This is a genomic window from Acinetobacter towneri (genome assembly GCF_001758345.1).
Lineage (GTDB): Bacteria > Pseudomonadota > Gammaproteobacteria > Pseudomonadales > Moraxellaceae > Acinetobacter > Acinetobacter towneri_A.
The window spans coordinates 287,695-337,792 of the sequence record NZ_MKQS01000005.1; the positions used below are offsets into that span (position 1 = coordinate 287,695).

General features: G+C 41.1%; 47 protein-coding genes and 2 rRNA genes (1 of these 49 cut by a window edge). 27 read left to right on the forward strand and 22 right to left on the reverse strand.

Features of this window, described 5'->3' with window-relative positions:
• The 3 genes from BJN41_RS04555 to acnD all read right to left on the reverse strand — a co-directional run.
• Positions 1-478, reverse strand: a protein-coding gene (locus BJN41_RS04555; protein WP_141730364.1) for an IS3-like element ISAba20 family transposase whose coding sequence is annotated in 2 segments (ribosomal slippage) — positions 1-226 and positions 226-478 — 1,068 coding nt in all (it extends 589 nt beyond the left edge of the window). Because the reading frame shifts where the segments join, the coding sequence is not laid out codon by codon here.
• Between the two features lie 46 nt (positions 479-524).
• Positions 525-1,520 (reverse strand): hypothetical protein, encoded by a 996-nt coding sequence (locus BJN41_RS04565; RefSeq protein ID WP_070153718.1) that lies wholly within the window; start codon positions 1,518-1,520, stop codon positions 525-527.
• 121 nt (positions 1,521-1,641) lie between these two features.
• Entirely contained in the window at positions 1,642-4,245 is a 2,604-nt protein-coding gene (gene acnD / locus BJN41_RS04570; protein ID WP_070153721.1) for a Fe/S-dependent 2-methylisocitrate dehydratase AcnD, read from the reverse strand.
• Between the two features lie 256 nt (positions 4,246-4,501).
• Between acnD and BJN41_RS04575 the strand changes: the two genes are divergently transcribed.
• Positions 4,502-5,224 (forward strand): YgfZ/GcvT domain-containing protein, encoded by a 723-nt coding sequence (locus BJN41_RS04575; protein WP_070153725.1) that lies wholly within the window; start codon positions 4,502-4,504, stop codon positions 5,222-5,224.
• A gap of 56 nt (positions 5,225-5,280) precedes the next feature.
• On the opposite strand, the gene BJN41_RS04580 is transcribed toward BJN41_RS04575, so the two are convergent.
• Complete coding sequence (locus BJN41_RS04580) at positions 5,281-5,736, reverse strand: hypothetical protein (RefSeq protein WP_070153729.1); 456 nt, start codon at positions 5,734-5,736, stop codon at positions 5,281-5,283.
• Between the two features lie 90 nt (positions 5,737-5,826).
• Between BJN41_RS04580 and BJN41_RS04585 the strand changes: the two genes are divergently transcribed.
• Positions 5,827-6,633: a tetratricopeptide repeat protein gene (locus BJN41_RS04585; RefSeq protein WP_070153816.1), complete on the forward strand. Its 807-nt coding sequence runs from the start codon at positions 5,827-5,829 to the stop codon at positions 6,631-6,633.
• 83 nt (positions 6,634-6,716) lie between these two features.
• Here the strand turns inward: BJN41_RS04585 and BJN41_RS04590 are convergent, their stop codons facing one another.
• On the reverse strand, positions 6,717-7,649 hold the full coding sequence (locus BJN41_RS04590; protein ID WP_070153732.1) for an AEC family transporter: 933 nt from the start codon (positions 7,647-7,649) through the stop codon (positions 6,717-6,719).
• 128 nt (positions 7,650-7,777) lie between these two features.
• A complete protein-coding gene (locus tag BJN41_RS04595; protein WP_070153735.1) occupies positions 7,778-8,908 on the reverse strand; it encodes an NADH:flavin oxidoreductase/NADH oxidase in 1,131 nt (376 codons plus the stop codon).
• 300 nt (positions 8,909-9,208) lie between these two features.
• On the opposite strand from BJN41_RS04595, the gene mutM reads away from it, so the two are divergent.
• A complete protein-coding gene (gene mutM / locus BJN41_RS04600) occupies positions 9,209-10,069 on the forward strand; it encodes a bifunctional DNA-formamidopyrimidine glycosylase/DNA-(apurinic or apyrimidinic site) lyase (RefSeq protein WP_070153738.1) in 861 nt (286 codons plus the stop codon).
• Positions 10,066-10,344, forward strand: coding sequence for a peptidylprolyl isomerase (locus BJN41_RS04605; protein WP_004972420.1), 279 nt, complete (start codon positions 10,066-10,068; stop codon positions 10,342-10,344). The genes mutM and BJN41_RS04605 overlap by 4 nt, the downstream gene beginning before the upstream one ends.
• Before the next feature lie 91 nt (positions 10,345-10,435).
• On the opposite strand, the gene mscL is transcribed toward BJN41_RS04605, so the two are convergent.
• The gene (gene mscL / locus BJN41_RS04610; protein ID WP_004972423.1) at positions 10,436-10,870 is read right to left on the reverse strand and encodes a large conductance mechanosensitive channel protein MscL; all 435 of its coding nucleotides are present in this window, start codon (positions 10,868-10,870) and stop codon (positions 10,436-10,438) included.
• 199 nt (positions 10,871-11,069) lie between these two features.
• Positions 11,070-12,908, reverse strand: a complete 1,839-nt coding sequence (gene typA / locus BJN41_RS04615) for a translational GTPase TypA (RefSeq protein WP_070153741.1) — start codon at positions 12,906-12,908, stop codon at positions 11,070-11,072.
• A gap of 173 nt (positions 12,909-13,081) precedes the next feature.
• On the opposite strand from typA, the gene BJN41_RS04620 reads away from it, so the two are divergent.
• The 3 genes from BJN41_RS04620 (at position 13,082) to BJN41_RS04630 (ending at position 17,015) form a co-directional block, all read left to right on the forward strand.
• Positions 13,082-14,452, forward strand: coding sequence for a uracil-xanthine permease family protein (locus tag BJN41_RS04620; protein WP_070153744.1), 1,371 nt, complete (start codon positions 13,082-13,084; stop codon positions 14,450-14,452).
• A gap of 65 nt (positions 14,453-14,517) precedes the next feature.
• Positions 14,518-15,552 (forward strand): methyltransferase, encoded by a 1,035-nt coding sequence (locus BJN41_RS04625; protein WP_070153747.1) that lies wholly within the window; start codon positions 14,518-14,520, stop codon positions 15,550-15,552.
• A complete protein-coding gene (locus BJN41_RS04630) occupies positions 15,552-17,015 on the forward strand; it encodes an amino acid permease (RefSeq protein WP_019837779.1) in 1,464 nt (487 codons plus the stop codon). The genes BJN41_RS04625 and BJN41_RS04630 overlap by 1 nt, the downstream gene beginning before the upstream one ends.
• A gap of 415 nt (positions 17,016-17,430) precedes the next feature.
• On the opposite strand, the gene omp38 is transcribed toward BJN41_RS04630, so the two are convergent.
• Positions 17,431-18,456 carry an outer membrane protein Omp38 gene (omp38, locus tag BJN41_RS04635; RefSeq protein ID WP_019837780.1) on the reverse strand — a complete coding sequence of 342 codons (1,026 nt, stop codon included), beginning with the start codon at positions 18,454-18,456 and terminating at the stop codon, positions 17,431-17,433.
• Positions 18,457-18,832: 376 nt separating this feature from the next.
• Here omp38 and BJN41_RS04640 point away from each other — a divergent pair, with 376 nt between their 5' ends.
• Complete coding sequence (locus BJN41_RS04640; RefSeq protein ID WP_070153750.1) at positions 18,833-19,351, forward strand: GspH/FimT family pseudopilin; 519 nt, start codon at positions 18,833-18,835, stop codon at positions 19,349-19,351.
• A 128-nt stretch (positions 19,352-19,479) separates the two neighbouring features.
• Positions 19,480-20,655: a thiolase family protein gene (locus tag BJN41_RS04645; protein WP_070153753.1), complete on the forward strand. Its 1,176-nt coding sequence runs from the start codon at positions 19,480-19,482 to the stop codon at positions 20,653-20,655.
• Between the two features lie 129 nt (positions 20,656-20,784).
• Here BJN41_RS04645 and BJN41_RS04650 read toward each other — a convergent pair whose 3' ends face one another.
• The 4 genes from BJN41_RS04650 to BJN41_RS04665 form a co-directional block, all read right to left on the reverse strand.
• Positions 20,785-21,771 carry a diaminopimelate dehydrogenase gene (locus BJN41_RS04650; protein ID WP_019837783.1) on the reverse strand — a complete coding sequence of 329 codons (987 nt, stop codon included), beginning with the start codon at positions 21,769-21,771 and terminating at the stop codon, positions 20,785-20,787.
• Positions 21,772-22,073: 302 nt separating this feature from the next.
• A complete protein-coding gene (locus tag BJN41_RS04655; protein WP_019837784.1) occupies positions 22,074-22,559 on the reverse strand; it encodes a DUF934 domain-containing protein in 486 nt (161 codons plus the stop codon).
• Positions 22,552-24,195, reverse strand: a complete 1,644-nt coding sequence (locus tag BJN41_RS04660; protein ID WP_019837785.1) for a nitrite/sulfite reductase — start codon at positions 24,193-24,195, stop codon at positions 22,552-22,554. The genes BJN41_RS04655 and BJN41_RS04660 overlap by 8 nt, the downstream gene beginning before the upstream one ends.
• 272 nt (positions 24,196-24,467) lie before the next feature.
• Entirely contained in the window at positions 24,468-25,586 is a 1,119-nt protein-coding gene (locus BJN41_RS04665; RefSeq protein WP_070153755.1) for a CaiB/BaiF CoA transferase family protein, read from the reverse strand.
• Between the two features lie 210 nt (positions 25,587-25,796).
• On the opposite strand from BJN41_RS04665, the gene BJN41_RS04670 reads away from it, so the two are divergent.
• The 4 genes from BJN41_RS04670 to BJN41_RS04685 all read left to right on the forward strand — a co-directional run bounded on the left by BJN41_RS04670 (position 25,797) and on the right by BJN41_RS04685 (position 30,885).
• Positions 25,797-26,807: an AraC family transcriptional regulator gene (locus BJN41_RS04670; RefSeq protein WP_019837787.1), complete on the forward strand. Its 1,011-nt coding sequence runs from the start codon at positions 25,797-25,799 to the stop codon at positions 26,805-26,807.
• A 230-nt stretch (positions 26,808-27,037) separates the two neighbouring features.
• Positions 27,038-28,243 (forward strand): acetyl-CoA C-acetyltransferase, encoded by a 1,206-nt coding sequence (locus BJN41_RS04675; protein WP_070153758.1) that lies wholly within the window; start codon positions 27,038-27,040, stop codon positions 28,241-28,243.
• A gap of 11 nt (positions 28,244-28,254) precedes the next feature.
• The gene (locus tag BJN41_RS04680; protein ID WP_070153761.1) at positions 28,255-30,390 is read left to right on the forward strand and encodes a 3-hydroxyacyl-CoA dehydrogenase NAD-binding domain-containing protein; all 2,136 of its coding nucleotides are present in this window, start codon (positions 28,255-28,257) and stop codon (positions 30,388-30,390) included.
• Between the two features lie 162 nt (positions 30,391-30,552).
• Positions 30,553-30,885, forward strand: a complete 333-nt coding sequence (locus tag BJN41_RS04685) for a hypothetical protein (RefSeq protein WP_019837790.1) — start codon at positions 30,553-30,555, stop codon at positions 30,883-30,885.
• A 112-nt stretch (positions 30,886-30,997) separates the two neighbouring features.
• Here BJN41_RS04685 and BJN41_RS04690 read toward each other — a convergent pair whose 3' ends face one another.
• Both BJN41_RS04690 and BJN41_RS04695 read right to left on the reverse strand, forming a co-directional pair.
• A complete protein-coding gene (locus BJN41_RS04690) occupies positions 30,998-31,420 on the reverse strand; it encodes a GNAT family N-acetyltransferase (protein ID WP_070153764.1) in 423 nt (140 codons plus the stop codon).
• A gap of 23 nt (positions 31,421-31,443) precedes the next feature.
• The gene (locus BJN41_RS04695) at positions 31,444-32,664 is read right to left on the reverse strand and encodes a class I SAM-dependent methyltransferase (protein ID WP_070153767.1); all 1,221 of its coding nucleotides are present in this window, start codon (positions 32,662-32,664) and stop codon (positions 31,444-31,446) included.
• Between the two features lie 98 nt (positions 32,665-32,762).
• Here BJN41_RS04695 and trhA point away from each other — a divergent pair, with 98 nt between their 5' ends.
• Together trhA and BJN41_RS04705 are read left to right on the forward strand one after the other, a co-directional pair.
• Positions 32,763-33,410, forward strand: a complete 648-nt coding sequence (gene trhA, locus BJN41_RS04700) for a PAQR family membrane homeostasis protein TrhA (RefSeq protein ID WP_019837793.1) — start codon at positions 32,763-32,765, stop codon at positions 33,408-33,410.
• Positions 33,411-33,598: 188 nt separating this feature from the next.
• Positions 33,599-34,912, forward strand: a complete 1,314-nt coding sequence (locus tag BJN41_RS04705) for an MFS transporter (protein ID WP_019837794.1) — start codon at positions 33,599-33,601, stop codon at positions 34,910-34,912.
• Between the two features lie 64 nt (positions 34,913-34,976).
• Here BJN41_RS04705 and BJN41_RS04710 read toward each other — a convergent pair whose 3' ends face one another.
• Complete coding sequence (locus BJN41_RS04710) at positions 34,977-35,987, reverse strand: metallophosphoesterase (protein WP_019837795.1); 1,011 nt, start codon at positions 35,985-35,987, stop codon at positions 34,977-34,979.
• A 212-nt stretch (positions 35,988-36,199) separates the two neighbouring features.
• On the opposite strand from BJN41_RS04710, the gene BJN41_RS04715 reads away from it, so the two are divergent.
• A complete protein-coding gene (locus BJN41_RS04715) occupies positions 36,200-37,774 on the forward strand; it encodes a phospholipase D family protein (protein WP_070153819.1) in 1,575 nt (524 codons plus the stop codon).
• 97 nt (positions 37,775-37,871) lie between these two features.
• Here BJN41_RS04715 and BJN41_RS04720 read toward each other — a convergent pair whose 3' ends face one another.
• Positions 37,872-38,690, reverse strand: coding sequence for a lysophospholipid acyltransferase family protein (locus tag BJN41_RS04720; protein WP_070153822.1), 819 nt, complete (start codon positions 38,688-38,690; stop codon positions 37,872-37,874).
• A gap of 427 nt (positions 38,691-39,117) precedes the next feature.
• Between BJN41_RS04720 and hflX the strand changes: the two genes are divergently transcribed.
• The 6 genes from hflX to BJN41_RS04750 all read left to right on the forward strand — a co-directional run bounded on the left by hflX (position 39,118) and on the right by BJN41_RS04750 (position 43,264).
• Positions 39,118-40,458: a ribosome rescue GTPase HflX gene (hflX, locus tag BJN41_RS04725; RefSeq protein WP_070153770.1), complete on the forward strand. Its 1,341-nt coding sequence runs from the start codon at positions 39,118-39,120 to the stop codon at positions 40,456-40,458.
• Positions 40,459-40,493: 35 nt separating this feature from the next.
• Entirely contained in the window at positions 40,494-40,865 is a 372-nt protein-coding gene (locus BJN41_RS04730) for a hypothetical protein (protein ID WP_026438198.1), read from the forward strand.
• A 10-nt stretch (positions 40,866-40,875) separates the two neighbouring features.
• A complete protein-coding gene (locus tag BJN41_RS04735) occupies positions 40,876-41,550 on the forward strand; it encodes an LrgB family protein (protein WP_019837800.1) in 675 nt (224 codons plus the stop codon).
• Between the two features lie 86 nt (positions 41,551-41,636).
• Positions 41,637-42,083 (forward strand): DUF2147 domain-containing protein, encoded by a 447-nt coding sequence (locus BJN41_RS04740; RefSeq protein WP_026438199.1) that lies wholly within the window; start codon positions 41,637-41,639, stop codon positions 42,081-42,083.
• A gap of 178 nt (positions 42,084-42,261) precedes the next feature.
• On the forward strand, positions 42,262-42,708 hold the full coding sequence (locus tag BJN41_RS04745) for a DUF2147 domain-containing protein (protein WP_019837802.1): 447 nt from the start codon (positions 42,262-42,264) through the stop codon (positions 42,706-42,708).
• Between the two features lie 103 nt (positions 42,709-42,811).
• Complete coding sequence (locus BJN41_RS04750; protein ID WP_019837803.1) at positions 42,812-43,264, forward strand: DUF2147 domain-containing protein; 453 nt, start codon at positions 42,812-42,814, stop codon at positions 43,262-43,264.
• An 85-nt stretch (positions 43,265-43,349) separates the two neighbouring features.
• Here the strand turns inward: BJN41_RS04750 and BJN41_RS04755 are convergent, their stop codons facing one another.
• From BJN41_RS04755 to pdxA, 3 genes are read right to left on the reverse strand one after another with little or no spacing between them, the layout of a single operon-like run.
• On the reverse strand, positions 43,350-44,198 hold the full coding sequence (locus tag BJN41_RS04755) for a symmetrical bis(5'-nucleosyl)-tetraphosphatase (RefSeq protein WP_070153774.1): 849 nt from the start codon (positions 44,196-44,198) through the stop codon (positions 43,350-43,352).
• The gene (rsmA, locus tag BJN41_RS04760; RefSeq protein WP_019837805.1) at positions 44,198-45,010 is read right to left on the reverse strand and encodes a 16S rRNA (adenine(1518)-N(6)/adenine(1519)-N(6))-dimethyltransferase RsmA; all 813 of its coding nucleotides are present in this window, start codon (positions 45,008-45,010) and stop codon (positions 44,198-44,200) included. The genes BJN41_RS04755 and rsmA overlap by 1 nt, the downstream gene beginning before the upstream one ends.
• Before the next feature lie 19 nt (positions 45,011-45,029).
• Positions 45,030-45,998, reverse strand: coding sequence for a 4-hydroxythreonine-4-phosphate dehydrogenase PdxA (pdxA, locus tag BJN41_RS04765; RefSeq protein ID WP_070153777.1), 969 nt, complete (start codon positions 45,996-45,998; stop codon positions 45,030-45,032).
• A 711-nt stretch (positions 45,999-46,709) separates the two neighbouring features.
• Between pdxA and rplM the strand changes: the two genes are divergently transcribed.
• From rplM to BJN41_RS04790, 5 genes are all read left to right on the forward strand, one after another.
• The gene (gene rplM / locus BJN41_RS04770) at positions 46,710-47,138 is read left to right on the forward strand and encodes a 50S ribosomal protein L13 (RefSeq protein ID WP_004909012.1); all 429 of its coding nucleotides are present in this window, start codon (positions 46,710-46,712) and stop codon (positions 47,136-47,138) included.
• Between the two features lie 12 nt (positions 47,139-47,150).
• Positions 47,151-47,537, forward strand: coding sequence for a 30S ribosomal protein S9 (rpsI, locus tag BJN41_RS04775; protein WP_004972483.1), 387 nt, complete (start codon positions 47,151-47,153; stop codon positions 47,535-47,537).
• Positions 47,538-47,785: 248 nt separating this feature from the next.
• Complete coding sequence (locus BJN41_RS04780; RefSeq protein WP_070153782.1) at positions 47,786-48,439, forward strand: glutathione S-transferase N-terminal domain-containing protein; 654 nt, start codon at positions 47,786-47,788, stop codon at positions 48,437-48,439.
• Positions 48,440-48,449: 10 nt separating this feature from the next.
• Positions 48,450-48,878: a ClpXP protease specificity-enhancing factor gene (locus BJN41_RS04785; RefSeq protein ID WP_019837808.1), complete on the forward strand. Its 429-nt coding sequence runs from the start codon at positions 48,450-48,452 to the stop codon at positions 48,876-48,878.
• Between the two features lie 16 nt (positions 48,879-48,894).
• Positions 48,895-49,545 (forward strand): hypothetical protein, encoded by a 651-nt coding sequence (locus BJN41_RS04790; RefSeq protein ID WP_070153784.1) that lies wholly within the window; start codon positions 48,895-48,897, stop codon positions 49,543-49,545.
• Between the two features lie 132 nt (positions 49,546-49,677).
• Here the strand turns inward: BJN41_RS04790 and rrf are convergent.
• Both rrf and BJN41_RS04800 read right to left on the reverse strand, forming a co-directional pair.
• Positions 49,678-49,792 (reverse strand): 5S ribosomal RNA (gene rrf / locus BJN41_RS04795).
• 199 nt (positions 49,793-49,991) lie between these two features.
• A 23S ribosomal RNA gene (locus BJN41_RS04800) occupies positions 49,992-50,098 on the reverse strand; the annotation flags it as partial.

Genomic DNA, 50,098 nt, shown 5'->3' on the forward strand with positions numbered 1-50,098 from the left:
CGCAAATACAGGAAACAAAGCTTGAAGCCCCATGTTTTATGATCATTGGTTAATTGAATCAACCATTCGGCAATCTGTTGATTCTCTTCATCTAAACGAGCTTTATAGCGATAACACGTTTGACTGACTTTAAAAATTAAGCAGGCCATGCTGATTGAAATCTTAAATTGCTCAGTAGCTTGCTGAGCAAGTGACTTTCGCTGAACAGGCCTTAAAACTTTTTTAAAAGTGCATCTTGCAAGATGTCTGACTTTAGCCGCTCATCAGCATACATGCGTTTTAAACGGGCATTTTCAGCCTCAAGTTCTTTAAGCCGCGTCATCATTGAAAGATCCATGCCGCCATATTTGGACTTCCACTTGTAGAATGTAGCAGAGCTCATACCATGTTCGCGGCACAAGTTCGGTATGGGTGTTCCTGCTTCAGCTTGCTTCAAGATACTCATGATCAAGCTGTCTGAATACTTAGATGTTTTCATAGAAAATCTCCTTAAATCAAGGTTATTCGATTTTCTACTTTTAAACTCAATTATTTTTAGGGAGGATTACCCTCTTATTTTTATTTACATATGATGTTGATTCAAAATTTACTACTCTTAAATTTTGATCAAGCTCATATATTTCACCTAATTGATCAAATAGTTTTTTATAGATTCTAATAGAAGGCTTTATATATTTTTTTGTTTTTTTAACTTTTCCATTTATTTTTTCTTTTTTAAATAGCTCATATTTTAATACGATTGCTCCATCTTCAATTTTGTCTTCAATGGCTGAAACATCAATCAATAATGCACTTGGTTTACATTTAGAAAGAACCTCCCCAAGAGAAACTTTTTTTGCAAAATTTTTAAGAAAATTATTTTCTTTTGAAGTATTAATAAGTTGGATTTGACTATACGCCCAATCAGTTATCTCCTCAATGGATTGTCTTGGCGCTGATTCAACAATTCTTCCAGTAGATGAAATAGATTTTATTTGACCTTTTTCCTTGATTTTTAAATGTGAAGGAATAGATCGCCCCGCAGAATGGGATGAGAAGGATGACCTAATATCATTTCCCTCATAGGATCTATTTCTTACTGCTTTTTCAGAAACGGTCATATTGCGTAAAGCTATTTTTTGAAATTCTGCATTATCTCCTACCAATTTACTGAGTTCTGCCACATCGATTAGCTTAAATTTTTCTTTAACATATGCCAAAAATGTTGAGCAACTTTTACTTAAAATCACTAAATAATCATTAATTTCTATGACTAATATATAAGCATATATACGATCTTCAAAAGTATCATCATCAAGGAAATATACTGGTCTAACTGTAGGAAAGACCTTAATAGATACAGTGTAATCAACTCCTCTATGCGTCCTATTTTTTTCTCTGAATTGATCAATCACGAAATTTTTATTACTTTCCTTATTTTCTGTAGCAAGTTCTAAAATTTTATCAATCTCTTGATCAGTATTTGGTGAATTACATTTAAAAAAAAGTACATTTTTAGTTAGTTCTAATCTATTTGGCATAGATGTCCCGACTCAATTGAGTAAAATTAACACAAATTAAATTAGTTTATTTCTTACACAACTTCAATATATTTAATCTACCTACTCCCCTCCAATAAAGAAGAGTAGGTATTAAATTTCTTTAAATATTCCCTTCCAAGAAGTCCTGCGCAAAGCGTTGCAATACACCACCCGCTTCATACACAGACACTTCTTCTTCGGTATCTAAACGACAAGTTACTGGCACTTCAATCGTTTGGTTTTTACCATCATCCGTTGAACGCTCAATCACTAAAGTCAAAGTTGAACGTGGCGCAATATTACCAATCACGCTATAAAGTTCCGTACCATCCAAACCTAAAGTTTTACGGTTTACACCTGCTTTAAACTCAAGAGGCAATACGCCCATACCCACCAAGTTGGTACGGTGGATACGCTCAAAACCTTCAGCGACAATTGCTTCCACGCCCGCAAGACGCACACCTTTTGCAGCCCAGTCACGGCTTGAACCCTGACCATAATCTGCACCCGCAATAATAATTAACGGCTGCTTGCGGTTCATATAAGTTTCAATCGCTTCCCACATACGCATTACTTCGCCTTCTGGCTCAACACGCGCTTTAGAACCTTGCTTAATTGTGCCGTCTGAACGTACCACCATTTCATTAAACAATTTTGGATTCGCCAAAGTTGCACGTTGTGCCGTCAGGTGATCACCACGGTGCGTTGCATAAGAGTTGAAATCTTCTTCTGGCAAGCCCATTTTTGCCAAGTACTCACCTGCTGCCGAATCTAAAATAATCGCATTCGATGGAGATAAATGGTCTGTGGTGATGTTATCGCCCAAAATTGCCAACGGACGCATATTGGCTAATGTACGTGGAGCCGCCAATGCACCTTCCCAATACGGCGGACGACGGATATAAGTACTTTGTGGACGCCAGTCATATAGCGGACTTTCAGATTTTTCTGACTCACCCAAATCAAACATTGGGATATACACTTGGCGGAATTGTTCAGGTTTAACTGACTCTTTCACCAAAGCATCAATTTCAGCATCAGATGGCCAAATATCTTTTAAGTAAATTGGGTTGCCATTTTGATCTGTACCTAATGCATCTTTTTCGATGTCAAAACGGATGGTACCCGCAATCGCATAAGCCACAACCAATGGTGGAGATGCCAAGAAAGCTTGTTTCGCATACGGATGGATACGACCATCGAAGTTACGGTTGCCCGAAAGTACCGCGGTCGCATATAAGTCACGGTCAATAATTTCTTGTTGAATCGCTGGGTCTAATGCACCAGACATACCGTTACAGGTGGTACATGCATAAGCCACAATACCAAAACCAAGTTTTTCTAAGTCTTTGAGTACGCCTGCTTCTTCCAAATACAATGCTGCGGCTTTAGAACCTGGCGCAAAAGATGATTTCACCCAAGGTTTACGCACAAGACCAAGCTCATTAGCCTTACGTGCCAACAAGCCTGCTGCTACAGTATTACGTGGGTTTGAAGTATTGGTGCACGAAGTAATTGCTGCGATGATGATAGCGCCATCTGGCATCAAGCCATCAGTACGGTTTTCTACCACACCCGCAATGCCTTTTTCTTTCAGGTCAGATGTTGAAACACGCGCATGCGGATTCGATGGACCTGCAATGTTACGAGTTACCGTTGAAAGGTCAAAACGTAGTACACGTGGATATTCTGCCTGAGTCATTTCAGATGCCCAAAGACCAATTTCTTTGGCATAGCTTTCAACCAGTTTGACCTGATCTGCTTCGCGACCTGTTAAGGTTAAATAGTCGATGGTGTTTTGATCGATATAGAACATGGCAGCAGTTGCACCATATTCCGGAGTCATGTTGGAAATCGTGGCACGATCACCCACCGACATGCTATCTGCGCCTTCACCAAAAAATTCTAAATAAGCACCGACGACACGCTCTTTACGCAAAAACTCGGTTAAAGCCAACACGATGTCTGTTGCCGTAATACCTGCCTGACGCTCACCAACCAACTCAACACCAATAATATCTGGCAGACGCATCCAAGAAGCACGACCCAACATTACGTTTTCAGCTTCAAGACCGCCTACACCCACAGAAATGACACCCAAAGCATCGGTATGTGGTGTATGTGAGTCTGTACCGACACAAGTATCTGGGAATGCAATGCCTTCACGGTTTTGAATCACTGGGGACATTTTTTCCAGATTGATCTGGTGCATGATGCCATTGCCTGCAGGAATCACATCAACATTTTCAAACGCAGTTTTCGTCCATTCAATAAAGTGGAAACGGTCTTCATTACGACGATCTTCCACTTCACGGTTTTTACGGAAAGCATCTGGGTCAAAACCGCCATATTCCACTGCCAAAGAGTGATCGACAATTAACTGGGTTGGCACTACAGGATTCACTTTAGATGGATCACCACCTTGATCGGCAATCGCATCACGCAAGCCTGCCAAATCTACCAATGCGGTTTGACCTAAAATGTCGTGACATACCACACGTGCTGGATACCACGGAAAATCATGCTCTTGTTTACGTTCAATCAACTGTTTTAAAGATTGTTCTAAAATTGCAGGATCACAACGGCGCACTAACTGCTCTGCAAGTACTTTTGAGGTATATGGAAGTTTGGCATAAGCGCCTGGCTGGATATCTTCAACGGCTTGTCGCACATCATAAAAATCGAGCTGAGTGCCTTGCAGTGGTTTGCGGTAGTTGTTATTCATCTGGTATTCGCCCTTACTCTATTGTTGTCAACATCTTATGGGATGATTATTTTCCCTGGTCGAAAGCATTGTACGCCGCCAAAAACCCATTTCCCAAATCTGATATATTTCATACACTTAAATATAAAAACAATGGTTTTTGCAATAATTGGTTACATTTCAAGTAAAATTCTTGCCTGAAAAATGCATTTTTTCTAAAAATAGCGCAAAATTGACCTCATTCTTTAGTCTTAGATTTCATTATGAAAGGTTATTCATGCGCGATTTAGCTTTCTGTGCTTTAAGTTTAAACGGTGTTGATGCACAAAAATTCCTGCAAGGTCAGGTGACCGTCAATGTCGAAACCTTAGCTGAAAATACAACGTGTTATACTGCAATTTGCAGTTTAAAAGGCCGTGTTCAGTTTGGTTTATGGCTTAAAAAAAACTCGTCTGAAAGTTTTGAAATAATCAGCACTGCCGACCAAGCCGAAGATTTAGCCAAACACATTAAAAAGTTTGGCGCATTTTCAAAAATACAGCTTGAAACCATCGGTACGGTTTACCCAACCATTCAGGGCAATCAAACCGAGTTTTCAACTGAAGTCACCGATTTAAACGCATGGCAGCTACAAGCCATTGACGCAGGTCAAGCGTGGGTTCAAGCCTCAACAGCAGAAGTGTTTCAGCCACAGGAATTGCGTTTGCATCAACGAGATGGCGTGCATTACGACAAAGGCTGTTATTTGGGTCAGGAAGTGGWGGCACGTTTATGGTTTAAAGCCAAACCGAAACGCTGGTTGCATTTAATTCAAGGTTCAGGCGAAGTCCCTGCACCTGCCGCCAAATTGAATAATGATGTAGAAGTGGTAAATAGTATAGCCACTGCAGATGGTTTTAAAGCGTTAGTGGTTGCTAAACCAAGTGCTTTGCAAGAATTATCTGTACAAGTGTTGGCTTTGCCTGAACATTTAAATGGCGATGTCGCACGTCCGCAATAAAAATTTCATTCAGAATAAAGTAATCTACTAATAGGTTACTTTATTCTGAGATAAAACTAATATGTATTACATATAGTTTGAAATCCTATTTGATTACAATAAGTAGTTTTAGATCTATTATTCTGAATAGTATTATTTAAATTTTCAAAAGCTTCTTGACTTGCAGCAGCCTTTGATTGTTTTAACTGGTAATCAAACCGAATATCTTCACCACTAACATTTTGATTTTTAACAAATAGCCTAATTCCCTTAGGGAATTGAACAGTGTCAACTATTGTCTGATACTGTGCCTCAACTCCGCTTACCCAAACAGCTTTACAAGGAACTGTATTAATATAGCCTTTTTTAGTACTTTCTTTTGGATAATATAGATTCAAAGGTGTATATCCCTTTTGCTCATAACCACACATAACCATTGCAGATTGAGGTGCACTATCATATTGTATTAAATAGCCAGACTGACAGCCAGATATCAAAAGCATCATTATTGACATTAAAAGCATTTTATTCATAATTTATTCCATTGTTTTTTACTTATAAAAATCAATCTTATTATAAAAAACATATAAACGGAATGCATAGAAAACAAGGAAAATATAATGTTGAAAAAACTACTCATTGCGACCGCAAGCGCCCTATCTAGCAGCATCTGCATGGCAAATAGCAACATTCCAACCGATCCTGCTTTTGCCAAAATTGAACAATTAACACAAGCCAATAAGATGCAAGAGGCTTATCAAGAATTAGAAAAACTTGCCAAAATAGGCAATGTAAAAGCTATGGAGGCACTTGGTTATTCTAACCAAACTGGGCAAGGTACAGCGAAAAACGAAATGAAAGCCGTTCAGTTTTATGAACAAGCAGCAAAAAAAAACTCTCCTGTTTCAAATTATGTTTTGGGTAGAAACTATCTCACTGGCGAACTGGGTTTAAAACAGGATACTGCCAAAGCCAAACAATATTTACAGACCGCATCCAATCAGGGTTTTAATGATGCCACAGTAGATTTAGCCGTTTTATATTTCTCGGAAAATACGACAGCATCTGACCAAAAAGGTTTAAAACTATTACAACCTTTAATTGCCAAAGATTATTATCAAGCCATACATGCCAAAGCCTTGTACGACATTAGCACAGGCTTTAAAAACAAAGATGAAGCACCAATTAAGCAAGGGTTGCAAAGCATTCAAAACTTGGCGCAAAAGGGCTATATTCCTGCCCTAATGGCAGTAGGCAATATGTTTGTGAATGGTAATATCGTACCGCAAAACTTGCCTGAAGCGAAAAAGATTTTTGCCTCACTGGCACAGGAAAATGTACCCCAAGCCCAAGAATCATTAGCTGTGGTTGAAAAAATGATGGCAGATCAATCCAAAGCTTCCAGCAAAGCGACAGCAAAGAAAAGTTAAGAAAGTCTTCTCTTAATTAAGACACAAAAAGTCTGTATCAGCGTAATACAGACTTTTTGTGATTTGAGCACTTCAAACCAAAGTTATAAATATTTACCAGATTGTGTCAATAAAATTGCCATCATCACAAAACCCAATATTGTACTCAACACCAAGGGGACTAATGCTTTTTCATCCAAACCGTAGTGCTGCCCGAAAATACCAAAAGCAATTGGCATGGGTAAAGCTGCCAGTAAAGTCCCGACAAACAACATTTCACGGTTCACATCTAATGCCCATAAAATCCCAAAGATCGTGAGTGGCATCAGCAATACTTTGAATACGACCAAAACAATACTTTGCAAATTGACCGACTTGATTTGCATACCGACCAAACTTCCCCCAATAACAAATAAAGCCAAAGGTGAAGCAGTTTTTCCCAACATTTCTAGAATTTTTGAGATAGATTGTGGCAGTTTAAAGTTGATGAACACACACAACATGCCCAATAAAATAGATAAAATGACTGGATTTTTCAGTAAGCGCTGCACAGTTTCGGCATACACTTGCCCACCTGATTTCGCTGAAGATTGCAGTCCACGTTCTGCCAAAATTAGCATCAATGCCACAATAATTAAATTTTCGACAATTAAAGTTAAAGACAAATAAATTGCAGATTGACTGCCAATCAACAAAGTTAAAATAGCAGTGCCAATAAATCCTGTATTTGACATTGATGCACCCATCGCCATAACACTAGCATGAGTCAAACTTGAATTAAAATAATGCCGATACAATAAAAAAGCACCCATAAACAGCAGAATAGAGCCGCCGCCATAGCCTAAAAAGTAAGCAGGACTCCAAATTTCTGCCAAGCTCTTACTGGCCAAGGCCTGCAATAAAAATGCAGGCAAGGCGACTTTCATAACAAACTGCCCTAGAACCTGAATTGCGTTTGCATCTATAAACTGGCTTTTTACGGCAATATATCCCAACAGCACCACAGCACAAATGGGAAATAAAATACTCAGTAACACCCTGACATCCTTTTTCAGTGTTGCCCATAATCGACATGGTTTTTACTGATTTAGCTTACACCGAAGCTCCCGATAAAGCACGGAAAAATAGTGTAAGTTTCACTTAGTTTAAAAGGAAAATATCAGGATTATACATTCATATCTGCGGGTTTAAAGGGCGCAAATAAACTACGGAACCCATGCGGCTGACATCGTAAATATTGCGGGGCAATTTCAATTTTTTCGCCCAATTCTGCCGCAGCATGCCATGGCCAACGTGGGTCATATAAAATGGCACGTGCTATCGCAATTGCATCGGCCTGTTGATATTGCAAAATACCTTCTGCCTGCATCGGTTCAGTAATCAAACCCACCGCAATTACAGGAATTTTTACAGCTTGCTTAATTGCATGAGCAAATGGCGTTTGATAACCCGCATGCACATCAATTTTTTGATCGACATGCAAACCGCCGCTAGACACGTGAATATAAGCCGCACCTAAATGCTCTAGTGCCTTTGCCAAACCCACAGAAGATTCCACATTCCAGCCTTCTGCATCATCCATCCAGTCTGTTGCAGAAATTCGCACGCCAATTGGATAACCTTGGGGTACAGCATTTTGAATCGCCTGAAATACTTCCAATGTAAGGCGAATCCGATTTTCCAAACTTCCGCCATATTCATCTTGGCGGTGATTAGACAATGGCGACATAAATTGATGCAATAAATAGCCATGTGCGGCATGAATTTCGATTAAATCAAAACCTGCATCCACCGCTCGTACTGCGGCACTGGCAAAGTCTGCAATGACCTGTTGAATTTCATCTTGCGTTAAAGCATGTGGTGGATGTTCGTGCGATTGAAATGGCAACCCACTGGCCGATACCGTCTGCCAGCCATGTTCTTCATTCGGAGCAAACTGTCCTTTGTCCTGCCACGGTTTATCAGTTGAAGCTTTACGACCCGCATGTGCCAACTGCACAGCAAATGGCATAGGCGATAAACTTTTAACTTTATGCAATAGTGCTTTCATCTGCGCACGCTGCATGTCATTCCATAAGCCTAAATCTGCATAACTAATACGTCCTTCTGCCTGCACTGCCGTGGCTTCTACAATACACATCCCTGCGCCCGACAAGGCATAATTGGCCCATTGCTGCTCATGCCAATAGCTCAATTCACCTTGTTCATTGGCAGAATATTGACACATCGGGGCGATAACAATTTTGTTGGCAAGTTGCAGTGATCCAAATTGAATCGGCTGAAAAAGTAATGTCACGCTGCAAGCCCTCATACTGTGCTATTCACCAAAAGCGAATCATTAAATAAAGAAGTAATCACTCAGAATCCGCCATCTGTTTTAGATGGTTTTTTCTATAATAGATGTTTAAAAATGATTTATTTATAACGTGTTGTATGGTTTTTGCAAAGCCTGCTTTTGTTTTACACAGAATAATTTTGCGACAGCACACCATGGCTTGTATTCTATGGCTTGCATTCTATGGATAATGCCCAATATTACGCGCATTACTGTATGTCCTTGCCTGCTTAATTTCTACAAGCGGATTGAATTTGTACCATGCCAGAATTACCAGAAGTTGAAACTACCAAAACTAGTCTATTGCCGCTACTTGATCAAAAAGTCCTGAAGGTAGAAGTGCGTCAAGCCAATTTACGCTGGCCCATTCCAGAAAACCTACATAAACTCACAGGACAAAAATTACTGCAATTGACCCGCAGATCCAAATACATTCTGGCGCAATTTGAACAGGACAGCATGTTGTGGCATTTAGGCATGTCGGGCAGTTTTCGTCTTTGCGATGCGCAGGAAGATTTACGCAAACACGACCATCTGATTATTCAGTTTGAAGATATACAATTGCGCTACCATGACCCACGTCGCTTTGGCTGTATTTTATGGCTAAATGAAAGCTCTCAACTCAAACTGATAGATCCACTTGGCCCTGAGCCGTTGAGTGATGCCTTTAACCCCGACTATCTTGCACAGAAGCTCAAAAACAAAAATGTTGGCATCAAAGTTGCAATTATGGATAACCATGTCGTGGTGGGTGTGGGCAATATTTATGCCACGGAAAGTCTGTTTAATTTAGGTATTCACCCTGCACAACCTGCATCATCACTCAGTTTGAAACAGATTGAAAAACTGGTGCTCGAAATCAAACGCATTTTAAAACAAGCGATTGATTTAGGCGGTTCGACCTTGCGTGATTACAGTAATGCGATGGGCGAAAATGGCTATTTTCAGCAAACCTTGTTGGCGTATGGACGTGCAGGTGAAATGTGTGTGAACTGTGAAACCACACTAGAAAATTTAAAACTGGGCCAACGTGCCTCGGTATATTGTCCTGAATGTCAGCCTTTGAAAAAAGTACTCACTTCGACTAAAGCTGCAACAAGCAAACGAGGTAAAAAAGTATGAGAACCGCTATTGTGCGTCATATCTTAGTGAAAGATAAAGAAACCTGTGAACAACTGAAAAAGCGGATTCAATCAGGTGCTGATTTTGCCAAAATTGCCAAACAATTTTCGACCTGCCCTTCAGGAAAAAAAGGTGGGGAATTGGGTGAGGTCAAAAAAGGACAATTGGTACCCGTGATTGATAAATTAGTGTTTACCGCAGCAGAACGCGTACTACACGGCCCTGTAAAAAGTCAGTTTGGTTTTCATTTGGTAGAAGTAAAGTTTCGGATGTAATTTTTATGCCTTCAGCGCCTCTCCATCCTAGAGAATAGGGTGCAAACAAACGGCGCATAAAGCGCCGTTTGTTTTGATTGCGTATTAAAAATTATTGACGTTTTTTCAATTCATCACGAATTTCACGTAGCAACGCGATATCTTCTGGCGTTGCTGCTGGTTCTGGCGCTGCTTCTTCTTGTTTACGGCGCATACGATTAATCATTTTCACCATTAAGAATACCACCCATGCCAAAATAATGAAGTTAATTAAAATCGTAAGGAAGTTACCATAGGTCAGGACATTTACACCTGCTTTGGTTAACTCATCTAAAGACTGTAAATTGTTTGGATTATCGCCCAAAACAAAGAACTTTTGTGTGAAATCCACACCACCGCCAGTGATCACAGTAATCAATGGCATGATGATATCTTTCACTAATGAGTCAACAATTTTACCAAATGCCCCACCAATAATCACACCGACAGCCAAGTCGATCATGTTGCCTTTTACCGCAAATTCGCGGAACTCTTGAATAATACTCATTTAAATCTCCAGTTTTTTTTGACTTTAATTTATGTGACGAAGTATACATTAATTTTATAGCTTCATTTCCACGTAATTTACTCGGAAATCATCTGCTTTTATATATTAGTTTGCTAATTTTAAACAAAAATGCCATCAATAAATTGATGGCATTTTTAAATTTTGCTGCCCCGCATGAGGACAACATCATTTTTAAAACTTATTTACCAGAACGGTTACGTTTACGTTCGTTTTCAGTCAAGTAACGCTTACGGATACGGATTGACTTAGGTGTTACTTCAACTAATTCATCATCTTCAATAAATTCAAGCGCTTGTTCAAGCGTGAATTCAATTGCAGGTACCAGTGTCAACGCATCATCAGTACCAGAAGCACGTACGTTAGTTAACTGTTTCGCTTTAGTTGGGTTAACCACCATGTCGTCTGAACGAGAGTTAATACCAATGATCATACCTTCGTAAACTTCTAACTGAGGTTTAGCAAATAGACGACCACGGTCTTGCAAGCTGAACAATGCATAACCCAAGCACGTACCTTGAACCATAGAGATCAACACACCGTTTTGACGTTTCGCAACTTGACCTGCTTTCATTGGGCCATAGTGTGAGAAGCTTGACGTCATGATACCCGTACCAGAAGTCATGGTCATGAATTCAGAACGGAAACCAATTAAACCACGTGAAGGCACAGTGGCTTCAATACGGATACGGCCTTTACCGTCTACTTCCATATTGGTCATCTCACCTTTACGGTTACCCATTTGTTCCATCACAGCGCCTTGGTGCTGTTCTTCTACGTCAAAAGTCACGTTTTCGTATGGTTCTTGCATTTCGCCATCAATCTCTTTCAAGATGACTTGCGGACGAGATACACCCATTTCGAAGCCTTCACGGCGCATGTTTTCAATCAATACAGAAAGGTGAAGCTCACCACGACCAGATACTTTGAAACGGTCTGGACTGTCAGTATCTTCTACACGAAGTGCAACGTTGTGAATTAATTCGCGGTCTAGACGTTCACGAATGTTACGTGAAGTCACGAACTTACCTTCTTTACCCGCAAAAGGTGAGTTGTTGACTTGGAATGTCATCGATACGGTTGGTTCGTCTACAGAAAGCGGCGGTAAAGCTTCTACATTTTTCGGATCACAAATCGTGTCAGAAATATGGAGTTCGTCCATACCTGTTACACACACGATGTCACCTGCAGAAGCAGATTCAACATCAACACGCTCTAAACCGTGGTAACCCATGATTTTTAAGATACGACCGTTACGTGTTTTACCTTCTTGGTCAATCACGGTTACTGGTGTATTCAGCTTCACAGAACCACGTTGAATACGACCCACACCAATCACACCCACGAAGCTGTTATAGTCGAGTGAAGACACTTGCATTTGGAATGGACCATCAACATCAACTGCTGGTGGCTCAACGATATCGACAATGGTTTGGAACAACGGTGTCATATCTTCCGCTAATTCATCTGGTGCAGGACCCGCAACACCACGTAAGCCTGATGCATATACGATTGGAAAGTCTAATTGCTCATCAGTTGCACCCAAGTTATCAAACAAGTCAAATACTTGATCAATAACCCAGTCTGGGCGCGCGTTTGGCTTGTCTACTTTGTTGATGATCACGATTGGCTTTAAACCACGTGCGAACGCTTTTTGCGTTACGAAACGTGTTTGCGGCATTGGGCCTTCTTGTGAATCAACTAAAAGAAGTACGCAATCCACCATCGACATGACACGTTCAACTTCACCACCGAAGTCGGCGTGTCCTGGGGTGTCCACAATGTTAATGCGGTATTCAGTATCTGTACGTTTATCTAACCATTTGATTGCAGTGTTTTTTGCAAGAATGGTAATGCCACGTTCACTTTCAATAGCGCCTGAATCCATGACACGCTCAATCTCGCCCGCTCGCTCACCGAGTGCGCCCGATTGTTGTAAAAGTTTATCCACAAGAGTTGTTTTTCCGTGGTCAACGTGCGCAATAATTGCGATGTTGCGGAGAGTTTTAATATCTGACATGTAAATTCAATACGCTATAAATTTGAGGGCAAATTATACAGAAAAATACTAAAGTTTTATAGTGACACTTTATTGACACACACAATTTTTTTTGATGAGAAACACGCTTTTGATTTTGTAAAGCTGTGTAACTCGATTAGAATAGCGCCACTTTTGCAATATCTTTACGACTTATGTCTGATTTTAACCAATCTCCCTCCCCAAAAGCCCCACTTGATCTGGTCTATGGTCTGAATGAGCGTCCAAAACCACTTATCGCTTTTTTAGCCGCTTTTCAGCATTTACTGGCAATTATTGTTCCGATTGTCACACCAGGCCTCTTAATTTGCTTGGCTTTAGGCGTTTCCAAACAAGATACCAACATGATCTTGTCAATGTCTTTGGTCATTTCAGGTATTGCAACCTTTTTACAATGTAAAAAAGTCGGCCCTTTTGGTGCAGGTTTACTCATTGTACAAGGCACCAGCTTTAACTTTATTGGCCCAATTATTGGTATCGGCTCTGCCATGGTTGCTGCAGGCACACCTGTTGAATCAGTCATGGCGGCAATTTTTGGTGTGGTCATTGCAGGCTCATTTATTGAAATGGGCGTTTCACAAATTTTACCTTGGGTAAAAAAGCTGATCACTCCGCTCGTGACAGGTATTGTTGTACTCCTGATTGGTTTGACCTTAATTAAAGAAGGTTTAATTAGTATGGGCGGTGGCTATCAAGCCATGAGCAATAATACCTTTGCCAATACTGACAACCTGATTATGTCGTGCACAGTCTTGGCCATTATCATTATTTTAAACCGTATCAATATCACATGGATTAAAAGCTCTGCCATTTTAATTGCCTTGGTGATTGGTTATGCAATGGCAGGCATGATGGGTCATCTTGACTTTTCAGGTCTGAAAGATGCGCCTCTGGTACAGGTCCCAACACCAATGCATTTTGGACTAGATTTCTCTTGGAGCTTGTTCATTCCCTTAGCATTTATTTATTTAGTGACATCATTAGAAGCCATTGGTGATATTACCGCGACCTCTAAACTTTCCAATCAACCTGTCGATGGCCCACAGTGGATGCAACGTATTAAAGGCGGTGTATTGGTGAATGGCGCAAACTCTTTCTTGGCAGGAATTTTCAACACCTTTCCAAGTTCAGTATTTGCCCAAAACAATGGCGTGATTCAACTCACAGGTGTTGCTAGCCGTTATGTTGGCATCTGGATTGCMGCCCTCCTCATCATTTTAGGCCTGCTCCCTGCGGTCGCAGGTGTGATTCAGGCTGTGCCTCAAGCCGTATTAGGTGGTGCTGKGATGGTGATGTTTGGTGCCGTTGCCGCTTCGGGGATTAATATTCTTTCAGGTGTCGTTTTAGATCGACGTGCCTTGCTGATTATCGCAATTTCCTTGGGCTTAGGCTTAGGTGTTGCACAAGTGCCACAAATTCTAGAACACTTACCTGAATTATTCCGTAATATTTTCAGTTCAGGCGTTGCCACAGGCGGTATTGCAGCACTCATTTTAAATATTGTGCTTCCTGAAAGTAAAAAGTAATTGCATGTCCAAAAAACACTGTCTGAGCTGAACTTAGACAGTGTTTTTCTATTGGAGAGAGAACCATGAACCCCCAAAGCGAAGTTTTACTCAGACAATATGATTATTTGTCTGGTCGTGTTCTACTGATCAATGCCCCAACCGATCAACTCCTCGCAGAATTGGGTGACTCAATCCAAGCCTCTGTGTGGACATGGAATTTTAACGACTATCAATACTTTCAAAATCAACAAGCGCAAGTGCATTTTGGTGCAGAATTGCCTGTAGGTGAATTTGATCAGGCGGTTATTTTTGTACCGAAATCCAAGGAATTACTCAATTACCTAATTCACTCCATTGCCGCACAACTCCCACAAGGCAGCAGCGTATTTTTAGTTGGTGAAAAGAAAGCTGGAATTGAACGGGCTGCAAAGCAATTACAACCTTATGGCAAGGCACTCAAGCTAGATAGCGCACGCCACTGCCAACTTTGGCAACTAATTTTAGACTGCAAGGTTCAAAATAAGACCTTAGCAGATTGGGTGCAAAGCTATACAGTTGCTACACCTAAAGGTGATTTACAGATTTGTGCATTGCCGGGTGTATTTAGCCAAAAACACTTAGATGTTGGCACAGCTGTGTTATTACCTTATTTAAATCAGGTGACTGCTGGAAAAATTGCAGATTTTGGCTGTGGTGCGGGCGTGATCAGTGCTTATTTAGCCAAACTCAACCCAGAAAATCGCATTTTTGCTTTAGATGTCGATGCATTTGCTTTAGCCTCAACACAAATGACGTTTGAAAAAAATCAACTCAACCCACAACAGCTTGAAATTAAAGCCGTGACAGGCATTGAGGATGCACCGTTATTTTTGCATGCCATCGTGAGTAATCCCCCGTTCCACCAAGGCATTCAAACACATTACGATGCCAGTGAAAATCTGTGTAAAACTTCACGTCGTCACCTGAAGTCGGGTGGTGAACTTTGGATCGTGGCTAATCGCTTTTTAAATTATCCACTCTTAATTGAACAAAGTTTCGGTCAATGCACAATCAAGGCAGATCAACAAGGCTTTAAAGTACTGTTTGCCAGTACTCAAAAAAATACGAAGGACGCATGATGAGCGAAACTCAAAACAATCGACAGTTACAGCGTAAGCTCGGTGCGCGTCATTTAAACATGATCGCCATTGGTGGCTCAATTGGTACAGGTTTATTCCTTGCCTCAGGGGCAACTATTGCCAACGCAGGTCCTGGAGGCGCCTTACTTGCGTATGCCCTCATTGGTGTGATGATTTATTTCTTGATGACCAGTTTAGGGGAACTTACCACCCACAATCCAACGTCTGGGGCTTTCTTTACCTATGGCAGTAAATATGTCGAAGGTGGTTTTGGTTTTGCACTCGGCTGGAACTACTGGTACAACTGGGCCATTACTGTGGCATTTGAATTGGTGGCTGTACAATTCATTATGAAATTCTGGTTTCCCGATATTCCTGGTTTCTATTGGAGTGCCTTATTTCTAGCGGTTGTATTTGGTATTAATGCCTTAACCGTCAAAGGTTTTGGTGAATCTGAGTTTTTCTTCTCACTGGTCAAAGTCCTTGCAATTATAGTGTTCATCATCATTGGTCTATTCATGATTATCAAAATCATGCTGACTCCAGATGTTGCTACTTTTGCCAATTGGAGCAAAGGAGAAGCGCCATTTGTAGGTGGATTATCTGCCTTAATTGGGGTGGCAATGATTGCAGGATTCTCATTTCAGGGTACAGAAATGGTGGGGGTTGCAGCGGGTGAATCTAAAAATCCGAAGAAAACAATTCCGATTGCAATTAAACAAATCTTCTGGCGTATTTTATTGTTTTATATCGTGTGTATTTTCATTATTGGTACCTTAATCGCCTATGATGACCCACGTTTACTTCAAGCAGCCGCCACCGATAACATTGCACTCTCTCCGTTTACTTTACTGTATGAACAGGCAGGCTTTGCTTTTGCCGCAAGTGTCATGAATGCAGTAATTTTAACTGCGATTCTTTCTGCTGGTAACTCGGGTATGTATTCATCGACCCGTATGCTATTTGATATGGCACGTAAAGGCAGTGCACCAAAAGCTTTTGCCCGCTTAGATGCTCGTGGCGTCCCAATGAATGCACTGTATGCCACAACAGCAATCGCTGCACTATGTTTTTTAACAACATTTATTGGCGAAAAACAAGTATTTAACTGGCTTCTGAATATGTCAGGCATGTGTGGCTTTATCGTTTGGCTCGGGATTGCTGTATCACATTATCGTTTTCGTAAAGGCTATTTGGCACAAGGCTACCAACTGCATGATTTAGCCTACCGTGCCAAATTTTTTCCATTTGCCCCGTGGTTTGCCTTTATCCTATGCGCGATTGTGGTCTTAGGTCAAAACTACCAAGCGGTGCTTGATGGTGAATGGTTAGCGGTATTATCAACTTATATTGGGATTTTTTTATTTTTAGCCATTTGGTTAGGTTATAAATGGAAGCACAAAACCAAGCTTATTGCCTATCAAGATATGGATGTACAACCTATGCTTACAGATCGTGATTAAAATAGATAACCATCTGTTTCTTCATGATTAATCAAAAACAGCCATCTTTTGGCTGTTTTTTTATGCGGGATATTTAAACCAATACGGTCAAAAATTATTTTAGTTAAGATCTATTATCAAAAAAACAATGATATTCAGCAATTAAGCTATTCAATTTTTTCTCTACTCAGTTGATATTCTATTCATCATTCCCTGATTCTCTGAGGAATTCTTCTTCACAATCTGAACTTCATTAATCTTTCTATTACGTAATTTTATTTACATCACACGTTTTTCTCGGTACACGGTTAACATGCTGCATCTTATCTTAAGACAAATTAAAGCCAGATGATTTTTCTGTTGTCTTTTCAACACACAAACCTAATAGACATAAAAAAACGACTCCGAAGAGTCGTTTTTTTCAACTTAACTCAAATTATTGAGCGTGTTGTTCAACAGTCACTGTACGGCTGCCAGTGATCGTCGCGAATACACGACGGTTCATAGCACGACCTTCTTTAGTGTTGTTGTCAGCAATCGGTTGATCCCAAGCGAAACCTTGAGTAGACAAACGAGCTGGATCTACATTGTATTCATTTACAAGTGAAGATTTAACAGAGTTAGCACGCGCTAAAGATAAACGTTCGTTCAATGCACGTGGACCAGTGTTGTCAGTGTGACCTTCGATGCGAGCAGTAGCGTTTGGATATTCAACTAACTTCTCAGCAACTTTAGCGATTTCTGGCTTGTACTGATCTTTGATGTTTGATTTGTTGGTATCAAAGAACACACGAAGTTCCATGTTCAAGTCTTCAGTCAACTCTTGTGGAGCAGGTTGAACTGGAGCAACGGTTTCAACTGGAGCAACTTCTACTACAGGAGCAGCTGGCTTCAAGTGACCGCCAAGAACTACGTTAAGACCAGCTAAAGCTGTGTAGTTCCAGAATTTCTCATCAAAGTGGTAAGTACCACGTGCTTCAGTACGAAGAGATAAAGCATCGTTCAAACGGAAGAACGCACCCACACCTGCATTACCTAAAGTACCTTCTTCACCATCACGGTAACCTAACGCCGCATTATCAAACTCATACTTATAGTGACCAGCACCTAAAAGTACGTATGGCTTAATTTTGCTGTCATAGTTTTTAGTAATTAGATCAGAAGTCGCATAGAAGTTACCTGCGATGTTCTTCGCTTTGTATTCACCAGCATTTGGGTCTACATCACCTTTAACTTGGCTGTATTCGGCTTCAAAGCCTAACCAAGGGGTAAGTTCTACACCAAGCGCAGCACCTACAAACAAATCGTCTTGTAGTTCGTGACTAGTTGTCAATTTGTCGTTGTTGTGCTCAGTATCTTGAAAAGTATAACCAAGCATTAATGGGGTAACAGTTACGCCCGCGTTTGCAGCAGCTAAAGGAGCAGCTACGAGCATTGCTAATGCAATACGACTCATTTTCATGGATTTATCCTCCAGAGATAACAATTATTGTTCAAGCTCAAGCCTAAATTTTCGACTACCCTGAGATAGGCTTTTTTTACCCCAGTATTATTTTTAAGCTAGTCACTTTGAATCATACAAACACTTTATTACTTTTCCAAGTGCTTGATAATTTTAATCAAGTAAATTATTGACAAAATTACTTACAATTTCCGTTGTAATTCGGTAACTTTCTACTCAATTTTTTGTGGCGAATAGCCTATCTTTCTTGCTGTTTATTTTAACACTTTCTCGAGAAGTTGTTTAGTAATTATTATACACAGCAGATAAAGCACTATAAAACAACAAATTACTCAAATTAATCATAAAAAAACACAACAATAACAGGTAAAGACTTATGTCGAATGTAAGAAAAAACGGCTTCACGCTATTTGAATTGATCGTCACCTTAGCGATTAGTGCGATTTTAGTCATGATTGCGCTACCCCATTTTCACCAGCTGATGGCAGAACAAGAACTCAAACGAATTCAGTATTCATTACAGTCCAGCCTGAAAATAGCACGCTCTCATGCCTTCACCCATCACAGCAATGTGGTGATTTGTCCTACACAAAACTTTGTTCAATGTAGCAAGCAAAACTGGAATACTGGTTTTTTGATTTTTATGGATAGTAATCGAAACCGCCAAATTGACGACAGTGAATACATTCTTTATACAGAAAAAACTGCACTTAAATACGGAACCTTGGATTGGCGTGGAACTTTAAACATTCCTAGTGTGACTTTTAATGCTCAACAAGGTTTGCCGATCGGCTCGAATGGTAGCTTCTTTTACTGCTCCACTCACCTTACAAGCAAGCGCTTAGTACTCAGTAAAATGGGGCAAACCCGAGCTGAAGACATCAATATATGTTAACTCAGCAGTCTAAACGATCTTTACATTGTCACTTTATTCTCTTCTTTTTTTGCCTATACTGCAGAGTTGATCTATTCCTACTTGGAATTCAATCTAGATATAAGCACACATAAAATTGGGAGAATAAAATGACCGATATCGTGATTGTAAATGGCGCTCGTACTGCTATGGGTGGTTTTCAGGGCAGTTTAGCCACACTAAGTGCACCTGAACTTGGTGCAGCAAGTATTCAAGCTGCAATTCAACGTGCAGGCCTAAAACCTACAGATATCGAAGAAGTCATTATGGGTTGTGTTTTACCTGCAGGCTTAAAACAAGGTCCTGCACGTCAAGCCATGCGTCAAGCTGGTTTGCCAGATTCAACAGGCGCAGTGACCATCAACAAACTGTGTGGTTCCGGTATGAAAGCCGTCATGCAAGCGGCTGATGCAATTAAGGCAGGTTCCGCTTCCATCATTGTTGCAGGTGGAATGGAATCGATGAGTAATGCACCCTATATTTTGACCAAAGCACGCGCGGGTTACCGCATGGGACACGGTGAAGTGAAAGATCACATGTTCTTAGATGGCTTAGAAGATGCAGAAACAGGCCGTTTAATGGGATCATTTGCACAAGACATGGCTAATAGCAAAGGCTATACCCGTGAACAAATGGATGATTTTGCGATTCGCTCTCTTAAACGCGCGCAAACTGCCGTAAATGAAGGCTATTTTGCCGATGAAATTGTGTCTGTAAATGTTTCAACACGTAAAGGTGACGTGGTTGTCGATAAAGACGAACAACCGTTTAATGCCAATATTGAAAAAATTCCAACTCTGCGTCCTGCTTTTGCCAAAGATGGTACGATTACCGCGGCCAATGCCAGCTCAATTTCAGATGGTGCTTCGGCTTTAGTCCTAACGTCTGCAGTAAATGCAGCAAATAAAGGTTTACAGCCATTGGCGAAAATTGTGGCTTATGCCACCAATTCACAACATCCATCAGAATTCACTATCGCCCCTGTTGCTGCAATTCAAAAAGTATTAGATAAAGCGGTTTGGCAAGTTGCAGATGTAGATTTATGGGAAATCAATGAAGCTTTTGCCATGGTCACTATGTGCCCAATAGATGAATTCAAGCTTGATCCTGAAAAAGTGAATATCAATGGTGGTGCCTGTGCGCTTGGACATCCTGTGGGTTCTACAGGTTCACGTATTATCCTGACTTTAATTCATGCGCTTAAACGTACAGGTGGCAAACGTGGCGTGGCCGCTCTCTGTATTGGCGGTGGTGAGGCAACTGCAGTCGCGATTGAATTGCTTTAATGCATTGCAACCCCTATTTCGTAAAGCAGAATTAGGGCAGATGGAATACAGTCATTCCCAACCCTTCTTTATTCAAAAAGCAAAAAGACGAATCATTGATTCGTCTTTTTGCTTATAGCTTGAAAAAGTTTAGAGCAATTCAGCGCGCAACTGTTCAGGCGATTTCATTGACAATAAACCTGGCGCAACATCGTAAGCAGTTTTTGCACCATATTGCTGCATTTGGTTTAAACGATAACAAGCACGTGCATAAGCTACCAAAATACTCGCGGTAAACTCCGGATTGCTGTCTAACTTCAATGAGAATTCAAGCACTTGTTTTTGTTCATCGCTGGTATTGCCACTGCGAATAACAAAACCACCATGCGGCATGCGTTGGTGATCTTTGGCCAAAGTCGCTTCATCAATGAAATTTACAGTTGTGTTGTAGTCTGCGAAATAATCTGGCATGGTCACAATCGCTTGCTCAACGGAAGCTGCATCGGCACCTTCTGCAAGTACGACATAACATTCACGWGTATGTTTGTCTTTAGTGCTTAATACAGGGCGCGCACCGCTACGCACTTGCTCAATCGCATCATTAGATGGAATGGTATATTGCACACCTGCTTTTACACCATCAACACGACGAATGGCATCTGAGTGTCCCTGACTTAAACCTTTCCCCCAAAATGTATAAGTTTCGCCATCGGGTAATAAAGCTTCACCAAATAAACGATTGATTGAGAACATGCCTGGATCCCAACCAATTGAGATAAGTGCAGTTTTCTTATTCGCTGTCGCAGGTGCATCTACAGATGCATAATATTCAGGAATACGCGCATGAGTATCGAAACTATCGACAATATTAAATTGGCTGGCTAATACAGGGCCTTGTTGTGGCAAGTCGTCTTTTGAACCACCACATAAAATCAGTACGTCAATTTTGTCTTGAAAATCGGACAGTGAATCCATTTGAAAAACTGCTGTTTCAGCATAACATGGTGAAACGCTTTCAGGCGCACGGCGGGTAAAAATACCTACCAATTGCAAATCTGGGTTTTTCTGAATTGCCGTTTCAACGCCACGACCTAAATTGCCATAACCAGCAATACCAATACGGATAGAATTTTGCATAAAGACAAATCACTTCTTTGAAAAAATTGAATAAATAAATCAGAGGATAATCACATCCAATTATCGTCTTGGTTGATTTTTGATACTTTAAAATAAAGTCTATATAGGGCTACGATGCTTCGTCAGTGTGCTTATGCTACAGCACTTTGCCGAAAATTAAATCATTAAGAAGTGACATAAAACAAACCCTTTGATCACTTTAAGGCAAAAAAAGCCTGCGCATGGCAGGCTGTTTGTAAATGTGTGAACCGCTATATTTCAATGAAATCTATCTATATTTAGATAAACCCATCATCAATATATTACGCACCAGTTTGATAATTTGGTTTAGGTACAGCTGTAGACGCTTGATAAGGGCGCGTAAAATCCGCCAAACCTGCCGCAGCTTCTTGCACGTCTTTACCTTCTTTAATCACGAAAGTATCGAAACCTGCACGCTTCATATAGTTCAAGACATCTTTAAATACATCACCAACTGCGCGAAGTTCGCCCTGAAAGCCTTGACGGCGTAACAATGCCGCAAAAGAATAACCTCGACCATCGTTAAAACCTGCGAATTCAATAAAAATCGCATCGAGTTCTGCCAATGGAAATTCATGGTTTTCAGGCGAAGCATCTACCGTTAAATACAAAGCTTTTTTACCAGAAATTTGTGCCAACAGATCAAGCTGTTCAACGCTAAGCACCACATCACCTTGCGGTAATGCTGCATCTTCAGCAATCACTTGATAAGTATTGTCTGCAATCGTGCCATCTTTCGCGAGCACAGGGAGTGCAGTATTAAGCATAAGCGCGCTCCTTAAATGGTTGAATGCCGACACGACGATAAGTGTCGATGAAGTCTTCACCTTCACTACGCAAATCTAAGTAGGTATTTAAAATTTCTTCCACGACATCTGGAATCACTTCGGCAGCAAAAGATGGCCCTAAAATATCACCAATTGAAGCATCATGGTCTGCATGCCCACCTAAAGTGATTTGGTAAAATTCGGCGCCTTTTTTATCAACACCTAAAATCCCGATATTACCAACGTGGTGATGACCACAAGCATTCATACAACCTGAAATATTCAAATCCAGTTTGCCAAGATTATAAATGGTATCCAAATCATCAAAACGGCGTGAAATAGCTTCTGAAATTGGAATAGATTTAGCGTTGGCAAGTGAACAGAAATCACCCCCCGGACAGCAAATAATATCGGTAATAAAGCCAATATGTGCACGCGCCAAGTTGTTAGCATCTAGGACTTGCCACAATGCAAATAAGTCTTTTTGTGGCACATCTACCAAGGCAATATTTTGTTCATGCGTGGTACGCAATTCACCAAAGGTATATTGATCTGCTAAATCTGCAATTAGATTCATTTCTTCGGTCGTCATGTCACCTGGTGCAACACCTGCACGCTTCAATGAAATAGTGACAATACGGTAGCCTTGAACTTTGTGCGCATTGGTGTTGATGTTGAACCATTGTTTGAATTTTGGATACTGTGCAAACAGCTCACTAAAATCTTCATCGGCATAATTTTGATAAGCAAATGGCGTGAAGTTTTCATCCATTTTTTTCAAAGTTTCAGCATCAATTTTTAAGGTTTTCACGGTATGTGCAAATTCAGCTTCAACTTTTTCTGCAAATACTGCTGGAGTTAGGGCTTTTACCAAAATTTTAATACGTGCTTTATATTTATTGTCGCGACGACCATGCAAGTTATAGACACGTAAAATGGCTTCTAAGTAAGCAATCAAATCCTCACGTGGCAAGAACTCACGAATAAAGCTACCAATAATTGGAGTACGACCTAAGCCACCACCCACTTTAATTTTATAGCCAATTTCGCCTGCTTCATTTTTAACAATATATACGCCAATGTCGTGAAACGCAGTCGCTGCACGATCCACTTCTTCAAGTGCTGAAACAGCAATTTTGAACTTACGTGGCAAGAATGCAAATTCAGGATGGAAGGTAGACCACTGACGAATTAATTCACAAGTCGGACGAGGGTCGGCAATTTCACCTGCGACAACGCCTGCATATTGGTCTGTGGTGGTGTTACGAATACAGTTGCCTGAGGTTTGAATAGCATGCATTTGTACTGTTGCAAGCTCAGCTAGCATATCTGGCACATTTTCAAGTGCAGGCCAGTTAAACTGAATATTTTGACGTGTTGATACGTGTGCATAACCACGGTCATAGTCTTTGGCCAGCTGCGCCACTTTACGCAACTGCTTAGAGTTCATCAGACCGTAAGGCACAGCAATACGCAACATTGGCGCATAGCGTTGTACATACAAACCATTTTGCAGACGTAATGGACGATATTCGTCTTCAGTCAATTTGCCTGCTAAATAACGTTCCGTTTGGTCACGGAACTGTGCAACACGTTCATTAATCAGTTGCTGATCGAAATCAGTATATAAATACATGGCGTACAGCTAGTCATTTCTATTATCACGGCTGACAGCATAGCGAGATTCAATCTATCAACAAAATGTGTTTTTTACATATTTCTTAGCGATTTTATTGATAAGACATTGCAATGGCACAGCCTGCAAGCCTTTGCCGAAATTTCCAGACCTTTTACATAGCTATCACAAAATAATGCATGCTTTAGCACTTTTTATGCTAAAGCATCTATCTTCGTTTTTATTTCGTGTTTGAGTTGAGTTTCCTACATATTTTTAGCTATTGAGCATGATCACCATTGTCCTACACCTAAAGCCTGCCCAATATAGTCATAGCGCATTTTTGAACGTGAAAATTTAATAGGACAAGCCAACTGAGTTTCGGTTTGTGTGGCATTGCCTTGAATTGGGACATTTACAGTCCAACCGCGCTGCTTTGCCAAGGGTGAATGTAAAGCTTCATCTAAAGTTAAAACGGGTTCTACACAAACATCGTGTTGTGCAAAGATATGCTGCCACGTGGCAAAATTTTGCGCTTTAATCTTGGCCTGAATGGCTTGTTTCACTTGTATATGGTCTTGCGGGTCTAAAGATGTGCCTTTTTCGAGCAAAATGGGCAAATCTAAAATTTGTGCCAAGCCTTGCATAAATTGTGGCTCTAAGCTGCCCACCGAAAGATAACGACCATCGGCCGTTTCATAATAGTCATAATAACTGCCTCCATTTAAGTAAGATTGCTCAGCATATTGAGGCAGCTGTGCCGCCAAAACAGCAGAAGCTGCCATATTATTTAATGTGGCAGCACAATCGGTCATCGAAATATCAATATATTGCCCTAAGCCACTGCGCTGACGCTCAATCACCGCACTCAAAATTCCAACCAAAGCATGCAATGAACCACCTGCTACATCGGCCACCTGAATACCTAGCGGTGGCGGCCCGCCTGCTTGACGTCCGCTGTGCCCTGCAATTCCAGACAAAGCTAAATAGTTGATGTCATGTCCTGCTCGTTGTTGATAATCACCTGTTTGTCCATAACTTGTGATGGAACAATAGATCAGTCGCGGATTAATTTTTGCCAAGCTGGCATAGTCCAGCCCWAAACGCTGCATCACACCAGGCCTAAATTGCTCCAATACAATATCGAACTCACCAATTTTGTCCAAAATCAATTGAATGCTGTCTGGCGATTTTAAATCGAGAGTAATGGACTGTTTGTTGCGGTTTAAATAACTATGCGAAGTCGCCTGTCGATTGGCATAGGGCGGAAATAAACGAATCAAGTCAGGTCGGCTTGCCGATTCAATGTGAATGACCTCTGCGCCCATATCCGCCAAATACAAACTGGCAAAAGGACCTGGTAATAAGGTGGAAAAATCCAAAACTTTTAAACCGCTTAGTGCATGTGTCATTGTTGTGATTACTTAATTTTTACTGATTTTCCGTTCATCTTATAAACAGCAAAACTGTAACACAATGTCATGTTCAGCCATTTACCTTGATCATTTCGGCAATTTATTATGTAAAATAAGTAAAATTGGTATTGTAAATTGCCAATTTCAATTTTTTAGCGTCATTTAGGTCAAGCTTACGTGAATACAAAAGAGACTGAAGGATTTAACATGAGCCGCGATACCATTAGTATCCATTTTGTCAATGCTGCGCTCACAGGTGTCAAACGACTCGGCATGGACGTCGAAACCTTATTATCTCATGTCGGTATTGAAGCAGAACTTCTGCGCCAACCGAAAGCACGTATTTCACCTGAACAATATACCCGCTTTATTAAAATGCTGTGGATGGTGACCCAAGACGAACACGTCGGTTTTGATTCTCAGCCACGTCGTTTGGGTACATTCGCAATCATGTGCCAATTGGTGATTCACGCCAAAACATTGGGCGATGCCTTAGAACTTTCTTCGCAATTTTATAAGCTTTTTGGTGATGATTGGTCAGTTACCTTAGAACGCGATAAACACGAAGCGCGTTTGGTGCCCTCTATTCCACAAGTCATGGATCCTGATCACTTTATTACTGAAAGTATGTTGATGATTTGGCACGGCTTGGCCTCTTGGCTGATTGAACGTCGCCTGCCTTTAGAGCGTGTGCATTTTGGCTATCCTCGTCCTGCACACGCAGATGAATACGATGCGTTGTTCTTTGCGCCTGTTATGCAATTTGACATGCCACGCACTGAAATTACCTTTGCTGCCGACTATCTAGATTTACCAATTCGTCAAACTCAAGAAACCTTAGACGAATTCTTAAAAACTGCACCTGCACAATTATTGGTGAAATTCAAAAACACCAATTCTTTAACTTCGCGTATTCGTGATGTGTTAAAGAGTCAGATTGGCGAAGAAATGCCAACCTTGAACGATGTTGCATCAATGTTGTACCTGTCGCCACAAACCTTGCGTCGTCGTTTGGCTGCAGAAGGTAAAAGCTATCAAGGGGTAAAAGATGCGCTACGTCGTGATGCCGCGATTCATCTATTGCTGAATCCTGAACTCACTCTAGAAGATGTAGCACAACAAGTTGGCTTTAGTGAAACCAGTACTTTCCACCGTGCTTTCAAAAAGTGGACTGGCGTCACCCCTGGTTTATACCGTCAGTTGCATGGTTATCATTAATTCACAGCTAAAAAATTCACATTCACCCGTAATTTCAGTTAATCGCCCTTGCACACTGCAAGGGCTTTTTTTATCGCTCTATTTTAGTTTCAATCTTTCTAACAAATTTCTGTGTCATCCCAATTAGCAAAAAACCTCACTGACCTTTACCGTTCTTGTCATTGCACTTCAAAATTTTCAGATTACACTCAAAAGCAATCATAAAGAAAACTATCGACAAAGGATTGATTATGAGCGAGGCCTATATCATTGATGCTATTCGCACTCCGCGCGGCAAAGGAAAAAAAGATGGCGCATTACACGAAGTTAAACCCATTCGCCTACTCACGACTTTATTAAATGAATTGCAACAACGACACAGCCTAGACACCTCACAAGTAGACGACATTGTTTTGGGTTGTGTCACACCAATTGGCGATCAGGGTGCGGATATTGCCAAAACTGCTGCGATTGCCGCAGGTTGGGACAATGATGTTGCAGGCGTACAAATCAACCGCTTTTGTGCCTCGGGCTTAGAAGCCGTGAACCTCGCAGCGCAAAAAGTCCGTTCAGGTTGGGAAGATTTAATCGTTGCTGGGGGTGTGGAATCTATGTCGCGCGTGGCAATGGGGTCTGATGGTGGTGCTTGGGCATTCGACCCTGAAACCAACATGGCCTGTGATTTTATTCCCCAAGGCATTGGCGCTGACTTAATTGCCACTTTAGATGGTTATAGTCGCACCGAGGTCGATCAATTTGCAACCGCATCGCAACAAAAAGCAGCCGCAGCACAAGCGCGGGGATATTTCGAACGCTCGATTGTACCCGTTAAAGATCAGGCAGGTGTGGTGATTTTGGCACAAGATGAATTTATCAAAGCACAGACCACAGCTGAAAGTTTGGCACAGCTCAAGCCAAGTTTCGCGATGATGGGACAAATGGGGTTCGATGCCATCGCCTTGCAAAAATATCCTGAAGCAGAACAAGTCAATCATGTGCATCATGCAGGCAATTCATCGGGTATTGTTGATGGCGCGGCATTGGTGTTGATTGCATCGGAACAGGCGGTACAACAACACAATTTAAAACCACGCGCCAAAGTGCTTGCCACTGCACTGGTCGGCACAGATCCTGCCATTATGCTCACAGGACCAGCACCTGCAGCACGCAAAGCCTTAGCCAAAGCAGGACTGAACATTGAAGATATTGATCTGTTCGAAGTTAATGAAGCCTTTGCAGCCGTGGTTCTGCGTTTTATTACCGAGCTTCAGGTCGACCCCGCCAAAGTCAATGTGAATGGTGGTGCCATTGCCTTGGGTCATCCACTTGGCGCGACAGGTGCTATGATTTTAGGCACTTTACTGGACGAACTAGAACGACAAGATAAAAAACGCGGCATGGCTACATTATGTGTAGGCGGTGGGATGGGAATTGCCACCATTATTGAGCGAGTATAAGGAGTATAAAAATGAGCGCCATTCACTATCAAAAAAATGCCGATAACATTGTAATTCTAACCTTTGACTCGCCGAATCAATCGGCCAACACCATGAACGCTGACTTTAGAGATGCATTAGCGCAAGTGGTGCAAAAGTTACAAGCAGACGAACAAGTGGCGGGGGTTATTTTTGCCTCTGCAAAAAAAACTTTTTTTGCAGGCGGTGACTTAGATGAGTTGATTCAAGTGCAGCCTGAACATGCCAGCTCATTTTTTCAGATGATTGAACACCTAAAAGCACAGCTGCGTTATATTGAAACTCGTGGTATTCCTGTAGTAGCTGCCTTGAATGGCACAGCACTCGGCGGCGGATGGGAACTTGCCCTGTGCTGTCATCATCGTATTGCAATTCGTGATCCAAAAACCAAGTTTGGTTTACCCGAAGTGACTTTAGGTTTATTGCCTGGTGGCGGTGGTATTGTGCGGATGGTACGTTTATTGGGTTTACAAACTGCCCTGCCGCTGTTGATGGAAGGCAAACAGCTGAGTGTGGAAAAAGCACAAAGTTTAGGTTTAATCCATGATCTTGCTGAAAATGAAACAGAATTACTCAGCAAAGCCCAAGACTGGATTCTTGCACATCCTCAATCACAACAAGTATTTGATGTCAAAGGCTATAAAATCCCTGGGGGAACACCATCTACACCTGCTGTCGCGCAAATGCTTTCCATTGCTCCTGCCATGCTACGCGACAAAACCAAAGGCTGTTACCCTGCGCCTGAAGCAATTTTGAGTGCAGCAGTAGAAGGTGCGCAGGTTGATGTCGATACAGCCTTACGCATTGAATCTCGCTATTTTACCCAGCTCGCAACAGGTCAAATTTCTAAAAATATGATTGGCACCTTTTGGCATGGGCTGAATGCGATTAAATCGGGCAGTGGCCGTCCGCAAGGCATTGCACCACATCAAACTCAAAAAGTCGGTATTTTAGGTGCAGGCATGATGGGTGCAGGCATTTCTTATGCCACAGCAAGCAAAGGTATTACGGTTGTTCTGAAAGATGTATCCATCGAACAAGCTGAAAAAGGCAAATCTTACAGTCAAAAACTATTGGATAAACAAGTATCACAAGGTCGTATAAGTGCAGAGCGAGCGGCACAAGTCTTAGCCAAGATTCATCCAACGGCACAGGCTACCGATTTACAAGGCTGTGATTTGATTATTGAGGCGGTATTTGAAAATCCTCAACTCAAGGCGCAAGTCACACAAGAAGCCGAAGTTTTTCTGGCAGAACAAGGTGTGATGGCATCCAACACCTCAACCCTACCCATTAGTGAACTTGCCCAAGCGGCGCAAGACCAGCAGCGTTTTATTGGACTGCATTTCTTTAGCCCTGTCGATAAAATGCCATTGGTCGAAATCATTAAAGGAAAAAATACCTCTACCGATACTTTGGCAAAGGCCTATGATTTTGTGCAGCAGATTGGTAAAACACCGATTGTGGTCAATGACAGCCGCGGCTTTTTTACCAGTCGGGTGTTTGGCACTTTTGTGCAGGAAGGCTTGCGCTTACTGGCGGAAGGCGTACATCCTGCCAAAATTGAAATGGCTGCTTTAAAAGCAGGCATGCCTGTTGGCCCACTTGCCATTCAGGATGAAGTATCTTTAACCTTATCTGAACACGTGGCACAGGAAGCACGTAAGGCGTTGCAAGCCGAAGGGAAAGACCGACCACTGTCGAGTGCAGATGAAGTCATTCAAACCATGATTCATCAATTCTCGCGTAAAGGTAAAGCAGCTGGTGCAGGCTTTTATGACTATCCTGAACAGGGTAAAAAACAGCTTTGGTCGGGGTTAAACCACTGGTATCAAAATACCAAAATCGCTGAACAAGAGATGATTGACCGTTTCTTATTTGTGCAAGCACTGGACAGCTTACGTTGCTTAGAAGAAGGTGTTTTAGAATCTGTCATTGATGCCAATGTGGGTTCCATTTTTGGCATTGGTTTTCCTGCATGGACAGGTGGTGCTTTGCAATTTCTAAATCAATATGGTTTAAAACAGGCTTTAGCACGGGCACAGCAACTTGCAGCAGAATATGGCGAGCGTTTTAACCCACCTAAAATCTTGCAAGACCGTGTTGCCACAGGTGCAGCAAGTATTTAAATCTAACTTATAGTTCAAAGAGGGATACGTCATCCTTCTTTTTATTTGCTTAAAATTAAAAGAATGATCCCTACATGAATAGAATTTAATCCGTTTTTTTATGAATTTTATGTTATAAAGTTACATAATTTTAAGATTTAGATTCAAATTGGGTAGATACACATGACTGAACACCTTACTCCTGAAAAATCACCTTGGGGTTGGAAAGCACTCTTTATTTTCTGTATTTTGGGTGGAATTTTCATGTTTATTTTCTGGTTAGCGGTCACGAATGAACCTGATTACATGCCTAGCCAGCAACAAAAGCAGAATACTCAGCAACACGCCTTTAAAAATGCACCTGCCATGTCACAAGAAGCTTTGGCAAAAGCACAAGCAGATCGTGAAGCACGTGAAGCTATATCTGCTGAAACTGCAGATGCACACAGTATGACTGAAACAGAACATGCCAATATGCCTGAAAACCATGAGTCAGCGCCCGCACATGGACATTAATATGCGCTAGCGGCTCTGTTCATACAGTTTATAAAAAGAAATCGCCATGATCACATTCCATCATGGCGATTTTTATTTTGCACGATTAAAATCAGGACTATCGACAATTCATTTAAAATATCAATCGCATATCTACATGCGGAATACCACAATCTAAATACGACTCACCCTCAACCTGAAAACTCAAACTTTGATAAAACGGAATCGYATGTTCCTGCGCAGACAACTTGACCCACGGTCGTTGCTGCTGCTTTGCCACCTGAATAATATGCTGCATTAAAACACGCCCCACACCTAAACCGCGCTGTGATTTCAGCACAGCAACCCGTCCAATACTGTGATTTTCCAATAAGCGTGCGGTTGCAATCGCCTGCTCTGCTACATAAACCACAAAATGCAAAGCAACTGCATCCTGTGCATCCCATTCATCTTCAGGGGCAATCCGCTGTTCCTGAATAAAGACTTGCTCACGAATAAATTTGGCCTCTGTCGCAAACTGTGCCCAAGTGCCAGATTGAATTTCATAATCTTGCATCTTTTTATCCTGTTCCATTTTGCTTAGCACTTAGAACCAATGCCCTGCTGATCCCACTGATCATTCAACAACAACTCCAAAGAATGTTTTTGAATACCGTACATGGTTTTTAAATAACGAATTTGTGCCAAAACAGTCTGATCAGGTTCACTCCAATTTTGACGTTTAGTTGCCAAAATCATTTTGTTTTTACTGGTGTGTTCCAAAGAAACAAACTCAAAAACTTTAGTGTCATAACCATAAGCTTTGAGCAATAAAGCACGGATGGTATCGGTTAACATTTCCGCCTGCTGTCCTGCATGAATGCCAAATTGCAGCATCGGTTGCAACACGCTTGGGCTTTGTAATTGTGGACGTAACTCTTTATGGCAACACGGCGCACACATAATCATTTGTGCATTCAGGCGAATACCCGTATGAATTGCAAAATCAGTGGCAACATCACAGGCATGCAAAGCAATCATTACATCTAAATGTTCAGGCTGATAGGTGCGCACATCGCCCTGAAAAAAGTCCAGCTGCTGAAAATCTGCCGCCTTTGCTACCGACTGACAGAACTCGACCATTTTCGGATTCAATTCCACCCCTGTAACCCAAGGTTTCAATTGCTGCTTTTGCAAATAATCATACAGTGCAAAGGTCAAATAGCCCTTACCTGAACCAAAATCCACCACACGCACGCTTTGCTCAGAAAGATGAATATGCGCCAATGCACCCGCAAAAATTTCAATAAATTTATTAATCTGTTTCCACTTGCGCGCCATGCTTGGAATGATCTGCGCCTGCGCATCGGTAATACCTAGAGGCTGTAAAAAAGGACTACTTTGCTCAACATAGCGTTGCTTTTCACGATCATGCCCTTGTTGCTCTTTGGGTTTTGCAGCAGCTGTTACCGCTTTACTCATACTGAGCATGGCTTTCTTTTTATTCTTTTTAAGCTGAATTTCTTGATCGAGCGTAAATAAATTCGCCTGTTTACAATCTGCCAATAACTGACTCAATTGTGACTGGGCTTGCGCCAAAGGATAATTTTTGGTGATATCCTGCGTTTTATGACGATACAAACAACTCAACACCTGCTCTTGATTGAGTTGAATAATACGCAGGGTAATTTTTTCTAATTGTTCCAATTCGCCTTTGTACTGGCTAAGCACTACACGATCAAGTTTTTGTGTATCAATGGCTTGCTGAAAAGCCTCCAAGAATTGTTGTTCCTGCGCAGAGGGAGAAGCCAAAGTCGACATAGTGAAAACCTGAAAAAATTACAATTCAAGTTTAAATGTTATTACCCTAAAAGCAAAATTGAATTACTATACAGTTGTATAAATAAAAAAGAACACCTATGAAATTGAATGCGCCTTTAGTACCAGATTATGACCATCAAGAGGAACGGATTAACTATCTGAGCCACGGTATTGGTGCAGCTTTGGCATTAATTGGCGGTATTTTTTTACTGATCAAAGGCGCATACCTGAGTACAGGACAATGGCTAGGTTTATGGGCCTATGCCATTAGTATGGTGTTGCTCTTTTCTGCCTCTATGCTGTATCACATGGCAACTGCTGCAGACCGCCGCTATTTTTATAAAAAGCTTGATCACACTGCCATTTATTATTTAATTGCAGGTACTTATACCCCATTTTTATCCATCGCGATTCCTACTCAAAAAGCACAATATTTGTTAATTGTCTTATGGATTATTGCCTTGATTGGCACCCTATTTAAACTGGTATTCATCAACCGTTTTCATAAAATTTCTTTAATTGCCTACTTGGCGATGGGTTGGTTAGCCGTTCTGGTCATGGACAATATGCAAGCCTATTTAAGCAGCCAAGCCCTGAACTTTTTGTTGATTGGCGGGATTGCCTACACCGTGGGTGCATTGTTTTATGCCTTAAAACGCGTAAGATATACCCACGCAATTTGGCATGTATTTGTCCTTATTGGTGCAGGCACACACTTTCTGGCAATTTATCTGTATGTGATTTAATCACGCTGAAGATCGTTCATGCCTTACACATGAAACGGTCAGATTTGAATGATACGCATGGATGCAGTTTTGTGACCAACTTGTTGTTCAAAAAAGCATAACTACAAAAGGTGTTGACTATTCTTCTGCCCATGCGGTCTATGACGAATTGCACTTTCATTTAAAATTCATTTTACATAAGGTCCTGTATGGCATCTTCATCTACTGCTGCCGCTGAACAGCCGACTCAAAATTCTAAATTTCGAGTACTGACTGCAAGTTTGGTCGGTACCACCATCGAGTTTTTTGACTTTTATATCTACGCCACTGCGGCAGTCATTATTTTCCCGTATCTGTTCTTTCCGACCAGTACTGACCCAATGACGGCAACTATTCAATCTCTAGCCACTTTTGCCATTGCCTTTATTGCCCGTCCAATTGGTGCAGCTTTATTTGGACATTTGGGTGATCGGATTGGACGCAAAGCCACTTTGGTCGCGGCATTATTGACCATGGGGATTTCTACAGTCTGTATTGGTTTACTGCCAACATATGCACAAATTGGGATTGTCGCACCATTATTATTGGCATTGTGTCGTTTAGGACAAGGTTTAGGTTTAGGCGGCGAATGGTCAGGCGCGGTACTATTGGCCACAGAAAATGCCCCTGAAGGTAAACGTGCTTGGTATGGCATGTTCCCACAATTGGGCGCTCCGATTGGTTTTATTCTTGCCACAGGTTCATTCCTTATTTTAGGTGCGCTGATGTCTGAGCAAGACTTTATGACATGGGGCTGGCGGATTCCGTTTATTTCGAGTGCCTTATTGGTGATTGTCGGTTTGTGGATTCGCTTAAAACTGCATGAAACACCTGCCTTCCAAAAAGTGTTGAATAAGCAAAAAGAAGTCAATGTGCCCTTTATTCAGGTCTTTAAAAAACACGCTAAAATGCTAGTGCTCGGTACAATTGCTGCAATTTGTACCTTTGTGGTGTTTTATCTGACTACAGTATTTGCCTTGCAATGGGGGACTAAACAACTGGGTTATTCACGTGAAGAGTTTTTAAAACTTCAACTTTTAGCCACATTGTGTTTTGCCGCTTTTATTCCCCTCTCAGCCGTTTTAGCGGAAAAATTTGGACGTAAAACTACGTCTATTGCGGTATGTATCATCTCTGCAATTTTTGGCTTATTCTTTGCCGATATGCTTGCTTCAGGCAGCACATGGATTGTATTTATTTTCCTGTGTATTGGCTTGGCGATTATGGGACTCACTTACGGGCCCATTGGTACAGTATTGTCTGAAATTTTTCCTACTTCTGTACGTTATACAGGCTCGGCACTCACCTTTAACTTAGCGGGTATTTTTGGCGCATCGTTTGCCCCACTGATTGCTACTAAACTCGCCACCACTTATGGCTTGGCTGCAGTGGGTTATTATTTAAGTGCGGCATCGATCTTGTCTTTAATCGCATTCTTAATGATTCGAGAAACCAAGCATGACGATGTAAACAACCAAATTTAAGCGTAAATATTGCATCAAAAAACCAGCCGAGGCTGGTTTTTTCATGTAGGTAAGGTGCAGGCGCTTATAATAATTCAATAATATCAATCGTGGGTGGCACACCAAAACGAAAAGGAACACCCACCATTCCTGTGCCCACAGTCACAAATACATCGGCATGATCATGCCGATATAAACCTTTTTTATGCCCCAAAATAGATACTTTTTTCATCACATAATCGGTCAGCCACGGCAGTTCAACCTGCCCACCATGAGTATGTCCTGCCAACATCAACGGGCGTGTCGGCAATTTCGGCACCATATCGACTGTATCTGGGTTGTGCGATAACAACACCCACGGCTTGTCCTGAGGTAAATCAGGCATATAGCGCATATCGGTTTTACCTGCCCATAAATCGCCAATACCGAGCAAACGAAACTCATCAAACTCGACAATTCTGCCTTCAATATCAATCACGTTATTTTGTTCTAAAGCCGTTTCTAACAGCTCTTGAATGGGTGGGCCTGGATACTGTTCATCATGATTGCCATTTACAGAATACACAGGCGCACAAATTTCTTTTAATACTGCCAATTCTTCGACCAATTTATTTTCAGGTTCATAAGTCCAGTCGCCTGCCACAACCACAATATCGGGATTTTGCAAATTGAGTTTCTTCACAATTTGCTTTAATTGACGCTCATGTCCAGAAAATAAACCAATATGTAAATCTGCAATTAAAGCAATTTTAACGGGCTTCAATAAACGGCGATCTGGATGAATTTGATATTGAGTAGTTTTGACTTGAATCAAATGCGGCTCAATAAAACGTGCATAACTCAACACTGCGCTGACTAAAAATACAAAAATTGCTTCGTGGATGGAGTAATAGCCCTGAATTCCCGCATAAATACTAAAAAAAACTAGAGGCGGCAACAGGTAAGACATATAAAATGCCAGTAAATGCACAAAGGCCTTAAACGGGTGAATGGTTTCTGTATTGGCCTGACTGCGCCATGCTTGCGAAACCGCCCACAACGCCAAAATCGCCATACCAATATAGAAATACAACACGACTGAATCGTTATTCCACATATTTATTCTCTATTTCTTCATACTTCTGCTATTCAATGCTGCGCTAAATCCAGATGTCCCATTTAACCCACGCACATCATATATCTGTATTGTCATATTTATCTTTTCATAGCTGACAATTATACTCAAACCCTATTTTTCACTTATTTGCTCCCCGTGCTAAAAAGGAATTTAATTTGGCAAACCGCAGCTCATCCGCTTCATTTCAAAATATTCGGCACAACGTCTTGTGGCTGAGTTGCGCCTTCGTTTTGACACTCTCAGGCTGTAGCACGCTGCCCAAACAGATTGAACATCCGATCCAAATGGCGTTTGAAACCCCAACCGATCAAACCAGTTTGGCTAAAATCGTACTGCCGCTACGCGAAAAATATCCACAGCTTACGGGTTATCATGTCCTGTATGATCCGCTCGAAGCGCTAGCTGCACGTATCTATCTGATTAATAAAGCAGAAAAATCTTTAGATTTACAATATTATATTTGGGATAACGATAAAATTGGCGCGCTTGCACTTCATGCCATTATTCGCGCGGCAGATCGTGGCGTGAAAGTCCGCTTATTGGTAGATGATAACAATGCCAAAAAAATGGAAGGCATTTATCTCGCGCTCGATCAACACGTCAATATCGACATCAAACTGTATAATCCGTATCGCTTTCGACATTATCGTGCCATGGACATGATTTTAGATTTGAAGCGTATCAATCGTCGCATGCACAACAAAAGCTTTATTGCCGATAACCAAATTTCTCTGATCGGTGGGCGCAATATGAGCAATCAATACTATAACGTCAGCGACAATTATCAATTTTCTGATCTCGATGTGATGTTAGTCGGCTCAGCTTCGGATGAAATCATTCACTCTTTTGATGAATACTGGAATGATGACTATGCTTATTCAGTCAAGCAATTGGTCAATCCACAACATTACACCTTGCGTTATGAAAGCTTAAAACAGCAATTAGAACAGCACGATCAAGAAGCCACCGTACAAAATTATTTAGATTTGGTGACTCGTTCTAAAGCGATTGAACAGTGGATGACGCATAGTATTAAGTTCGATTGGGTCAGTGCTGAAGTGGTCAAAGATGCGCCGAGTAAAATTAAAGACCGCGCCTCAAAAGAAGAACATCTCAACTTTCAATTGCTGACGCATTTAGAGAAGCCAAGCAGTAGTGTCGATATTATTTCTGCGTATTTTGTCCCTGAACAATCGGGGGCAGAAAAACTAAAAGACTTGGCGGATGATGGCGTTCAGGTACGCGTACTGACCAACTCCTTTAAAGCCAACGATGTTCCTGTGGTGCATGCTTTTTACGCCAAATATCGGGAAGATTTATTGGCAAATAACGTGCAGCTATATGAGTTTTTGGCACGACCTGAAATGGAAAACCTAAATACACATACGCAAGAAATTTCCAAAAAAGCCAAAGTCAGTATGAAAGGTTTAAGCCGTTCTAGTTTACATGCCAAGCTCATGGCGTTAGATGAAAAACAGGTATTTATTGGTTCGTTTAATTTTGATCCGCGCTCGGCATATTTAAATACTGAAATTGGAGTAATTTTAAATAGTCCACCATTGGCTCGCGCAGTTCACCAGACCATGGATGTCAATTTGTCCAAATATGCTTATAAACTGGTTTTAGATGCGCAGCAAAACATTCAATGGCAGATGAAAAATCCACAAGGTGAAACTCAAATTCTAAAAAAAGAACCAGGGATGAAATGGTATCAACGTGCGGCAATGAAAATTACCTCATGGCTGCCCATTGAAGGCTTTATGTAGCAACGAAATATTGAAGCTGTTAGATGGTGACCATTATTCTTAAAACAACGTGATGCGCTTAGGCTATCTTTAACATGAAGATGCGCCTAAGCATTTTTTATGATGTCAGCGTTTGTGGTTTTAATACCTGACGATGTAATTCAGCCAAGCCTTCTGTCATGCGTTCCTGAACCACAGCAGTTAAAGATTCAATATCATGCCCTTCTACCGCAATTGCAGGTAAAGCCATTAAATGCGCTGTCACTTTCGGCATTTCCAAAACATCTTTCACATGATCAACAAAGGTCATGTCATTAATAAACGGCGCAACAGTATCTAACTCACCTTGCTGATTCACATAACAAATCAGACAAATTTGCACAGGTCGTTTGGCTTCAATCGCGGCCCCTAAAATACGACCATGCACTTTTTTAATTTTGCTTCCATCTGACGTAGTCGCTTCAGGAAAAAACAATACGGGAATATCTTGTTTTAGAAATTGCGTGATTTGTTCACGAATTTTGACCGAATCGCCAGAGCCACGCTTAATAAATAGCGTTCCACCGCCTTTGGCTAACTTACCCAATAACGGCCATTTTTCAATTTCAGCTTTGGCCAGAAAAAACACCCGCGCACTAGAACCCAATACTGCCACATCTAACCACGAAATATGATTACTGACCCATAGCGCAGGATCATGCGGAATTTCACCATGAATTTGTACTTCGATATTAAAAACTTTGCACAATTGACGGCAAAAATATTGTACATAACGCGTATTATTCGGGTTGTTGGTGTCTTTATACAATTGATGACGATAGACCAAATAAAACCCTTCACCAATCGCGCCAGCCGTTGCCAGAACTTTTTTGCTATACAAAGCAAGCTTTGCCAAACCATGAATTGGAGATGTGTGAGTTTCAACAGCTGGGTTCATAGGGTCATCACTAATTGTTAAACGCAAAACAACGTATAAAGGTTTATATTTTGCTCATTCTATACTGTTCAATCTGAACTTGCATAGATCAGAAAAACCCAAAGCTGCATGCAGACATGCGACGTTTGGAAAATTAGAGCGCTTTTAGAAATCAAAAAATAATTATGAGAAATAAGTTAAGTGGATATAAAAAATTCCCTTTTTCCTGTGGGAGAAGGTGAGGAAAAAGGGCTGAATTATCGATTTAAAGCGGTCTATACGGATTTTAATCTCAATAAACAAATTCTATATTTAGGTCATCCTCAGATTTGAGTTTATACACACTGAAATGGTAATAAATCAAGGTGCAGGAAAAATCCAGTCATCTAATTCCCTGCACAAACATTTTTTCTACTAGAATATAGCTTTAGCAAGGAGATTGCGCTGAGTGGAAAATTTTGTGCCACATCAAGATGGCGAGCGTGTTGTACTGGTCAGTGTCACTGTCCAAATTTTAGAAGACCTTGATGCCGAAGAGTTTCAGCTCTTGGCTGAATCTGCGGGTGCAGAAGTTTTACAACACGTCCACACTCAACGCAGCAAACCAGATGCCAAACTCTTCATTGGCTCAGGCAAAGCCGAAGAAATTGCTGCATTGGTCAAAGAACACGAAGCCAGTTTGGTCATTTTTGATCATGCGCTCAGTCCTGCGCAGGCACGTAATTTAGAAAAAGTGATGCAATGCCGCGTGGTGGATCGCACCGAACTTATTTTAGATATTTTTGCTCAACGCGCCCGCACTTACGAAGGTAAATTGCAAGTCGAATTGGCACAATTACAGCACTTATCTTCACGTTTGGTGCGTAGTCGTAGCAACTTAGACAGTCAAAAAGGTGGTATTGGCTTACGTGGCCCTGGGGAAACCTTGCTGGAAACCGACCGCCGCTTATTGCGTATTCGCATGGGACAACTCAAAACCAAACTTGATAAAGTTCGTCAAACGCGTGCGCAAGGTCGTGTGGCACGACAAAAAGCCGCCATTCCTACCGTTTCATTAGTCGGTTATACCAACGCAGGTAAATCGACCTTATTTAATATTCTGGCGCAAAGTCATGTGTATGCTGCAGACCAACTGTTCGCTACGCTTGACCCCACTTTGCGGCGTTTGGAATGGGATGGTATTGGACGTTTGGTATTGGCAGATACAGTCGGCTTTGTAAGAAACCTGTCTCACTCTTTGGTTGAATCATTTAAAGCAACCTTGGAAGAAACTTTAGAAGCCAGTTTATTGCTGCATGTGATTGATTCAAGCAGCCCTGATGTGTTGGAACAAATTGAAGCTGTCGAGGGTGTGCTGAAAGAAATTGGTGCAGATGTACCCATTTTGCGGGTTTACAATAAAATTGATGTTTCAAGCGAAACAGCCAAGATTATCTATGACAAACCACATCAACCCGACCGTGTCTATGTGTCGGCACATTCAGAGCAAGGTTTAGACTTGTTAAAGCAAGCCGTACATGAATGTTTGATGGGACAAATTCAAAAGTTTGATCTAAAATTACAACCTGCTTATGGCAAATTGCGCAATCAACTGTATGCGCTTAATGTCATTCAAGCAGAACAGTACGATGATGAGGGTCAATTACATCTACAAGTCAGCATGGCACCCCATAAACTGGAACAACTAATTAAACAGGCGCATTTACCTATAGATGAAATTTTAGGTGCGCAGGCAGAACAATTTAAACGTCTGCTTAAAGCATTTGAAATTGATGATCAAATCGGTTAAAACGTGATAAGTAAAATTTTAACGAAAGATCAAAAATGAGCAGGATAAAACATATCGATTGGCCAGCATGGATCGGCACACTCCTTTTGATTATTGTGTTTCGTGAGTCCTCTGTGTGGATCATGACCCAATTGAATCACCCAGAATTAGGCAATTTAGTCGGTTTGCTCAGTCTGCTAGCAGTATTATTTACATGGCGCAAACTCAGTAAAATTCCCGCTCGTCTGGTCGATACCAATAACAAGATCATGAAAGAAAGTGCCTTTGCCTTTTTACCCATTAGCGCAGGCTCATTAATTATGCTCACGCACATGGGCAAACAAATTCCAATCTTCTTGATTGTATTGTGCATCAGTACGCTAATACCGCTTTGGCTGTATGCCAAAATGGCAAAACGCTGGCTTTAGGAGATTAAAAATGCTGTCAATTCTATATGGTTTTTTAATCACCTTCGTTGCGTATTTATTGGCAAAACCTTGCAACCAAAAATTCCCGCAAATCCCCGTCATTGTCTTTGGCATGTGTTTTGTGTTGCTGCTGTTGTACTTTTTCGGGATTCCATACGAAACTTACGTTACACAAACTAATCCCTTGTTTAATCAATTGTTGGGTTATGTGACAGTTGCACTTGCTATTCCTTTAGCAGCAATGCGTTATGATGATTTACCCCTCAAAGCAATTTTAGGTATTTTGCTCTTTGCCAGCTTTAGTGCTGTGGCACTGCCGATGGGACTTGCTTATGCGCTACACATGTCGAACGCCGATATTATGGCTTTTGCTACCCGTGCAGTGACCACGCCGATTGCGATTAATATCGCAACCTTATTAGAAGCACCGATTCAATTGGCAGTATTAATTGTAATTTTATCGGGTGTCGTGGGTGCTGCTTTGTCACCGCTTATTTTAAAACATATCAATGATGAACGTGCATCGGGCTTAGCACTTGGCTTAGCTGCACATGCCATCGGTACTGCCCAAGCGTGGCAACGAGGTAGTGTTGCAGGACGTTATGCTGCCTTTGGAATGGCAGTCAATGCGGTGTTTACCGCAGTTTGGCTGCCAACATTTATACTATATTTGCAAAAAATGTGACTGATAAATCACTTTTTCACATTGTGACAATTTCACTTTCTATTTATTATGAAATATCCAGTTTGTGAAATGAAGGAACATTGAACATGGTCAAGATGAAACTCACCGTTGCTTTAATCTGCTCAGCGTTAGGCAGTTTTGCGCTGGCCCAAGATATTACAGGAACTTGGAAAAACATTGACGATAAAACGGGTTCATCTAAAGCAATTTTAGAAATTCGTCAGGAAAGCAATGGTAGCTACACCGCTAAAATCGTCAAAGTAACGCCACGTCCGGGTTACACAGCAAAAGAAACCTGTGTCAACTGCCCTGCGCCTTATACCAACCAACCTATTTTAGGGATGGATGTACTCAAAGGCTTAAAACATACAGGTGGCTTAAACTACTCTGGTGGAAAAATCATTGACCCACTAAGCGGCCATATTTACAGCACCAAAGCTAAATTAAGCAGCAACGGTAAGCGTTTGACCATGCGTGGTTATGTCGGTGTATCGGCCTTAGGACGCAGCCAAACTTGGATTAAAAGCGAATAATTAATCACTTCTGTTTTCACATAAAATGCCACACGTTCGTGGCATTTTTATTGGTTTTCCTGCATCTTAGTTGCAACTTTAAGATTAATGACCTCTCAAATCGCTTGACTCCTTCCACAACTCGCTTTATACCTTGAATTAACCTCAGTGATAACTTTCGACAATCAAAGGAACTGATATGAAGAAAAATGTATTGATGGGCGTATTTGCAAGCTTCATCTTCAGTGGCTCAGCATTTGCATCAGACCTAACGGGTATCTGGCAAAGTATTGATGATAAAACAGGCTCACCTAAAGCACTTATTGAAATTACCAAAGCTGAAAATGGCAGCTTTACAGGTAAAATTATTAAAGTCACACCAAGACCAGGCTATACCCCAAAAACCATGTGTGTGAATTGTCCTGCACCATATACCAACAAACCTTTGGTGGGTTTGGAAGTTATTCATGGCTTAAAGCATGTGGAAAATAACAACTATGCCGATGGACGTATTTTAGATCCACTTACAGGCAAAATGTATAGCCTGAAAGGCCGTTTAGCGTCTAATAATAAACGTCTAACTTTACGTGGTTACGTCGGAATTTCAGCCATTGGTCGGACACAAACGTGGATTCGCCAACAATAAGCGAGTAATTGTGTCGCATCGGTCATTTTTTCTAGATACTCGGGACTTTGTGTCAGTCAATTCACAGATTAGACTAGAGCAAAGACCGAGTAAGGGAAATAAAATGATTCAGAAATTGGCTTTAGGAATAGCCGTCATCTTCGGCAGTCTAAGCACTTTGGCGATGGCACAAGATTTAGTAGGGACTTGGCAACAAATTGATGATAAAACAGGTTCACCTAAAGCTGTCATCGAAATTCGTAAAGAAGCCAATCAAACCTATACGGGTAAAATTATTAAAGTAACTCCACGTCCAGGTTATACCCCACGTGAACTTTGTAATAAATGCCCTGCACCTTATACTGATCAACCTATTTTAGGAATGGATATTTTAAAAGGCTTAAAACAAGTCAAAGATAGCAACAATTACGAAAAAGGACGCGTGATTGATCCATTGGCAGGTCGTATTTACGATGCAAAAATCCGCCTCAACTCGACAGGTAAGCGTTTGACTTTACGTGCTTACATGGGTGTATCTACACTAGGTCGCAGCCAAACTTGGATTCGAATTCAATAAAATTCAAGATAAAAAAACAGCCACTTTAATAGGTGGCTGTTTTCATTTCAACATCTCATTTTTAAATTATAAAGATGAAATATTGTTACCATTCTTCCAGCGGATTATCCACTGCAAACAATTGCTGATCTTCCAAACGATACGCCATGAGCTGATTACCCCACACACAACCGCCATCCACATTTTGAATATTGTCGGCTACCGTTTGTCCCTGCAATGCTGCCCAATGACCAAATACGATTTGATGTGTTTGCGCAGCTAAAGATGGATATTCAAACCACGGTTTAAAACCTTCTGGCATCGGATCGTCTAAGGCATCTTTAAAGCTGAATTCCAAACCACCCTGTGCATTGGCTAAACGCATACGGGTCAAATAGTTGGTAATACAACGTAAACGCGCATGCCCCTCTAAATCATCCGACCAAACTGCAGGTTCTGCCCCATACATTTCCTTTAAGAATGCATCCACTACCTCAAAGTCCTCATGCCCAATCACCGCCTCAACTTCTTTTGCCAAAGCTGCGGTTTGTTCCGCATTCCAAATATGTGGAATACCTGCATGAGTCAAAATGGTGTTTTCATTGGGAAAAAGACACAAAGGTTGYTTACGTAACCAGTCAATCAAATCATCACTGTCAATTGCATCAATCACATCACGAGTATTGTCTTGCGCTTTGATTTTCTTTAAGCCACGTGCGCCTGCCAACAAGGTTAAATCGTGATTGCCTAACACTGTTGCTGCAACGCCACGATCCACAAGTTTTTTAATAAAGCGCACTGCACCAATTGAGTTTTCACCACGCGCAACCAAGTCGCCAGCAAACCAGATAAAATCTTGATCGGGATCGAACTGTATTTCTTTTAATAAAAGCTTTAAGGCTTCAAAGCAGCCCTGCACATCACCAATGACATAGTTGTATCGAATTGCTGTCATTAATTCACCATCTGATCTGCCAATGCGACAAATGCGGCCAAACTTAAAGTTTCAGGACGTGCCATTGGGTCTACCCCTGCTCGCTCAAATGCATCTTCAGCTAACATACCTTTTAAACTATTGCGTAATGTTTTACGACGTTGGGTAAATACATGCGACACCAAACGTGCCAATGCTTTTTCATCTTTGGCAATAATCGGTTTGGTCACATAAGGTTCTAAACGGAATACCGCAGAAGTGACTTTAGGCGGTGGATTAAATGCTCCTGGTGGCACTTCAAATAAGAAAGTTGGCTTACAGTAATACTGCATCATGACCGATAAACGCCCATATTCTTTGGTATTCGGTTCAGCCGTGATGCGATCTACCACTTCTTTTTGTAGCATAAAGTGCATGTCTTTGACTTTGTCGCCAAACTCCAAGAGATGAAACAAAAGCGGTGTCGAAATGTTATACGGCAAGTTTCCAACTACACGTAGCGGACGCCCTTCCTGAAATAACTCGGTAAAGTCATATTTCAGCGCATCACTTTCTACAATGGTTAAACGCTCAGGATGTGGCACACGTCCTGGTAAACCTGCAGCCAAATCACGGTCTAATTCCACCACCGTCAAAGCATCACACTCACCAATTAAAGGCGATGTCAATGCCGCTAAACCAGGTCCAATCTCGACAATATTATCACCTGGACGCGGGTTCACTGAGCGAACAATTTTGGCAATCACACCTTGATCATGTAAAAAGTTTTGACCAAAGCGTTTACGAGCCTGATGCCCTTCTTCTTTTGGGTTTAGGGCATTAATTTGATACATAAATATTTCCAAGCTGAAATTATGGACGTGCTAAATCCAGCGCTAAATCGACAGCAACATGCAAGCTAGAACTTTTCGCAAGTCCCGTACCTGCGAGGGAGAGCGCTGTGYCGTGATCGACTGAAGTACGAATAAACGGTAAGCCTAAAGTAATGTTAATTGCTTCACCAAAGCCCTGTGATTTTAACACAGGTAAACCTTGATCGTGATACATCGCTAAAACTGCATCGGCATCTTTTAAATTTTCTGGGGTAAATAAAGTATCTGCAGGCAAACTTAAACTAATATTTTCACCACGATTACGGTAATTTTGCAGCACAGGATTAATTACCTCAATTTCTTCCATGCCTAAATAACCATCTTCGCCCGCATGTGGGTTCAAACCACAGACCAACACTTTAGGATGTTCAATTTTAAACTTGCTTTTGAGATCATGCAGCAAAATATCAATCACTTGTTCTAAACGTGTTTTGGTAATGGCATCTGCTACGGCACGTAAAGGGAGATGCGTGGTCGCTAAGGCAACGCGTAAGGATTTAGTGGCTAACATCATCACCACACGCTCAACACCTGCGAACTCCTGATAGTATTCAGTGTGCCCACTAAAAGAAATACCTGCTTCATTAATAATAGATTTTTGCACGGGTGCAGTTGCCACCCCCACACTCTTGCCAGTCATTGCATAAGAAGCCGAACGACGTAATTGCTCCAACACATAAGCTGCATTTTGTGCATTTAAATGCCCTAATTCAACATCTACAGCCAAAGGTACATGCTCAACATATAACTGTCCAAGCGCTGCAGGCTGTTGCTGACCAGAATATTTAATCAATTCAACTTTTTGTTTTAGAGTTTCAGCACGTTGTTCTAATAATTGATGATCAGCCAATACCACAATTGGACGTTCATCTTCTCGATCTGCCAGACTTAGGCAAATATCAGGTCCAATACCTGCAGGTTCACCACTGGTGACATATAAAGGTCGCATAAAAGCTCAATCAAGATTTATCAAAGGATGATGAAAGTATATCGTCAACTTTGATGATTGTTTTATTTTCAGTCTAAGATAAATCGAGTACGCACCCCCTTGCACATGTGCCCATTCAAAAATAGCGGTCACAGCAACAGCGAATAGCAACCCCATCATCGCATTTGTGTGATTTTAAGAAATATCCGCGATTGTGTATCTGCTCAGCACAGCAATATGACTCCGCTTATGCCATACCAAAAATGAGAAGAATGTAAAATGGATAAAATTGAATACAGAAATTACATGCTAAACACATCCACACCATATACAGCACCTAATAGTACTAAACCCAACGTCTAGACACTGAGCAATGTAATAAAACATCCTGCAATAAATCTGATGCATTTAGATACACATAAATCAAATCACTTAAGTATTTCTGATTGCGAATCTGCTGACATCCTTTGCTCATTTTTATTTTAATATTGAATGCTAGAAACCTCAGTTTAAAGCCTGAACAAGGTGATTTAAAATGGCATAAATCTAGGCTTCTTAATCTTGAAGGTATGAAATTTATTCAACTTTTCTTTTATAACCAAGATTGGTAAAATATAGCGCTTAAAATGTGACTTTTCCATTGTAGTTCTACCCATTCTCAGGTAGAATTCGGACTCCTTTTTGTTTGGACAGCTTCTATAGTCCAAACCAACTATAATAGGTAGTGGTTTAATGAAAACTCTCAGCGCTAAGCCAGCTGAAGTTCAACACGACTGGTACGTTGTTGATGCTTCTGGCAAAACTCTAGGTCGCCTTGCGACAGAAATCGCACGTCGTTTACGCGGTAAGCACAAGACTTCTTATACTCCTCACGTTGACACTGGCGACTACATCGTTGTCATCAATGCTGAGCAAGTTCAAGTGACTGGTAACAAATCACTTGACAAGAAATACTATCGCCACACTGGTTTCCCTGGTGGTATCCGTGAAACTAATTTCGAGAAATTAGTTGCTCACAAACCAGAAGAAATCTTCCAACGCGCTGTAAAAGGCATGTTGCCAAAAGGTCCTCTTGGTTATGCTATGATCAAGAAAATGAAAGTGTACGCTGGTGCTGAGCATCCTCACACAGCTCAACAGCCACAAGTTTTGGACATCTAAGGGATACAGCACATGGCTACTAATTATGGTACAGGTCGCCGTAAGACCGCAACTGCACGTGTTTTCTTATCAGCTGGTACAGGTAAACTCGTAATTAACAACCGTACGCTTGAGCAATATTTCGGTCGTGAAACTGCTCGTATGATCGTACGTCAACCATTAGAGCTTCTTGAAGCTACTGAAAAATATGACCTTTACATCACTGTTGCTGGTGGTGGTATTGGTGGTCAAGCTGGTGCAATCCGTCACGGTATTACTCGTGCATTGATCGCATCTGACGACACTTTAAAACCTGCTCTTCGTCAAGCTGGTTTCGTTACTCGTGACGCCCGTGAAGTTGAACGTAAGAAACTTGGTTTACGTAAAGCTCGTAAACGTCCACAATTCTCTAAACGTTAATTCGTTTACCGAATCGGACACAAAAAAGCCTTGGATTTTCCAAGGCTTTTTTTATACAGATCAACCAACTGAGCATTCTAAACCACATAGACAATTCATATTCATACATACCAAAATCAAAATTTAATACAGCACAAAGATTGAAAAACAGATCAGTAAATATCTCATACACTTTTATCAGCTTTGCTGGGTGATTTTAGTGGTTAAGTTTAGTATCCTATTCTATTCATTTGGTTTTATTTCGGATTATGTCAGTCGAGAACGCACCCTTACAAGGCATTACCCTCTATAGTCATGCGGACGACTTTCGCTCACATTGGATTCGTTACGTTCTTGCCGAAAAACAAATCAAATATCAACTGATTTTGGTCGATTATGAAGATGAAGACCTCACAAGTTTAAATCCGTATAATCAACTTCCAATGCTGCTAGAAAACGATTTAAAACTCTTTAATACTGCGATTATTTCCGAATATCTAGATGATCGTTATCGACAAAACAAACTTTATGCAGATGCACCTATGCCACGTGCAGAACAACGTCAATATATTTGGCGCTTTGAGCAAGACTGGTTCAAACTTGCCGATCAGATGCTACGTCATCCTGACAGCTTAGATCACGCAGCACAGCGCACTGCACAACAAAAATTACGTGATACACTCATTTCACTGACACCATTATTTCAGCATTATCCTTATTTCATGTCGGAAAATTTCAGCATTTTAGACTGCATGCTGGCACCATTATTTATACGACTAAAAGCCATGGGCATAGAATTACCCAAACAACACTGTCGTCCGATTTTCCTGTATTGTCAGCGGATTTTTTCACGCCCGGCTTTCACTCAAGCCATGACTTTGCAAGAAAAAAACCGCTATCAAGAATTTTTAATTCATACCTAAAGAGCATATTATGTCTGAATCTGAAATCAATTTAACTCCAACCCGTCCTTATTTAGCCCGCGCAATTTATGAATGGATTTGTGATAACCAACTCACACCACATTTATTGGTCGATGCCACACAGCCGAATACACTTGTTCCTGAACAATTTATTCAAGATGGTCAAATTGTTCTAAATATCGTTCCACATGCAGTACATGCCTTACACATGAGCAATGAAGCAATTACCTTCTCTGCACGCTTTGGTGGCGTGTCACGCGACTTATATGTACCCATGAATGCCGTATTGGGTATTTATGCAAGAGAGAATGGACAAGGCTTATTCTTTGATCCAAGTGAGTATGCACATATCCAAAATGATCAAGATGCTTTAGAATCAAAGACTGAAGAAAAAACCGAACAAAGTAAGAAAAAACCAAGCCTTAGATTATTAGATTAAAACAATGGAGTAGTGGATGGCTTTTGATTTAGTACAATATTTTGCAGCGCAGATTAAAGTTCAAAAGCCTTCGCTTTTGAAACAATATAATACTGTTGATCGCGACCAATATATTCAAGAAATCAATGCACTGAACTTAGGAAAACTGGTCAGTTTGTGGCGAGAAGACAACCAAAAACTGTATCAGGAAATTGATCATCAAGATGAATTATATATTCAGGAAATTGCACGTCGACTTACCACATCTCAACACAATCAGTCGACCCTCTCCAAAACTGAGCTTGAACAGAATATTAGTGAAGTTTTAGCCTTACAGCTTACTGAACTCAAGCAATTAGATCAAACAGGTAATTTTGGTAATAAAGGTCTAGGGGAATTATTACTGGGTCAAATTGAACACTTATCTGGTCAGGCTGATGATTGGGTTTGGTCAACAAACGATCTAATAGAGTTAAAAGGTTCTAAACCAATTCCTCAAGAAGAGCTATCATTAGAGGCATCAATGAAGGAGTTTAATCTAATGGTTCAACAACATACCCACGATGATCATCAAAATATTGAGCCTGTAGAAGCAATTGTACCAACTTGGTCCAAAGTGCTAGAACCTATCGTTGCGATTTCGATTTTGGCAATTTTATGGTGCTCCGTTACACAATTATTCGCTTAAATAAATCCCCTAACTAAGCCTCAATAAAACCATCCACAGATGGTTTTATTTTACCTTCTTTTTATATAATTTTTAATTTAATACAGAGATAAAAAAACACCCTCAACGCTAGTTGAGGGTGTTTGAATAATGAGCTGGCGATGACTTACTCTCACATGGGTAACCCCACACTACCATCAGCGCGAAGAGGTTTCACTTCTGAGTTCGGGAAGGGATCAGGTGGTTCACTCTTGCTATTGTCGCCAGCACAACTGTTATGGACTTGTTCGGGTCTTAGTTACTTTGCTTTTGCATGTAATGCCTTACTTGGTTCCAAATGAGTTATTAACAGGTTGGCTATTGGGTCTGAATTTTATTGTTTAGCCTTAACTAAATCAAGTTTTTGTTTGATCGTTAGATCAATATGAAATCGATTGATGCTTTATATACAACTGTTTGGGTGTTGTATAGTCAAGCCTCACGAGCAATTAGTATTGGTCAGCTTCACATATCGCTATGCTTCCACATCCAACCTATCAACGTCGTAGTCTTCAACGGCTCTTTAGGAGGCATA

What these genes read in the sequence shown, in the direction of transcription:
- BJN41_RS04565 (WP_070153718.1), bottom strand. Translation starts at nt 1,520, where the DNA reads ATGCCAAATAGATTAGAACTAACTAAAAATGTACTTTTTTTTAAATGT.
- acnD (WP_070153721.1), bottom strand. Translation starts at nt 4,245, where the DNA reads ATGAATAACAACTACCGCAAACCACTGCAAGGCACTCAGCTCGATTTT.
- BJN41_RS04580 (WP_070153729.1), bottom strand. Translation starts at nt 5,736, where the DNA reads ATGAATAAAATGCTTTTAATGTCAATAATGATGCTTTTGATATCTGGC.
- mutM (WP_070153738.1), top strand. Translation starts at nt 9,209, where the DNA reads ATGCCAGAATTACCAGAAGTTGAAACTACCAAAACTAGTCTATTGCCG.
- BJN41_RS04605 (WP_004972420.1), top strand. Translation starts at nt 10,066, where the DNA reads ATGAGAACCGCTATTGTGCGTCATATCTTAGTGAAAGATAAAGAAACC.
- mscL (WP_004972423.1), bottom strand. Translation starts at nt 10,870, where the DNA reads ATGAGTATTATTCAAGAGTTCCGCGAATTTGCGGTAAAAGGCAACATG.
- typA (WP_070153741.1), bottom strand. Translation starts at nt 12,908, where the DNA reads ATGTCAGATATTAAAACTCTCCGCAACATCGCAATTATTGCGCACGTT.
- BJN41_RS04625 (WP_070153747.1), top strand. Translation starts at nt 14,518, where the DNA reads ATGAACCCCCAAAGCGAAGTTTTACTCAGACAATATGATTATTTGTCT.
- BJN41_RS04630 (WP_019837779.1), top strand. Translation starts at nt 15,552, where the DNA reads ATGAGCGAAACTCAAAACAATCGACAGTTACAGCGTAAGCTCGGTGCG.
- omp38 (WP_019837780.1), bottom strand. Translation starts at nt 18,456, where the DNA reads ATGAAAATGAGTCGTATTGCATTAGCAATGCTCGTAGCTGCTCCTTTA.
- BJN41_RS04640 (WP_070153750.1), top strand. Translation starts at nt 18,833, where the DNA reads ATGTCGAATGTAAGAAAAAACGGCTTCACGCTATTTGAATTGATCGTC.
- BJN41_RS04645 (WP_070153753.1), top strand. Translation starts at nt 19,480, where the DNA reads ATGACCGATATCGTGATTGTAAATGGCGCTCGTACTGCTATGGGTGGT.
- BJN41_RS04655 (WP_019837784.1), bottom strand. Translation starts at nt 22,559, where the DNA reads ATGCTTAATACTGCACTCCCTGTGCTCGCGAAAGATGGCACGATTGCA.
- BJN41_RS04660 (WP_019837785.1), bottom strand. Translation starts at nt 24,195, where the DNA reads ATGTATTTATATACTGATTTCGATCAGCAACTGATTAATGAACGTGTT.
- BJN41_RS04670 (WP_019837787.1), top strand. Translation starts at nt 25,797, where the DNA reads ATGAGCCGCGATACCATTAGTATCCATTTTGTCAATGCTGCGCTCACA.
- BJN41_RS04675 (WP_070153758.1), top strand. Translation starts at nt 27,038, where the DNA reads ATGAGCGAGGCCTATATCATTGATGCTATTCGCACTCCGCGCGGCAAA.
- BJN41_RS04680 (WP_070153761.1), top strand. Translation starts at nt 28,255, where the DNA reads ATGAGCGCCATTCACTATCAAAAAAATGCCGATAACATTGTAATTCTA.
- BJN41_RS04685 (WP_019837790.1), top strand. Translation starts at nt 30,553, where the DNA reads ATGACTGAACACCTTACTCCTGAAAAATCACCTTGGGGTTGGAAAGCA.
- BJN41_RS04695 (WP_070153767.1), bottom strand. Translation starts at nt 32,664, where the DNA reads ATGTCGACTTTGGCTTCTCCCTCTGCGCAGGAACAACAATTCTTGGAG.
- trhA (WP_019837793.1), top strand. Translation starts at nt 32,763, where the DNA reads ATGAAATTGAATGCGCCTTTAGTACCAGATTATGACCATCAAGAGGAA.
- BJN41_RS04705 (WP_019837794.1), top strand. Translation starts at nt 33,599, where the DNA reads ATGGCATCTTCATCTACTGCTGCCGCTGAACAGCCGACTCAAAATTCT.
- BJN41_RS04710 (WP_019837795.1), bottom strand. Translation starts at nt 35,987, where the DNA reads ATGTGGAATAACGATTCAGTCGTGTTGTATTTCTATATTGGTATGGCG.
- BJN41_RS04720 (WP_070153822.1), bottom strand. Translation starts at nt 38,690, where the DNA reads ATGAACCCAGCTGTTGAAACTCACACATCTCCAATTCATGGTTTGGCA.
- BJN41_RS04730 (WP_026438198.1), top strand. Translation starts at nt 40,494, where the DNA reads ATGAGCAGGATAAAACATATCGATTGGCCAGCATGGATCGGCACACTC.
- BJN41_RS04735 (WP_019837800.1), top strand. Translation starts at nt 40,876, where the DNA reads ATGCTGTCAATTCTATATGGTTTTTTAATCACCTTCGTTGCGTATTTA.
- BJN41_RS04740 (WP_026438199.1), top strand. Translation starts at nt 41,637, where the DNA reads ATGGTCAAGATGAAACTCACCGTTGCTTTAATCTGCTCAGCGTTAGGC.
- BJN41_RS04745 (WP_019837802.1), top strand. Translation starts at nt 42,262, where the DNA reads ATGAAGAAAAATGTATTGATGGGCGTATTTGCAAGCTTCATCTTCAGT.
- BJN41_RS04750 (WP_019837803.1), top strand. Translation starts at nt 42,812, where the DNA reads ATGATTCAGAAATTGGCTTTAGGAATAGCCGTCATCTTCGGCAGTCTA.
- rsmA (WP_019837805.1), bottom strand. Translation starts at nt 45,010, where the DNA reads ATGTATCAAATTAATGCCCTAAACCCAAAAGAAGAAGGGCATCAGGCT.
- rplM (WP_004909012.1), top strand. Translation starts at nt 46,710, where the DNA reads ATGAAAACTCTCAGCGCTAAGCCAGCTGAAGTTCAACACGACTGGTAC.
- rpsI (WP_004972483.1), top strand. Translation starts at nt 47,151, where the DNA reads ATGGCTACTAATTATGGTACAGGTCGCCGTAAGACCGCAACTGCACGT.
- BJN41_RS04780 (WP_070153782.1), top strand. Translation starts at nt 47,786, where the DNA reads ATGTCAGTCGAGAACGCACCCTTACAAGGCATTACCCTCTATAGTCAT.
- BJN41_RS04785 (WP_019837808.1), top strand. Translation starts at nt 48,450, where the DNA reads ATGTCTGAATCTGAAATCAATTTAACTCCAACCCGTCCTTATTTAGCC.
- BJN41_RS04790 (WP_070153784.1), top strand. Translation starts at nt 48,895, where the DNA reads ATGGCTTTTGATTTAGTACAATATTTTGCAGCGCAGATTAAAGTTCAA.